This window comes from Corynebacterium sp. HMSC035E02 (assembly GCF_001836065.1).
GTDB classification, from domain to species: Bacteria; Actinomycetota; Actinomycetes; order Mycobacteriales; family Mycobacteriaceae; genus Corynebacterium; species Corynebacterium hiratae.
Genome location: NZ_KV827291.1, coordinates 80123 through 131138, shown reverse-complemented (window position 1 = coordinate 131138; position 51016 = coordinate 80123). Strand labels below are relative to the sequence as shown.

49 protein-coding genes and 1 tRNA gene are annotated in these 51016 nt (G+C 58.7%); 32 read left to right on the top strand and 18 right to left on the bottom strand.

Annotated features, from left to right (window positions below):
• Nucleotides 1-420: 420 nt before the first annotated feature.
• From HMPREF2635_RS00935 to der, 19 genes are all read left to right on the top strand, one after another.
• Complete coding sequence (locus HMPREF2635_RS00935) at nt 421-1515, top strand: hypothetical protein (protein ID WP_141761661.1); 1095 nt, start codon at nt 421-423, stop codon at nt 1513-1515.
• Nucleotides 1516-2060: 545 nt separating this feature from the next.
• The gene (locus tag HMPREF2635_RS00930; RefSeq protein WP_232745247.1) at nt 2061-2807 is read left to right on the top strand and encodes a hypothetical protein; all 747 of its coding nucleotides are present in this window, start codon (nt 2061-2063) and stop codon (nt 2805-2807) included.
• Nucleotides 2808-2936: 129 nt separating this feature from the next.
• Nucleotides 2937-3887 (top strand): tetratricopeptide repeat protein, encoded by a 951-nt coding sequence (locus HMPREF2635_RS00925; protein ID WP_046649225.1) that lies wholly within the window; start codon nt 2937-2939, stop codon nt 3885-3887.
• Nucleotides 3887-4870 carry an HAD-IIA family hydrolase gene (locus HMPREF2635_RS00920; RefSeq protein WP_046649226.1) on the top strand — a complete coding sequence of 328 codons (984 nt, stop codon included), beginning with the start codon at nt 3887-3889 and terminating at the stop codon, nt 4868-4870. The genes HMPREF2635_RS00925 and HMPREF2635_RS00920 overlap by 1 nt, the downstream gene beginning before the upstream one ends.
• Entirely contained in the window at nt 4861-5022 is a 162-nt protein-coding gene (locus HMPREF2635_RS13365; RefSeq protein ID WP_168167646.1) for a hypothetical protein, read from the top strand. Before HMPREF2635_RS00920 ends, HMPREF2635_RS13365 begins: the two co-directional genes overlap by 10 nt.
• A 40-nt stretch (nt 5023-5062) precedes the next feature.
• Nucleotides 5063-5872, top strand: a complete 810-nt coding sequence (locus HMPREF2635_RS00915) for a TlyA family RNA methyltransferase (RefSeq protein ID WP_070510798.1) — start codon at nt 5063-5065, stop codon at nt 5870-5872.
• 26 nt (nt 5873-5898) lie between these two features.
• Nucleotides 5899-6780: an NAD kinase gene (locus tag HMPREF2635_RS00910; protein ID WP_046649256.1), complete on the top strand. Its 882-nt coding sequence runs from the start codon at nt 5899-5901 to the stop codon at nt 6778-6780.
• A 39-nt stretch (nt 6781-6819) separates the two neighbouring features.
• Nucleotides 6820-8496, top strand: a complete 1677-nt coding sequence (gene recN, locus HMPREF2635_RS00905) for a DNA repair protein RecN (RefSeq protein ID WP_070546330.1) — start codon at nt 6820-6822, stop codon at nt 8494-8496.
• Between the two features lie 26 nt (nt 8497-8522).
• Nucleotides 8523-9707, top strand: coding sequence for a putative cytokinetic ring protein SteA (gene steA, locus HMPREF2635_RS00900; protein ID WP_070510794.1), 1185 nt, complete (start codon nt 8523-8525; stop codon nt 9705-9707).
• Nucleotides 9707-10666 carry a copper transporter gene (locus HMPREF2635_RS00895; protein ID WP_070510792.1) on the top strand — a complete coding sequence of 320 codons (960 nt, stop codon included), beginning with the start codon at nt 9707-9709 and terminating at the stop codon, nt 10664-10666. Before steA ends, HMPREF2635_RS00895 begins: the two co-directional genes overlap by 1 nt.
• Nucleotides 10667-11305 carry an NUDIX domain-containing protein gene (locus HMPREF2635_RS00890; RefSeq protein WP_070510790.1) on the top strand — a complete coding sequence of 213 codons (639 nt, stop codon included), beginning with the start codon at nt 10667-10669 and terminating at the stop codon, nt 11303-11305.
• Nucleotides 11306-11346: 41 nt separating this feature from the next.
• Nucleotides 11347-12225, top strand: a complete 879-nt coding sequence (gene xerD, locus HMPREF2635_RS00885; protein ID WP_046649232.1) for a site-specific tyrosine recombinase XerD — start codon at nt 11347-11349, stop codon at nt 12223-12225.
• 45 nt (nt 12226-12270) lie between these two features.
• Nucleotides 12271-13383, top strand: coding sequence for a hypothetical protein (locus tag HMPREF2635_RS00880; RefSeq protein WP_070821098.1), 1113 nt, complete (start codon nt 12271-12273; stop codon nt 13381-13383).
• Between the two features lie 185 nt (nt 13384-13568).
• Entirely contained in the window at nt 13569-14441 is an 873-nt protein-coding gene (locus HMPREF2635_RS00875) for a ParA family protein (RefSeq protein ID WP_046649257.1), read from the top strand.
• Nucleotides 14442-14450: 9 nt separating this feature from the next.
• A complete protein-coding gene (locus HMPREF2635_RS00870) occupies nt 14451-15248 on the top strand; it encodes a segregation and condensation protein A (RefSeq protein WP_070510785.1) in 798 nt (265 codons plus the stop codon).
• Between the two features lie 16 nt (nt 15249-15264).
• Nucleotides 15265-15879 carry an SMC-Scp complex subunit ScpB gene (gene scpB, locus HMPREF2635_RS00865; RefSeq protein ID WP_070510783.1) on the top strand — a complete coding sequence of 205 codons (615 nt, stop codon included), beginning with the start codon at nt 15265-15267 and terminating at the stop codon, nt 15877-15879.
• Between the two features lie 85 nt (nt 15880-15964).
• Nucleotides 15965-16882, top strand: coding sequence for a pseudouridine synthase (locus tag HMPREF2635_RS00860; protein ID WP_046649236.1), 918 nt, complete (start codon nt 15965-15967; stop codon nt 16880-16882).
• Complete coding sequence (gene cmk, locus HMPREF2635_RS00855) at nt 16882-17592, top strand: (d)CMP kinase (protein ID WP_049154964.1); 711 nt, start codon at nt 16882-16884, stop codon at nt 17590-17592. The genes HMPREF2635_RS00860 and cmk overlap by 1 nt, the downstream gene beginning before the upstream one ends.
• Entirely contained in the window at nt 17585-19213 is a 1629-nt protein-coding gene (gene der, locus HMPREF2635_RS00850; protein WP_070821097.1) for a ribosome biogenesis GTPase Der, read from the top strand. The genes cmk and der overlap by 8 nt, the downstream gene beginning before the upstream one ends.
• A 28-nt stretch (nt 19214-19241) precedes the next feature.
• Here der and HMPREF2635_RS00845 read toward each other — a convergent pair whose 3' ends face one another.
• From HMPREF2635_RS00845 to HMPREF2635_RS00825, 5 genes are all read right to left on the bottom strand, one after another.
• A complete protein-coding gene (locus HMPREF2635_RS00845) occupies nt 19242-19850 on the bottom strand; it encodes a response regulator transcription factor (protein ID WP_070821096.1) in 609 nt (202 codons plus the stop codon).
• Nucleotides 19851-19852: 2 nt separating this feature from the next.
• Nucleotides 19853-20962: a sensor histidine kinase gene (locus tag HMPREF2635_RS00840; protein ID WP_246824815.1), complete on the bottom strand. Its 1110-nt coding sequence runs from the start codon at nt 20960-20962 to the stop codon at nt 19853-19855.
• A complete protein-coding gene (locus HMPREF2635_RS00835; protein ID WP_070546321.1) occupies nt 20959-21756 on the bottom strand; it encodes an ABC transporter permease in 798 nt (265 codons plus the stop codon). The genes HMPREF2635_RS00840 and HMPREF2635_RS00835 overlap by 4 nt, the downstream gene beginning before the upstream one ends.
• Nucleotides 21757-21768: 12 nt before the next feature.
• On the bottom strand, nt 21769-22707 hold the full coding sequence (locus HMPREF2635_RS00830; protein WP_210401579.1) for an ABC transporter ATP-binding protein: 939 nt from the start codon (nt 22705-22707) through the stop codon (nt 21769-21771).
• Between the two features lie 87 nt (nt 22708-22794).
• The gene (locus tag HMPREF2635_RS00825) at nt 22795-23637 is read right to left on the bottom strand and encodes a class I SAM-dependent methyltransferase (RefSeq protein ID WP_070821095.1); all 843 of its coding nucleotides are present in this window, start codon (nt 23635-23637) and stop codon (nt 22795-22797) included.
• Nucleotides 23638-23746: 109 nt separating this feature from the next.
• On the opposite strand from HMPREF2635_RS00825, the gene HMPREF2635_RS00820 reads away from it, so the two are divergent.
• Nucleotides 23747-24736, top strand: coding sequence for a CE1 family esterase (locus HMPREF2635_RS00820; protein WP_082254485.1), 990 nt, complete (start codon nt 23747-23749; stop codon nt 24734-24736).
• Between the two features lie 10 nt (nt 24737-24746).
• Here the strand turns inward: HMPREF2635_RS00820 and HMPREF2635_RS00815 are convergent, their stop codons facing one another.
• Nucleotides 24747-25865: a site-specific DNA-methyltransferase gene (locus HMPREF2635_RS00815; protein ID WP_232751623.1), complete on the bottom strand. Its 1119-nt coding sequence runs from the start codon at nt 25863-25865 to the stop codon at nt 24747-24749.
• A 663-nt stretch (nt 25866-26528) separates the two neighbouring features.
• Here HMPREF2635_RS00815 and HMPREF2635_RS00810 point away from each other — a divergent pair.
• The 3 genes from HMPREF2635_RS00810 to HMPREF2635_RS00800 all read left to right on the top strand — a co-directional run bounded on the left by HMPREF2635_RS00810 (nt 26529) and on the right by HMPREF2635_RS00800 (nt 30265).
• The gene (locus HMPREF2635_RS00810) at nt 26529-26735 is read left to right on the top strand and encodes an antitoxin (protein WP_070510775.1); all 207 of its coding nucleotides are present in this window, start codon (nt 26529-26531) and stop codon (nt 26733-26735) included.
• A 250-nt stretch (nt 26736-26985) separates the two neighbouring features.
• On the top strand, nt 26986-28395 hold the full coding sequence (locus tag HMPREF2635_RS00805) for a TetR/AcrR family transcriptional regulator (RefSeq protein WP_049154974.1): 1410 nt from the start codon (nt 26986-26988) through the stop codon (nt 28393-28395).
• 367 nt (nt 28396-28762) lie between these two features.
• Nucleotides 28763-30265 carry a collagen-like protein gene (locus tag HMPREF2635_RS00800; RefSeq protein WP_070821094.1) on the top strand — a complete coding sequence of 501 codons (1503 nt, stop codon included), beginning with the start codon at nt 28763-28765 and terminating at the stop codon, nt 30263-30265.
• Nucleotides 30266-30342: 77 nt separating this feature from the next.
• On the opposite strand, the gene HMPREF2635_RS00795 is transcribed toward HMPREF2635_RS00800, so the two are convergent.
• The 4 genes from HMPREF2635_RS00795 to HMPREF2635_RS00780 all read right to left on the bottom strand — a co-directional run bounded on the left by HMPREF2635_RS00795 (nt 30343) and on the right by HMPREF2635_RS00780 (nt 33919).
• Complete coding sequence (locus tag HMPREF2635_RS00795; RefSeq protein WP_070516225.1) at nt 30343-31950, bottom strand: cation:proton antiporter family protein; 1608 nt, start codon at nt 31948-31950, stop codon at nt 30343-30345.
• Nucleotides 31951-32511: 561 nt separating this feature from the next.
• Nucleotides 32512-32733 (bottom strand): hypothetical protein, encoded by a 222-nt coding sequence (locus HMPREF2635_RS00790; RefSeq protein WP_005323143.1) that lies wholly within the window; start codon nt 32731-32733, stop codon nt 32512-32514.
• A complete protein-coding gene (locus HMPREF2635_RS00785) occupies nt 32730-33014 on the bottom strand; it encodes an ArsR/SmtB family transcription factor (RefSeq protein WP_230310978.1) in 285 nt (94 codons plus the stop codon). The genes HMPREF2635_RS00790 and HMPREF2635_RS00785 overlap by 4 nt, the downstream gene beginning before the upstream one ends.
• A gap of 236 nt (nt 33015-33250) precedes the next feature.
• Complete coding sequence (locus HMPREF2635_RS00780) at nt 33251-33919, bottom strand: hypothetical protein (protein WP_070821093.1); 669 nt, start codon at nt 33917-33919, stop codon at nt 33251-33253.
• 613 nt (nt 33920-34532) lie between these two features.
• Between HMPREF2635_RS00780 and HMPREF2635_RS00775 the strand changes: the two genes are divergently transcribed.
• Entirely contained in the window at nt 34533-35528 is a 996-nt protein-coding gene (locus HMPREF2635_RS00775; protein WP_070456053.1) for a tyrosine-type recombinase/integrase, read from the top strand.
• Between the two features lie 269 nt (nt 35529-35797).
• Here the strand turns inward: HMPREF2635_RS00775 and HMPREF2635_RS12800 are convergent, their stop codons facing one another.
• A complete protein-coding gene (locus HMPREF2635_RS12800) occupies nt 35798-36109 on the bottom strand; it encodes a helix-turn-helix domain-containing protein (protein ID WP_080971166.1) in 312 nt (103 codons plus the stop codon).
• A gap of 69 nt (nt 36110-36178) precedes the next feature.
• Between HMPREF2635_RS12800 and HMPREF2635_RS00770 the strand changes: the two genes are divergently transcribed.
• Both HMPREF2635_RS00770 and HMPREF2635_RS00765 read left to right on the top strand, forming a co-directional pair.
• Nucleotides 36179-37159, top strand: coding sequence for a hypothetical protein (locus HMPREF2635_RS00770; protein WP_083299200.1), 981 nt, complete (start codon nt 36179-36181; stop codon nt 37157-37159).
• On the top strand, nt 37160-38926 hold the full coding sequence (locus HMPREF2635_RS00765) for a hypothetical protein (RefSeq protein WP_070456055.1): 1767 nt from the start codon (nt 37160-37162) through the stop codon (nt 38924-38926).
• A 236-nt stretch (nt 38927-39162) separates the two neighbouring features.
• Here HMPREF2635_RS00765 and HMPREF2635_RS00760 read toward each other — a convergent pair.
• The 3 genes from HMPREF2635_RS00760 to HMPREF2635_RS00750 all read right to left on the bottom strand — a co-directional run bounded on the left by HMPREF2635_RS00760 (nt 39163) and on the right by HMPREF2635_RS00750 (nt 40909).
• Nucleotides 39163-39236: transfer RNA gene (locus tag HMPREF2635_RS00760), tRNA-Pro, on the bottom strand.
• Between the two features lie 88 nt (nt 39237-39324).
• Nucleotides 39325-39723, bottom strand: a complete 399-nt coding sequence (locus tag HMPREF2635_RS00755; RefSeq protein WP_070546960.1) for a YchJ family protein — start codon at nt 39721-39723, stop codon at nt 39325-39327.
• 7 nt (nt 39724-39730) lie between these two features.
• Nucleotides 39731-40909 carry a bifunctional alpha/beta hydrolase/OsmC family protein gene (locus tag HMPREF2635_RS00750; protein WP_070821092.1) on the bottom strand — a complete coding sequence of 393 codons (1179 nt, stop codon included), beginning with the start codon at nt 40907-40909 and terminating at the stop codon, nt 39731-39733.
• Between the two features lie 96 nt (nt 40910-41005).
• On the opposite strand from HMPREF2635_RS00750, the gene secA2 reads away from it, so the two are divergent.
• The 5 genes from secA2 to HMPREF2635_RS00725 all read left to right on the top strand — a co-directional run bounded on the left by secA2 (nt 41006) and on the right by HMPREF2635_RS00725 (nt 46215).
• Nucleotides 41006-43297, top strand: a complete 2292-nt coding sequence (gene secA2 / locus HMPREF2635_RS00745; protein WP_070821100.1) for an accessory Sec system translocase SecA2 — start codon at nt 41006-41008, stop codon at nt 43295-43297.
• 87 nt (nt 43298-43384) lie between these two features.
• On the top strand, nt 43385-43816 hold the full coding sequence (gene odhI, locus HMPREF2635_RS00740) for an oxoglutarate dehydrogenase inhibitor Odhl (protein WP_010186533.1): 432 nt from the start codon (nt 43385-43387) through the stop codon (nt 43814-43816).
• A gap of 118 nt (nt 43817-43934) precedes the next feature.
• Nucleotides 43935-44681 (top strand): transcriptional regulator FtsR, encoded by a 747-nt coding sequence (locus HMPREF2635_RS00735; RefSeq protein ID WP_046649387.1) that lies wholly within the window; start codon nt 43935-43937, stop codon nt 44679-44681.
• 60 nt (nt 44682-44741) lie between these two features.
• Complete coding sequence (locus tag HMPREF2635_RS00730; protein ID WP_070821099.1) at nt 44742-45338, top strand: bifunctional nuclease domain-containing protein; 597 nt, start codon at nt 44742-44744, stop codon at nt 45336-45338.
• A 316-nt stretch (nt 45339-45654) separates the two neighbouring features.
• Entirely contained in the window at nt 45655-46215 is a 561-nt protein-coding gene (locus HMPREF2635_RS00725; protein ID WP_198531403.1) for a MerR family transcriptional regulator, read from the top strand.
• A gap of 128 nt (nt 46216-46343) precedes the next feature.
• On the opposite strand, the gene HMPREF2635_RS00720 is transcribed toward HMPREF2635_RS00725, so the two are convergent.
• From HMPREF2635_RS00720 to HMPREF2635_RS00710, 3 genes are read right to left on the bottom strand one after another with little or no spacing between them, the layout of a single operon-like run.
• Nucleotides 46344-47180: a vWA domain-containing protein gene (locus tag HMPREF2635_RS00720; protein WP_070702562.1), complete on the bottom strand. Its 837-nt coding sequence runs from the start codon at nt 47178-47180 to the stop codon at nt 46344-46346.
• A gap of 56 nt (nt 47181-47236) precedes the next feature.
• A complete protein-coding gene (locus HMPREF2635_RS00715; RefSeq protein ID WP_070821091.1) occupies nt 47237-48091 on the bottom strand; it encodes a 3-methyladenine DNA glycosylase in 855 nt (284 codons plus the stop codon).
• Nucleotides 48088-49401, bottom strand: a complete 1314-nt coding sequence (locus HMPREF2635_RS00710; protein WP_070821090.1) for a DEAD/DEAH box helicase — start codon at nt 49399-49401, stop codon at nt 48088-48090. The genes HMPREF2635_RS00715 and HMPREF2635_RS00710 overlap by 4 nt, the downstream gene beginning before the upstream one ends.
• 125 nt (nt 49402-49526) lie before the next feature.
• On the opposite strand from HMPREF2635_RS00710, the gene HMPREF2635_RS00705 reads away from it, so the two are divergent.
• Nucleotides 49527-50321, top strand: coding sequence for a hypothetical protein (locus HMPREF2635_RS00705; RefSeq protein ID WP_239663599.1), 795 nt, complete (start codon nt 49527-49529; stop codon nt 50319-50321).
• A 260-nt stretch (nt 50322-50581) separates the two neighbouring features.
• Here the strand turns inward: HMPREF2635_RS00705 and HMPREF2635_RS13580 are convergent.
• The coding region (locus HMPREF2635_RS13580; RefSeq protein WP_246824812.1) for an HNH endonuclease signature motif containing protein at nt 50582-51016 on the bottom strand (435 nt) is incomplete at its 5' end.

The window sequence follows — 51016 nt, the reverse complement described above, 5'->3', positions numbered from 1 at the left end:
GGAGAGTAAGAAACCGCCGACACCAAACAACAAACCATAACTCAATACACAACAAAGAGAGACCGTTGAAGCATTACTACCGCTTCAACGGTCTCTTTCTTCGTTTTCAAGGTCCGCCCCCAACGACACTGGGGGAGCGACCTCAAATCTCCTTGAGTACCACACCTAGGTCCATAACGCTTTGGCACTATCTTTTCGTCACTTTCGGTGCTTTCTCCTCGCGCTGATACTTTCGAGGAACGTATTTCAGCTACACTAATCAAAATGGTTGAATTAGCGTTCGGCGTTGCTTTTTGCGGGTCTACCCCGGGCTACGAGATTCGGTGGACGGATTCGTCGCTCAGTTTTCTAATGTCACGAGCATTGAGTGGTCATTCGTAGAAGTCCAGTTGGAGGTGTCTTGAGGTGCTCTTAAGGAAAATGCTCTCTCCTGCAACTGTAATCAGAGTGAATGTTCTTGTGGATGCATACGTGACTTCATTTCTTGCAGCTTCTGTAGGTTACCTGACAGTAGAATCTGGTCTTGATGGTCAAGGTGCTTTGCATGCGGTGGGCACGGGCATTGTTATTGGGACAATTCTGTCGTTGCCGCTTGCACGTCTCGGAGATGTCGTGGGCGAAGCTAGGGTTCTCGGCTGTGTGCAGATTTTTCAGGTGGTCGCATATGTTGTTCTTGGAATAATCCCTGGTCAAATCCCATTGATGGGTGCTTTGGTTGGAATCTTTTTGCTTGGAAGGTTTGTTTCGCCTCTGAGAGGTGCTCTTCCTCCACGCTACCTGCAAAAAGAGGAGCTAGTTAGTTTCAAAATTGCATTACGAACAGCTACGTTGACTGTCGTTCTACTTGGGACAGCCACCGTATCATGCGTTCTGCTTTTTGATGTCTCGATTCGAACCTTAGCTTCGTTGCTTGGGAGTTTTGGATATTTTATTTGTATCGCCGCGACGCACGTATTGAAGCAAAATCAAGGGGTCGACGTTGTACGCCGAGCTTCATTTCCCGTCAGATTTTCATTGGCAACAGATGTATGGATTTCTTGTCTAAAAGTCTTTGTTACATTCGCAATTATCACAACCGGTTCCGTTCTAGTGCCGTACATACTGGCGTCCAAGGGAAGTAAGCTTAGTTGGTTGCTATTGTGCTCTGTATTTATAGAAATTGCGATCAATTATGTTATCCAGAAGAACTCTCGCTTCAAGAAAGGAGGTAGGGCTTCAAATTTCGCCTTACTCTTGCTGGCAGTTGCTTTGGGGGTGTTCGGCGGGATTCTCTTAGTTAGCAGTGCTGTGCTCTTACAATCAATGATTGTCTTTTCATTAGCCTTGATGGCGGTATTCTGCTTAATTCATACCGCCCGGACGCTCGCAACTATTATGGCTTGGCAGTTTCAGTATGACAAAGGTGATGATAAAGATCGGACATTTGTAGTAGCTATATTTTCGATGGCGTCAGCTTTTGGTATCGGGTTTGCAAATTTAATAGGTGCAAAAATTTACGAAGTAGTAGGTGTGTAAATTTATAGTGAAGGATATCTTCGAAAGCCCGAGAATTAACAGTAGGAATAGACGTGTGCGGTGGTGCCTATGACATGAATCTTGGATGCAGTGCGCACGAGCGCGAACTTCGACGTACCCATGCGCGAGCCTTAGTAGTCCGTCTGGTCGAGTGAATTAGTCAATTGGCAGTGTCGGTGGCCGTCTATTGGAATGGTTTATTTGCGACCAGCGTTTTAGAACACGTGAATGAATGCGGCGGCTAAGGGGGGGCAGGTCTTTCAAATCAGCTTGTACTCCTCCTCGATCTGGAATCATTGGTGACCTTCATGAGTGCACTTCTAAGTCTGCGTTCATAGCCCTGAGGACAAGCAATCACACGGGTTCCTGAACCCCATAACCTCGTCATTTAAGGGACTACATGCCTGACGTTTTAAGTCTTTAGCGCTCCCGTAAATCGTCGGCCACCAGCACTGTATTGATAGCGGGATGTCGTTTCCTTTTCGTGCTTTACAACTAGAATGTAGTCGGTATCAACTCTTGGCGGGATAGCGAAGGAGAACGCGATGAGGTTCCCGCAGACTTCGGCTTCTTTTACTCATTCTTATAACCCGGTCTTCCTGAAGGAACTGAAGGCTGTTCCCTACGGGAGAAAAAACGAGAACCCCTCTCCCTACAACCTTTGTCCGGTCTTTGAATCAGTAGAGCGTGTTCCGCAAGTGCGCGATATCCGTGGTGGTCTTGTGTTTTTCGGAGCGATGGTCTTGGCAGCAGGATTGATCTTCTTTGTGGGCTTACTTCTTAACAGCTTCAAGGTTCCGGGTCTCTTGGCGTTTCTTCTTGGCGCGTTGCTCCTTTATTTTTTGTTTCTCATCGCTAAGCATGCGTTGTTTGCGCGACGAATTAGTAGGGCCTGGAAGAATGGCTGGATCGATTTTTATCCGGTTCTCCTCGGCAGTCTTTTTCACGATGAAGAGAATGCCAAGCGTGGGAAGAAGGGGCATTTTTATGCCACGAAGGCCTTGGTCGTGGCGCCAAACGGCGAGTCCCGGATGCTCGAGGTGTCCGTGGAAGGGCTGAGGCTGGACCGAATGATTAAGGAAGGCGCTGTCATGGCGCGTGACCGCCAGGGGATCCGCCTTGATGCAATCCGCAATAACGGGTGGACATTCTGGGCAGTCGTTCGTGGTCGGCCGTTGGACGACGGAAGCGTGGAACATGGGCTGTCCGCTTCACAGGTGGCTGCGGGCTTGGATCGCGTTCGGCATGGTTGGCCATTGGATCGGCTTGATTCCTTGCCTGATGGCCCGTGAATTTTGACTATTAGCCATGGGTGTGGGCCATTTCACTCACCAGTCGGTGCATTGCCGGTTTCGGGCCGCTGACCTGTACACTGGTTCGGTACATACGGACGCGTCTACCGCAGAAAGTGCATGGATTTAATGTCTGAATCTAACTCCCGCGACCACGAGCGTGGCCGCGAAGGTTCCTCGGAAAGCAACCGGGGAAACAACCGCTCTGGTGGCCGGAAGTTTGAGAAGCGTGGCGGCGCATCGGGGCGTCGAGAAGAGCGTCGCGGCGATCGCCGCGATGACCGCCGTGGCGGTCGCGCTGGTGCTAAACCTCGTCGTGGGGATCGCCGCAACGATCGTCAGGGCCACGATCGTGATAAGCACAAGGCCTCGCATCCGCAGCGTTCGGGCTACCGTGAGGAGCGGATCAATCGCCGCATGACGGATCCGGATCTGCCATCTGATATTGATATCACTGACCTCGATCCTTCTGTGCTGCAGGACCTCTCCTCGCTATCGAAGGAAAACTCCGAAGCAGTGGCCAAGCATCTCATTATGGCGGCAACGTGGCTTGATGATGACCCGCAGCTGTCACTTCGCCACGCGCGCGCAGCAAAGGATCGTGCTGGACGCGTATCGGTTGCGCGTGAAATGAATGGAATCGCCGCCTACCGTGCTGGGGAGTGGAAGGAAGCTCTGGCGGAGTTGCGTGCTGCGCGCCGCATTTCCGGTGGCCCTGGATTGCTTGCCGTGATGGCGGATTGTGAACGCGGCCTTGGTCGCCCAGAGAAGGCCGTGGAATTGTGGCGCAGCGAAGAGGCGAAGGAGCTGGCACCGGAGGATGCCATCGAGTTGGCAATCGTGGCTGCAGGTGCACGCTTAGACATGGGTCAAGCAGATTCTGCTGTGGTCACGATTCAGCGCGCGCAGCCGAACAAGGACGCCACAGGCGTGTCTGCCTGCCGCCTTTCTTATGCTTACGCCAATGCCCTGCTGGAGGCCGGCCGTAAGGAGGAGGCACAGGAATGGTTCCAGCACGCGGTTGACATCGATGAAGGAGACTGGACCGACGCCGCGGAGCGTCTGACCGAATGTAAATAATGAGTATTCTCAAGACCCACGATTCGCTGCTGCTAGATCTTGACGGAACCGTGTGGGAGGGAGGACAGGCCCTCCAGTGCGTCGTTGACGTTATTAACTCCTGTGGTGTTCCCGCGGTGTATGTGACGAACAATGCTTCCCGCAGCCCCCAGACCGTGGCTGGCATGCTCGGAGAAATTGGACTGAAAACGGATGCCAACCGAGTTGTTACCTCCGCGCAAGCCGCAGTCAAGATTGCCCGTGAGGACTTCCCGGCAGGAACCAAGGTTCTCGTTATCGGCGCTGACTCATTCCGCACTCTGGCCCGTGAGGCAGGGTTCGAAGTAGTCGACAGCGCCGATGATAAGCCTGCGGCAGTGTTGCAAGGCATGGATAAGTCGGTCGGTTGGGAACAGCTTTCCGAGGGGGCATTTGCTATCAATCAAGGTGCGAAATACTACGCCTCCAACCTCGATACGTCGCTGCCGACGGAGCGAGGAATGGCCGTGGGCAATGGCTCGCTCGTCGCGGCTGTTGTTTCGACCACGGGCGTTGAACCTATTACTGCAGGCAAACCGGAGCCCGCTATGTTTACGCAGGCGGCCAAGCTGGTGGGGTCGACCAAACCCCTTGCTGTCGGCGACCGTCTGGACACCGATATCGTCGGTGGTAATAACGCAGCGATGGATACGTTCCACGTGTTGACCGGTGTGTCTCGTGAGCTGGCGCTTATTGAAGCCATTCCGGAGGCACGTCCCAATTTCATCGGCGCGGGCTTCCACGAGCTCTCACTCTCGGAAGCACAGGCACGGCCAGGAGCCCAGGGCGGATTCCGGGCTCGGTATGACGGCTATGACATTGTCCTTCAAGGAGGCGATGAGAAGTCGACTTCGGTCGAGGCGCTGCGCACGGTTTTGGAAGTAGCCTGGGCGGGCGCTGAGCCTCCTCGCTATATTCAGCCGCGGAGCGAGGCCGCTGAAAGAGTAGTATCCACATGGCGGTAAAGCCCCATGACCCGCGGGCGGTGCTTGCCCCAGAAAAGCTGGATGCGTCCATCGCCGCGATTCTTAACGAGCCATCGGAATCTCTTGAGCAGGAGCTGGTCCAGCTGGACCGTGCCCACACCGTGCTGCGGGATGCGCTTCAAGACAACTAGCGCTTTACACCAAGGAATGTAGGGGAAAGAGGACCTATCTATGCCACCGCAACGTCGCCGTCTTGACGCGGAGTTGGTACGCCGAAAGATCGCGCGCTCACGTGAGCACGCTGTTGAGATGATCAAGGCCGGCCGCGTGACGGTTGGTGGTTTCAAGGCCACCAAACCCGCCACGGTGGTGGAACCAGAGGTATCCATCAAGGTGGAGGCCAGTGAGGGGGATGACTGGGCGTCGCGAGGCGCACACAAGCTCTTGGGCGCACTTGAAGCCTTTGACGTGGATCTGAAGGGCAAGCGCGTGTTGGACGCAGGAGCGTCGACCGGTGGGTTTACCGATGTCTGTTTGCGCCGCGGTGCCGCGGAGGTGTTATCGGTTGACGTGGGCTACGGGCAGCTGTTGTGGCGCCTGCAAAACGATGAGCGCGTTACCGTGTTAGACCGCACGAATATTCGTAATCTGACCCTAGAGCAGACCGGTGGGCCGTGCGATGCCATGGTGGGTGACTTATCTTTTATCTCCTTGAAATTGGTGCTTCCGGCCATCGTGGAATGCATGGTCGATGGCGCGTGGTTACTGCCCATGGTCAAGCCACAGTTTGAAGTAGGTAAGGACCGTATTGGCGCCGGCGGCGTGGTGCGGTCACCCGAGCTTCGCGCGGAAGTAACCAAGGACGTGGCGGTCTTCGCTCAGGAGCTCGGCCTAAGCGTAAAAGGTGTGGCTGCCTCCCCGCTACCGGGACCGAGCGGTAACGTCGAGTATTTCCTCTGGCTGGTCAAGGACGGGATGTCCACCCCGGAGGATAGGCTGGACGTACTCATCGAAACGGCAATTAAGGAAGGACCTCAGTGAGCACTACCAGCGCCGCGGATGGCACCATGCGCCGTGAAATTCTTCTTGTCCCGCACGCCAGTCGCGAGGAAAACCTTGCCGCCACCCACCGGGCCGCGGAGCTGCTGCAGGAGGCAGGCATTAAGGTGCGCGTCTGTGCTGCGGATACTGTGCTTCCCGGGCTGCAGCACGTCCGGCATACACCAGCGGCAGCAGAGGGCTGCGAACTGGTGTTGGTGCTCGGAGGCGATGGCACGTTCTTGCGCGCTGCGGATATGGCCCGCGCCGTGGACGTTCCGGTGTTGGGCATCAACTTGGGGCACGTGGGCTTCCTCGCAGAATGGGAAGCGGAGTCCCTAGACCGTGCGCTCGTGCGCGTCATCGAGCAGTCCTATGACGTCGAAGACCGCCTGACCATCGACGTGAGCGTCTTCGATTCGGAAGGCGCGTTGCGTGAGCGCAGCTGGGCGCTGAATGAGGCGTCGATTGAAAACCTCAACAGGTCCGGAGTGCTTGATGCCATCCTCGAAGTGGATGGCCGCCCAGTATCCGCTTTTGGGTGCGACGGTGTACTTATTTCTACCCCTACGGGCTCCACGGCTTATGCCTTCTCCGCCGGCGGCCCTGTGCTGTGGCCTTCGCTCGATGCCATCCTGGTGGTGCCGAATAACGCGCACGCATTGTTTACCAAGCCGCTCGTGGTGTCTCCGGATTCACAGGTAGCGGTGGAATCGGCATCGGCAACGACTCCCGCCGTGGTGATCCTCGATGGTTTTCGGGAAATCTCCATGCCCCCAGGCTCACGCGTGGAAATCGTGCGCGGTGAACGGCCGGTGCGGTGGGTTCGCCTTGACCACCAGCCTTTCACTGACCGGCTTGTGTCCAAGCTGCGCCTTCCCGTGGAAGGCTGGCGCGGACCGCGGCATTAACCTGCTCTAGCGCGTAACCAGGAAGGAAGATAACTCTCCGTGCTCGTTGATATCAGCATTTCTGATCTCGGTGTAATTGAAAGCTCCACCGCGGAGCTTTCGCAGGGGCTCACCGTGCTCACTGGTGAAACCGGTGCTGGCAAGACCATGGTGGTGACCGGACTGCGCCTGCTCGCGGGAGGGCGCGCTGATGCCTCGCGCGTGCGCGAAGGAGCCTCCAAAGCTGCCGTCGAAGGGCACTTTTCTTCTGACTCGAAGGCCGTGGCGGAACTAGTCGAGGAAGCCGGGGGAGAGCCCGATGAGAACGGCGAATACATCGCCTCCCGCACGGTGTCGGCTGCGGGACGCTCGCGGGCCTACCTGGGTGGGCGAGCGGTGCCAGCGGCGACGCTGGGGGAGTTCGCTTCCCATCTCATTACCGTCCACGGGCAAAACGATCAGCTGAGGCTGTTGTCTACTGATCAACAGCTGGCGGCCATTGACCGCTTCGACCCTGCAGTTGACGCGGTCCGCGAGGCATATACCCAGGCATTTAGCCGCTGGCGCGCGTTGGCCAAGGACTACCAGCGCCGTACAGAATCACGGCGTGAGATGGCACAGGAAGTCGACCGGCTCCAGTTCGCGATAACGGAGATTTCGGACCTTGACCCGGAACCGGGCGAGGACGCAGAGCTCGTGACCCTCATTAAGCGCCTGCAGGATGTTGATGCCCTGCGCGAGGGAGCAGCCACCGCGCTGAGCGCTCTCGACGGCGGGGAAGGTTTCGGTGATGAGGACACCGCCGTCAACCTCGTCGGCGCCGCTGAAACCGCGCTGGCTGGGGCCAGCGACGTCGAACTCGCGCGGCTCGGGGAGCGATTGAGCGAGGTCACCGCGCAATTGACCGATATTGCCGCTGAGCTCACCACGTATCTGGGAAATCTCCCCGCGGATCCCAACCTCCTCGAGGAATCCCTGCAGCGCCAACAGGAGCTCAAGCGCCTGACACGTAAGTATGCCGCAGACATCGATGGGGTGTTGGCCTGGCGTGACGCGGCAGAAGCGAAACTCGCGACGTTGGACACCTCTACCGAGGCCCTCGAAGCATTGAAGAAGGAGGTAATGGCGGCCGAAAAGACAATGGTGGCTAAGGCCGAGAAGCTCACTGCTGCGCGCACCAAGGCAGCGAAGAAGCTGGGCTCGCAGGTCACCGAGGAGATTCACGGCTTGGCCATGCCTCATTCCACACTGACGGTCGCCGTGCACAAGGCGAAGTACTCCAAGACGGGCGCGGATGAAGTGGAATTCCAACTCAACGGAAAGCCCTTGGCCTCGGCCGCCTCCGGCGGTGAGCTCTCCCGCGTCATGCTGGCGATGGAAGTGGTACTCGCCAGCGGCGACGGCACCACCTTGGTCTTCGACGAAGTGGACGCCGGCGTGGGTGGTCGCGCGGCGGTGGAGATTGGGCGTCGGTTAGCGCGCCTGTCCATCACCAACCAGGTCATTTGCGTGACCCACCTGCCCCAAGTGGCTGCCTATGCGGATTCGCACCTGCACGTGTCCAAGGAGAAATTCACCTCAGGCGTGGCGGATTTGAGCGCCGAGGAACGCGTCGAGGAACTCGCCCGCATGCTCGCTGGTCTTGATGACACCGCGACTGGCCGCGCGCATGCCCAGGAGCTCTTCGACCGGGCTCAAGCAGAAGTAGAGAGTTTCCGCGCGCCTTCCACACATTGAGTGCCTAACAGGGGAAACTGTCAGGCATGAGTCTGTTTTCCCGTAACACCGATCTGCCTGGAGAACACGGCGCGCTGCGTGATTGCACCCCGGGTGGCAAGGGCATGAAGAAGTTCAGCGCCGGTGACTTCGCAGTCATCAACGCCGCCAACATCTCCCGCCAAGAGGCCCAGACCCTCGTGGATATGAAACCAGCTGCTGTGATTAACGTGGCGGAGTTTTCTACCGGCTCCATTCCGAACTATGGCCCGCACATGCTTCTCGACGCCGACGTCACCCTTATCGAGGGCGTGGGCCAAGATTTCGTCAGCAACTTCAAGGACGGGAAGAAGGCGCGTCTTACCGAGGACGGGACGGTGTATGTGGGGGATACCCAGCTGTCTTCTGGAACGGTGGTTACCCGGGACCGCGCGGAGAAGAACTTCTCCTCCGCGCAACGCGAACTTATCGACCATATGGAAGCCTACTTTGGCAATTCCATCGAGTTCATCCACTCCGAAGGCCCGCTCCTCATCGATGGCCTTGGCGTTCCGGATGCTGGTTCCGTCATGGCGGGACGCAAGGTCCTCGTGGTGTCGCCCTCTGAGGAGCACCGCAAAAAGCTCACGCTGCTGCGCAACTTCATCCGCGAGTATGAACCCGTCATCATCGGTGTCGACTCTGCCGCAGATACGTTGGTTGAGCTGGGCTATCAGCCTAACTTCATCGTGGGAAATCCTTCGGAAGTGAGCTCTGAAACCCTGCGCAGTGGTGCCCAAGTTATTCTCCCAGCTGAGCCGGACGGCACTGCGGAAGGACTCGAGCGCATTCAGGATCTGGGAATCGGCGCGATGACATTCCCGGCTGCGACAGACTCAGCAACGGATCTTGCACTCCTGCTCGCGGACTACCACGAAGCGCAGATGATTGTGCAGGTTGGGGGCGCCCTCGATCTCGATGACATCTTTGCCAACGAGCCAACTGCCACGCCCGCAGCCCTGTTATGCCATATGAAGGCAGGTACGCGCCTCGTGGACGCGGACGCCGTCATCAACCTCTACGCCGCGCCGAATTCCGGCGCAATGGGATGGCTGTGGGCGCTGCTGGGCATCCTCGTGGCGCTGGCAGTGGTCATCCTCATCGTGGGCCTGGGTGGCGATGAATCATTCCTGCAGAACCTGATCGATACGTGGAACAACTTCGCGTTGAGCGTGCAGGGGTGGTTTAAATAATGGGTTCGCCTAAATCCCTGATTGTCACCGGCCTTGGCTTCGGTGCAGCCATTGGTGTTGCGTTGGGCACGTTGGTCATCGCACCGAACATGGACTCCACCCCGGGGCGCGGTGGGGAGTCCAACGACGAGGTCCGAGAAAAATACAGCAAGCTGGTGCTTGACCACAACATTGCGAAGGCCCAGCTGGATTCCGCTGATTCCGTGATGGGGGACCTCGGCCGTTACGTCGTCGACGGCACTCTAGTCCAGCGTCCGGTCATGGTACTCAGCATGCCCGACGCCAATGATGCCGATGTCACGGCTGTGAAGGATCTTCTCGGCTCCGCCGATTCCACCGACGCGGGAAGCATCAAGCTGACCGAAAAATTCCTGGCCCAGGAATCCGCAGACAAGCTGTTGTCCCTCGTCACCACCACGCTGCCGGCAGGGGCGAAGCTCGATAAGAAGAAGATCGATGCCGGTACTCATGCCGGCCAAGCGCTTGCTGCCGGGCTGATGATGGATGCTAAGACCACCCAACCGCTTGCCACCGTCGACGATCGGGCGACCTTGCTGCGTGCCTTGCGCGATGCCGGCTACATCGACTACAAGGATGGCACGATCCTGCCCGCTCAGGCGGTCGTAATCGTCGGCGGCGGCCTGACACCGGGAGAAGACGAAGACAGCGCTGGCAAGAAGTACGCTATCGACACCACCGTCAAGTTCCTGGAAGGTTTCGAGTCCGCGGACGCCGCCATGGTGTATGCCGGGCGTGTGCAGTCTGCAGGGGATGGCGGAGTGTTGGAAAAGCTCCGGGCGGCCAAGACTGGGATTAGCACCGTGGACTCCATCGACCACCCGGTCTCCCAGATGGCCAGCGTTTTGGCCGTCAAGGAGCAGCTCGATGGCGGCCGCGGCGTGTACGGTTCTGCAGCGAATGCCGAGGGCGCAGCACCGGCGCTGCCGAAGGATCTCTAAATGCCACACGAGTTTCGTACGGTGGGAAGCGAGCTGCTTGTCGACGCCCCCATCATCGCCGTCCGCCGTGATGACGTTGTGATGCCGGGAGATGTCGTGGCGCAGCGGGAGATCGTCGAGCACCTCGGTGCCGTGGCCGTTGTGGCTTTGGATGAGGACAACCGAGTCGCCATGGTGGAGCAGTACCGCCACAGTGTGAGCAAACGCCTGTGGGAGCTGCCAGCCGGTTTGCTCGACGTCAAAGGTGAAGATGAACTCAGTGGCGCACAACGCGAACTCCAAGAGGAGGCCGGACTGGCCGCCGAGGACTGGGGTGTGTTGACCGATCTGGTGACCTCCCCGGGCTTTTGTGAAGAAGCCGTACGGGTGTTCGTGGCGCGTGGGCTGCGGGACGTCGCCAAGTTCGAGGCCACAGGTGATGAAGAAGCCGACATGGGGTTTTCGTGGGTGCCGCTAGCGGAGGCCGTCGATCGTATCCTCGCCGGCGAGATTGTGAACTCTATTGCAGTGGCCGGAATTCTCGCCGCCTATGCCTGTGTGCGTGAAGGACGCACACCGCGGCCGGTTGATTCACCTTTCGAGTTGCGGCCGCAGTCGCTGGCTAGCCGGCGTACCGGACCGGATTTGAAGAAGCTGTGAGCAGCACGACTCCTGCTGCTGCCGCTGGGCAAGCGTGGCTGATGCACCTCATGGTGGAAAAAGGTGCCTCGAAGAACACGGTGAGTAATTACCGGCGTGACATCAATCGCTACGTGTCGTGGCTAGCGGAATCTGGGATCACGGATTTGCGCCAGGTTTCTCGCGCGCACGTGGAGAACTACCTCATGTACCTGCGTGAATCCCTCGCCCAGTCCTCGGCCAGTCGAGCGCTGATCGTCGCGCGTGGGCTGCATAAATTTGCGCTCGCGGAGGGGATGATTGAAGAAGACGTCGCGGCGGAGGTTTCGCCGCCCAAGCGGGCCCAAGCGCTACCGGAGACCCTCAGCGTGGAGGACGTCGAGACTTTGCTCACCGCCATTCCCACTGATGAATCCGCAACCCCCATAGACATCCGCGATCGCGCTTTGCTGGAGGTTCTCTACGGCACGGGCGCGCGCATCTCCGAAGTGATCTCCTTGAGCGTGGATGACGTAACGGCTGAGGGGCCGACGACCGTGCGCGATATTCTGCTGCTGAGCGGCAAGGGCGATAAGCAACGCCTCGTTCCGTTGGGTTCGCACGCGGTAAGAGCGGTCGAGCATTACCTCGTGCGGGCACGGCCGGTCTTAGCAACTGGAGCCTCTCACGCGCTATTCCTCAACACCCGGGGCAAGGCCCTGTCACGGCAAAGCGCATGGGCCGCCATCAAGTCCGCTGCACAGCGCGCGCACTTGAGCGCCAACATCTCTCCGCACACCCTGCGTCACTCCTTTGCTACCCACCTGCTGGAGGGTGGTGCGGATGTGCGTACAGTTCAGGAACTGCTGGGTCATTCTTCCGTGACGACGACGCAGATTTACACGCACGTGACTGCGGATTCGCTTCGCGAGGTGTGGCGTACTGCTCATCCACGCGCCTAAAGGCGCCTAGACTCAGTTCGATTTACATCAATGAAAAGGATTTCTATGACTTCATCTGCTCGCGCTTCCCGGACCTTTCGCGGGGCTGCGATTGCTCTCGCGCTCACCGTATTTCCACTTGCCGGTGTTGCGGCCAACCCGGTGAGCGCGAAGGGCGGGATCCCCGGGCTCGGCGCGGCAGTTGCCCATGCTCAGGATGCCACCATCCCCGTGCCGGCTGGACAAACCACGACGGTTTCCCTGCCGGTGCCTGTCGACGTCTCCGTGGCTGCCGATGGGTGGAATGTGAGCGCCTCAGGTGGCACTGCTACGGTGACGGCCCCGCCAGCAGGTGGACAGATTACCGTTCCGGTGACCTATCAGGGCGTGACCATGACCATCGTGCTCGTTGCTGACGCCGATGTCACCGCCGAGGAACTCAACGACGCTGCCGAAAGCGTCGATCCGGGGCGCCTTGGTGGTGGCCAGCCGGGGCCGGAGGACGCAGAGAACCAACAAGGTAACGACGCAGAGAACCAACAAGGTAACGAAGAACTGGGTGGAAACGGCGACGTCACAGACGATGCAAGCGATGGCGGAGCGGCGACCGGTGCGGATAGTTCCAGCACCGGCCACGCGCAACCGCACCGTACGGGCCGTGGCTGGGAAGGCGTGGATGATTCCCACACGTCCTATGTCAACCTAGAATCCACCATCGAAGGCCAGACCATTCACGCCAAGCTAGGTTTGAAACAAGCACTGGACCTTTACAACCGTTTCAAGCATCTTGAGGATGAAGGCGTCACGCTGCGTTATCTCAACGCGGAAGGGGAGTTTATCGAGGGCGTGAAACGCGACATTGATAAGGGCTCGCGCACCATGACCCTGACCTACCCAGAGGGCATGGAACCCGACAACCCCTTCATCATGCAGTTCATCAACGAGGACACCCAGTCGGCAGAGCTGGTGGTGACACTCACAGACCCAACCCGGGAGCACACCACCGAGGTGCCTCCAGAGCAGCAGCTTGACAGCGACAGCGCCACGACAGCTAGCGAAGAATCAGATACCGATACGGGCCTTGGCGCCGGTGCGGTTGTAGCGGGGATTGCGGCACTCGGCATCATCGCTTTGGTCGCTGGGTTCGCACTCCGTTGGTTCCGTTCGAACCGGAAGTAAAAGCTCTCGTCGTCTAGCTTCCAGGCTTTATGTGGCGGCTTTTGCTGGCTATAATCGCGATGCGGGTGCTCAAGGGGGTACCCTATAATCACAAGGATGTAAGAGTGCGGCGCCGGTGAGTGCCGCAGGGCTAACGCGAAGATGGCCTAACTAGAGCCGTACAGGTCAAGGAAGCAGGTGTGACTGTGAGCGACGAGGGACTGTTTGAGGCCTCCGAAACACAGGTCGGGTTGACCGGCCGGCCACTGCGGGAGCTTCCGGAACCAGAGCCATTGGAAAAGCATGGCCCCGCCACGATTATCTCCATGTGCAACCAGAAAGGTGGAGTGGGGAAAACCACATCCACGATCAACATGGGAGCATGCTTGGCGGAGTTGGGGCGTAAAGTCCTCCTCGTTGACTTGGACCCGCAGGGCGCTCTGTCTGCCGGATTGGGTCTGACTCATGACCAGATTCAGGACACTATCTACGACGTCATGCTCGATAGTGAGGTCTCGGTGCATTCTGCCATCGTGCACACCGGCGTGGCAGGGCTCGACCTGGTTCCGGCCAACATTGATCTTTCCGCCGCAGAGATTCAGATGGTCAACGAGGTGGGCCGCGAGCACACCTTGGCCAGAGCGCTGCGCCCGGTACGCAAGGACTATGACTTCATCATCATCGACTGCCAGCCTTCCCTGGGCCTGCTTACCGTCAATGCGTTGGCCTGTTCGCAAGGCGTCATTATCCCGATGGAATGCGAGTTCTTCTCCCTGCGCGGTCTCGCGCTGTTGACCGACACCGTGGAGAAGGTTGCTGACCGCATCAATTTCGACCTAGAGATCATGGGCATTCTGGTCACCATGTTTGACCGTCGCACCCGCCACGCCCGCGAAGTCATGGACCGGGTAGTCGAGTACTTCGGGGACAAGGTCTTCGACACGGTGATTACGCGGACCGTGCGTTTCCCAGAGACCTCGGTAGCCGGTGAGCCGATTACCACTTGGGCACCGAGCTCGCAGGCTGCCAAGCAATACCGCGACCTAGCTAAAGAGGTCATTGAGCGGGCCAACGGCTAGCCGCCTATTATGACCCAACCGGAGATCACCGGCTTTCGCATCGCGCTGGGCAATTTTGAGGGTCCGTTCGATCTGCTGCTCCAGCTCATTCAAGCGAAAAAGCTAGATGTCACCGAGGTGGCGCTGTCTGAGGTTACCGATGAGTTCGTGGCCTATACCCGAGCGTTGGGGGAGACCGCGGACCTGGACGAGACGACGGAATTTCTGCTCATCGCCGCTACGCTGTTGGATCTGAAGGCGGCGCGTCTATTGCCGCGCGGCGAGGTCGATGACCTTGAGGACCTCGAACTGCTGGAGACCCGAGATCTGCTTTTCGCGCGGTTGCTGCAGTATAAGGCTTATAAGCAGGTCGCTGACCAGTTTGCGCAGTGGCAGCGCGGCGCCCAGCGCCGCTATCCACGTGCGGTGGCGATGGAGGAGCGCTTCAGCGAGCTTCTTCCACCTGTCAAACTTGGACACACCCCAGCCACGTTCGCGGAGCTCGCCGCCGGGGTATTCCGCCCCAAGCCTCCCGAGGAAGTCGCGACCGGTCACATCCACCAGGTCGCGGTCTCTGTGCCGGAACAGGCTGGAAAAATCCTCACCACTCTCAAGCTGTTAGGCACAGGGCAGTGGATGAGCTTTGATGCGTTAACGCGGGACTGCACCATTTCCATGGAAATCGTGGGCCGCTTCTTGGCGTTGCTGGAGCTGTACAAAGCCAAGGCTGTGGATGCGTCCCAACCCGAATCCTTAGGCCCGTTGGAATTGTCGTGGACAGGGCTCGACGTGGATCCGGCCGTTGTTGCGGCGGCGAACTGGGATTAAGGTACGCTACCGACTCATGGAGGACACGTCACCCGCAGTACACAGTGAGGCCCCAGTGCCGAGCGCACCGGCGGCTCTTCCGCTGATCCCGCAATTGCGCTCACGCCTCGAATCGATCCTTCTGGTCATCGATTCGCCCGCCAGCGCGGAAGAGCTGGCGCGCGTGGTAGATGCGGAGGTCTCCGTTGTCAGAGATACTTTGCGGGCAGTGGAGCGTGAGCTCACCGAGCGTGGTTCTGGCATCGACCTGCGTGAGACACCGGAAGGATGGCGTTTTTATACCCGCAAAGAAAATGCGGACGCCGTCGAGCAGTTCGTGCTTGATGGGACCCAAACCAAGCTTTCGCGCGCCGCACTCGAAACCCTCGCGGTCATCGCCTACCGCCAGCCGGTCACCCGCGCCCAAGTCGCTGGTGTTCGCGGTGTCAACGTCGATGGCGTTGTCCGCACGCTGCTTCTGCGCGGGCTCATTCGAGAGATCGAAAGCCCCGAGCCGACAGTCGGCAACGCACACCAGTATGAAACCACTGAGCTTTTCCTGGAGCTTCTGGGAATCGATTCCCTCGAGCGTCTTCCAGACCTCGCGCCGCTGCTGCCAGACATCGAGCAGATCGATGAGGACTACTCATAAAGGCCCACCGTGCGGTAGGATTGCGGCCGGACAACGGCGTGATTCCGCGCGCCGCAAATTGAAGAACTATTGAGAGGACACATCCGTGACTCCACCCGCTCGCCGCGATGGCACACCGGACAAGAAAAAGCGAGACAGCGACATGATTGTCTCGAACGCTAAGCCGGCCCGCCATCAGCATGTAAAGAAGAAGGCCACCGCCGATTCCGTCGCCCGCGACTTGGGCGCGGACTGGCTGGTAGACGGTAAAGCTAAGAAGAATTCCCAGAACCAAGGCGAACGCCTCCAGAAGGTGCTGGCCAAGGCCGGCGTTGCCTCCCGCCGCCATGCAGAGATTCTCATCGATGAGGGCCGCGTTGAGGTCAACGGTCAGGTCATCATCACCCAAGGCACCCGAGTTAACCCCAACACGGACGTGATCCGCGTCGATGGCACACGCATCAACGTCAACGAAGAAACTCAGTACTTCGTACTCAACAAGCCCCGCGGCATGCAGTCCACTATGTCGGATGACATGGGTCGTCCGTGCGTGGGCGATGTCGTAGCGGATCGGGTCGTGGCAGGCCAGCGCCTGTTTCACGTCGGGCGCCTCGATGCGGATACCGAGGGCCTTCTTTTGCTCACCAACGACGGTGAGCTGGCCAATCGCCTCATGCATCCTAAGTACGAGGTCACCAAGACCTACCTGGCCACCGTTTTGGGTGAGGCCGATAAGAGGCTGGTTCGCCAGCTGCGCGAGGGCGTTGAACTAGAAGACGGCCCGGCGAAGGCGGATTATGTGCAGATCGTGGACAAGAACCAGGGCTATTCGCTGGTGCGTCTTGAGCTGCACGAAGGCCGCAAGCACATCGTGCGCCGCATGCTGAAGGAGGCCGGCTTTCCGGTCCAGCGTCTTGTGCGCACCAAGCTCCACACCGTGCAGCTGGGCGATATGAAGCCCGGCTCCTTGCGCGCATTGAACTCCAACGAATTAACCAGCCTGTACAAGGCGGTGGGGATGTAATGATTTCAAACATGCCAAACCAGGGACTCGTTCTGGCCGTGGATGGCCCGTCGGGCACCGGAAAGTCCACGACCTGCCGCGCGTTGGCCAAGCGCCTCGACGCGAAGTATGTCGATACCGGCGCCATGTACCGCGTGGCTACCCTTGCCGTGCTGCGCGCGGGCGTGGACCCAGCGGATACCGACGCTGTCATCGCCGCAACCGCAAACCTGCCTCTGGAGGTCTCCGATGATCCGGATTCCACTCAGGTCATCTTTGCCGGCGAGGATGTCTCCCGGGTGATCCGCGAGGACGAGGTAACCCGCAACGTGTCGGCAGTCTCCGCCATCCCGGAGGTACGCCAGAACCTCGTGGAGCTGCAGCGGAACCTTGCCGCGAAGGCACACCGTGCCATTGTGGAGGGCCGCGATATCGGCACCGTGGTGCTCGCTGATGCTCCCGCTAAGGCCTTCATGACGGCCAGCGCCGAGGTCCGCGCGCAGCGCCGCCACGATCAGAACCGTGCGGCGGGCATCGACTCGGATTTTGACACCGTGCTTGCCGACGTCGAGCGGCGCGACGCTGCGGACTCCTCCCGCGCCACCTCGCCGCTGCGCCCAGCCGAGGACGCCGTACTCGTGGATACCTCTGAGATGACCCCAGACGAGGTCCTCGATGCCCTCATCGCCGTCGTCGAAGAATCGGCCGCAAAGGAGGCCTCACATGACTAATGGACCGCAGAACCCAAACGTGAACCCCGAACAGCAGCCGGAAGAATTCGAAACGGAATTTCATTACCCGGTAGGCAAACTCGAGGAAGAGGTCGTGCGTGATCCGCATGGCGGGTGGGCGCAGAAGGATTTCGATTCTGAGGACTTCGACTATGAATTCGATGAGTCGGAATTCGACGACTCCGAGTTCGGCGAAGCCGATTTCGGCGAGGAAGAAGATATCGCCGAAGGTGAGAGCCCGCTCAGCGAAGAAGAGTGGGAGGCGCTATCTCACGCCTTTGGCGTGGGCGAGGAGCACACGGAGGAAAACCTCTGCACGGTGGCCGTGGTCGGCCGCCCGAACGTGGGCAAATCCTCCCTGGTGAACCGGTTCCTCGGTCGCCGTGAAGCGGTGGTGGAGGACCACCCGGGCGTAACGCGTGATCGCGTCTCCTACGTGGCGGATTGGAACGGCCAGCGCTTCTTCGTTCAGGACACCGGTGGCTGGGATCCGAACGTCAAGGGCATCCACGCCGCTATCGCGCGCCAGGCAGAACAGGCCATGGAGACTGCCGACGTTATCGTGTTCGTGGTGGACACCAAGGTGGGCATCACCGAAACCGATGCGGTCATGGCCCGAAAGCTGCAGCGCTCTGAGGTGCCCGTCATCCTCGTCTCCAACAAGTTCGATTCGGAAACCATGTACGCAGACATGGCCGAGTTCTACGCGCTGGGCTTGGGCGATCCGTGGCCCGTCTCCGCCCAGCATGGCCGGGGCGGCGCCGACGTCTTGGATGAGATCCTGCGTTTGTTCCCGGAAGAACCGCGCCATTCTTCGATTACCTCCGGGCCTCGCCGCGTGGCGCTGGTGGGCAAGCCGAACGTGGGCAAGTCCTCGCTTCTGAATAAGCTGACGGCGGAGGAACGCTCCGTCGTGGACAATGCCGCCGGCACGACGGTCGACCCAGTCGACTCCTTGGTGCAGCTAGATCAGCGCCTATGGAAATTCATTGATACCGCGGGCCTACGCAAGAAGGTCAAGAACGCGCAGGGCCATGAGTACTACGCTTCGCTGCGCACGCGCGGCGTGATTGATGCTGCCGAGGTATGCATCATGCTTATCGACGCTTCCCAGGAAGTCTCCGAGCAAGACCAGCGCGTCCTCAACATGATTCTGGAAGCCGGTAAGGCCCTGGTCATCGCCTTCAATAAGTGGGACCTTGTGGACGAGGATCGCCGCTACTACTTGGAGCGCGAAATCGATGAGAACCTGCGTCACCTGCCGTGGGTGACCCGCGTGAATATCTCGGCGGAGACTGGCCGCGCCCTGCAGAAGCTAGAGCCTGCCATGATTGAGGCTCTCGAGAGCTGGGACCAGCGCGTGTCTACTGGTCAGCTCAACAACTGGATGCGTGAGGCGATTGCTGCGAACCCGCCGCCGATGAACAACAATCGCCTCCCGCGCGTGCTGTTCGCTACCCAGGCCTCGACACAGCCGCCGACCATCGTGCTGTTTACCACCGGCTTTTTGGATGCGGGCTACCGCCGTTACCTGGAGCGCAAATTCCGTGAGCGCTTCGGTTTCCATGGCTCGCCCGTGCGCATCGCGGTGCGCGTGCGCGAGCGCCGTCAACGCCGATAGCTAGTGTGGGCTGAGAGCACGCAAGCGTCTAGATCCAGCCGTTTGCCTCGGCGCGCCGCGCGGCCTCAAAGCGGTTACTTGCCTGTGTCTTCGTCATGATGGCCGAAACGTGGTTGCGCACCGTACCTCCACTGAGATGGAGGTGTGCTGCGATATCGGCGGAGCCGAAGCCGCGAACCAGTAGGCGGCACACCTCGACTTCCCGTTCGCTCAGCGGGTTGTCGGGAGTAAAGAGTATGTCCTGAGCAAGCTGCGGATCGATGACACGCAGACCCGAGTGGACGCGGCGGATGGCATCGGCGAGTTCCTCCGGGGGAGTGTCTTTGACGAGGAAGCCATCGACGCCCGCGTTGAGGGCGCGTTTGACGTAACCGGGACGGCCAAACGTGGTGACGATGAGGCTGCGGCAGTGAGTGCCGGCGATCGACTTTGCGGCATCGATACCGTTCATTCCAGGCATCTCAATGTCGAGTAGAGCGACGTCTACCTGATGCTCAGCAACGAGTGCGGCGACCTCGGCTCCGGTGGAACACTCGGCAACGACGTCGATGTCAGGTTCGGTACTCAGTAAAGCGGTGAGAGCGCCCCGGACCAGGGATTGGTCTTCGGCGATGAGTACGCGGATGTGTTCGCTCATAACTATCGCACCTGTTGAATCTGCCGGTGGCTGCCCAAGGCGAGGAGGACCGTGGTCACACCTTCGGCACGCTGAGTAATGACCTCGCCACCGACAGCTTCTGCACGGTGGCGAAGGCCGGCGAGACCCGTGAGGCCGTCGGCAAGCGCCTGCGTGGCATCCTCCGTGAAGCCGTTGCCGTTGTCCGTGACCTGGAGGGAATCCTCAGTGAGAATCACCCAGCACTGCGTGGCACCCGAATGACGTACAACGTTGGTGGTGAGCTCGCGCAGTGCCCACGAGAACAGATCTTCATGAGCCCGTGGCTGGGTGAGAGTCTCAGGAAGGTGAGCTTGGATTCCGGCGGTTTCCAGAATGCGCCGCGCGGCTTGAATTTCGCCAGCAAAGGTGGGGTTCTTCATGCGAGTAACAGTGGAGCGGACCTCGGCAAGGGATAACCGAGACAGCGAACTAATCTCCTCGAGCTCGGCAGCGGCCTTGGTAGGGTCGCGGTCGATGAGCCGGCGGGCCACTTCGGCCTTGAGATTGATAGCCGTCAGGGTATGGCCAAGAAGATCGTGGATATCGGAGGCAATGTCCTCTCGTTGCTGAGACAGATCTAGGTCGTGGCGTAAAGCTGTCTCGGTGTCTTCGCGCTGGGACAGAGTACCGAGGGCCAAGATAAGGAGGGGCCAGCCGAAGAGGATTATTGCGAGGTCAACAAAGCGTGGGCGGTCGTACACCCAGGCGGGAATGCTAGCTACGATTCCGGTGAGCGCAATGATGGTGGCAGCAGTTTTGAGCGGCAGTGTGAAAGCGATCAAGGCTCCGAGGTAGGGCACGAAGACCACAATCCAGGCGCCGTGAGAAGGGACGGCGGCAAGCGCGATCAGCGCGAGAATAATCCACCGGATAGCTACTCGATGGTTATGGGACCACCCACGTGGATAGTCGTGCACCGTACCGAAAGAGACAAGGTAAGCAGCACAAAACACCGCGGTGATAATAACCGCCCAGGTTCGCTGGACGGTGGAATAGCTGGGCTGGAGGAGGATCTGCAGCAGCACCGGTAGGAGAAAGATGAGCCAGACAGCGGCGAAAGCAGCGTCATGTGGTCTGAAGTTCCGCATCATGCTCGCTCCTTGTCGCGCTTGTGCAAAAGCAGGCATAGCCCGACGAACACCACCGTCCATACAGCGATATTAACGTATGCGTACCAGAGCGGGTCCTCAATGAAGAGGCGTTCGCCATTGATCATCTGGGAGCCTTCAGAAAGGGGCCAACGGGCAAGCGCTTGCGCGCCATACATTGGGGTGAAGCGACCTACCTCCAACAGCGATTCCTTCAGCGGCATGAATACGTTCCCGGCAAACGCAAGTATGACGATGGTCGAGGTCGCTACGGAGACGGTGTTTTCCGAGGGAATGAGCATAGCGCAGGCCATGCCGTAGAAGCCGAAGGGAATGGCGCAGACAACAGTTATGAGAAAAGCTAGCGTCCACTGGTCCGGCTGCATGGACGCCTTGGTCAGCCCACCGGTAATGAAGACAGCGGCAATGGGCAGGATGGCACGAACCGAGATGTTGAGAAAGTTGGCAACGGCTAGCTGGGAAGACCGAAGGGGAGTCAACGCTAGTTGGCGGCCCCAACCCGCGCGATTCTCTGCGACCATAGATCCGGCTGCACCCACAGCGCCAGTGGCTCCTGCATAGAGCGCCATGCCGATCATGACCAGTGCGGCGACATTCCCACCGTTGAATTCGATGTCGCCGTACTCTTGCATCGCGCCAAAGAGGATATAGAAAATGATTGGCAGGCCGATGCTGAAAAAGAGCGTGGGCAGGTCTCGGCGCAGACGTTTAAGGTCGTGGGCCGCGTAGTTGAGGGTTGTCCCGAGCGTGGGAGTTACGGCATTGTTGATGCTCATCGTGGGGTCTCCTTATGGGGTAGTCGTGTCGGGGGAAGCGTTAGAGAGCTCCATAAAGGAGTCTTCGAGGCTATGGCCAGAAATTGTGATGTCCCGGGCCGTGGTTTCGGTGAGTAAGTAGCGAGCAAGTGCATCAGAGTCTCGGGTCGTGATGGACAGGCCGGTGTCTGTGTGCTCTTGATACAGCACTCCTGGGAAAGACTCGGTCTCGAGGTTGTCTGGGATGCCGTTGGGGAAGCTGGCACGGATGGTACGGGTGGCGTTTGCATTGCGGATCTCCTCGGTAGATCCATCAGCTTGAATCTCGCCCCTGTTGAGCATGATGATGCGTTGGGCAAACGTATCGGCCTCTTCGAGATAGTGAGTGGTGAGAAGAATCGTTCGCCCAGCGCTTGCCTCCTCGTGCATGGCCTCCCAAAAATGACGGCGGGCGCCGGCGTCCATGCCTGCGGTTGGTTCGTCGAGAAGCAGCACTTCCGGATCTCCCAACAAGGCCAGCCCGAAGCGCAGACGTTGTTGCTCGCCGCCAGAGCACTTGCCTACCCGACGCGAGAGGATAGAGCCCAAGTTGGCGCGCTCGATGATCTCCTTATAGGGGCGGTGGACGGGAAACGCGGCACCGAGAAGCTCAAGGGTTTCCTTCACGGTTATCTCCGGTAATAAGCCGCCAGTTTGCATGACGGCACCGATACGCCCACTTTTAGAGGCATGAGATGGAGAGGCGCCAAGTACACTAATAGACCCTGAGGTTGGGGTGGTCAGTCCCAGGATGAGGTCAAGCAGCGTGGTCTTGCCGGCGCCATTAGTGCCTAAGAGGCCGACGATTTCACCTTGCTCAATGCTCAGAGAGACGTCGTGAAGCGCGCGCACAGGATTGCGGGAGGAGGCGTTGAAGGTTTTGCTTACACCGTTGACCTCGATTGCCGGTGGGGTGGTACGTGTCGTGCTCATACCTTCACGCTATGGTGCGAAGGTTTTCACAGCGTAGACAGGGTGTCACGAATCCGGGATGACAGTTGTCATGGTTGACGGAGGTGGCTACTCACTTGAGCGCGCCAGCACGAAAGCATCAGTTCGGTACGGAATACGCAGGGCCTGGCCGGGCTTAAAACCCATGTGCTCATAGAGATACCAGTTGAGGTTGTAGGTCATGCGCTCGTGGATTCTTTCTCCATTGCGAAGCCAATACGAGCGAGTATGCATTAGCTCATGCAGGTCCTCAGGGGTGAGTTCGTGTTCCCACGTAAGGCGCAGCTCCTCACGAAGTGTCCACGGCGCGGTAAAGGATGGGTAAAAGCCGGGACGGTGGACATCACCGGAGTGCATGATGCGGGAAAGGCGCAGGATCCACGGGTCTGCATTGACGTCAAGGGTGTTCCATACCAAAAGGACCTTGCCACCCGGCCGAAGAATTCGGTCGAATTCTGCACATGCCTTGTCGACGTCGACCCAATGCCAGGTTTGCGCGCAGGTGAGGGCATCAAGGGAGGAGCTGGCGAGCGCTGTGTTCTCGGCGGTGGCGCGCCAGCACGGCACCCCGAGCCGGCGCAGGACACGCGTCATGTCGGGGGATGGATCGCTGGCATAGACGACGGAATTGGTCAGGGATTCAGTAAGTTTGCCGGTTCCTGCACCAACATCGAGAACTGTGTGCGCAAAAGCTATGAGCTGCGACACTTCGCGTGGGTAACCCGGGCGCACGTCATGGTAGGTCTCCGCGCCTTCGCTAAAAGCTTGCGCGGAATGCCTGCGTTGTTGGGCAGTGCCGAAGCTGGGCGCCTCCTTCCCCGAAGCCCGACGGTAGCTGGGGTAGTGCTCGGGCAGAGGGTGAGCGGGAGAGGCGCTGGAGGAAACAGATGGTTCGGAAGGCGAGGAGCACATGATGCTCTCAAATCTACCGTGGCGCTGCGGGTTCGTAGATGTCGGTGCGATGTTTTAAGGTGGACGAGGATTTATTGGCGCGCAGAAGTGAGAGTGGTGAGGGGGAACAATGGGTAAAACGTCTACAGCATGGCCGCGCCCAGTGCACACGCTCGTCGGTCTAGCGGCCAGCGCTGTCTGCGCGCTAGCGTTGGCGTCGTGTGGAACATCCCAGGAAGCCCCGACATCCCCGACACCTGAAGCAGCATGGACAAATGATCTCGGTATCCCGGTAGCGCCCATGCTCGTCGGCCCTGAGCCGGGGCACACAAAGAAGATGAAGCTAGCCTCTGGGCGCAGTTTCCTACTTCACGTACCTGAGAACTACACCCCGGAGCGCGCGTGGCCGGTGCTGCTTTCTTTCCACGGGTATACGGATTCGCCTGAGAATATGGAGAAGTACAGCCAGTTTGATGCTGCTGATGCCATCGTGGCTTACCCTGCTGGGGAGAAGGCGGCGTGGGCCCCAGCACCTTACGCAGTGACGAGCGCGGAAGAAGACCTCGACTTTGTGCGCACAATCGTGGATAGCCTGCGGGCCACTTATGAGGTGGACGACAACGCCATTTTCGCGGCTGGATTGTCTAATGGCGGAGGGTTTGCGGCCTTCTTGGCGTGCCGGATGCCAGGGACTTTTCGCTCAGTAGCTACCGTGTCAGCTGCATACTACGAAGGAATCCATACGGACTGTTCTGATCGACCGGTAGGCCGTTTGGACATTCACGGAACTAAGGATCCCGTGGTCAACTATGAAGGCGGTGTGCGTCATGGCACGGCTTATTCTTCCGTTGCAGAGGTGCTCGGGCAGCATCAGAAACGCAACAAGTGCCGCGGCGACGTCGAGTCGGTGCGCCTCACAAACGGTGCGACCAGAGAGACGTGGACTGGGTGCCAGGCTCCGCTTCAGCACATCCGCATTGAGGGGGGATCTCACGTGTGGCCGGGTGGTAACAACTCCACGAAAATTGAGGTGGGCGAAGGCTTCGCCACCGATGCGGTGCTAGATTTCTTCGGAATCCCTGGCAGGCCCGAAGGCACAGAAGAGCATAATGTGGCCTAGAGCCGGGCTATCACCTCAAGGTGAAATGCGCACAAGGAGTATCGAGGGAGCGAACCCGCGCTAGACAGATATCCGCGACCGTTTCAAAACCCGCGTGGCGCGCGGCACTAGACGGCTCGGTGGGGTGGGGTATTTGGACCAAGTGGAATGAGCGTTGACCGTTATCCTCGCGGTTGAGCTCAACGACGGCTTGGGCAGTGGTTCCTGAGCCTGCAAAGAAATCAAGGACTACCGCGTCCGTGCCGCCGGTGATGGACAGTAGATGCTTGATGAGGCGCACAGGTTTGGGGAAGTCGAAGACTCCCGTGACACCAAGTGCTTCTTCGGCGTCACGACGGCCTGTTCGGGTTACCCCAAAACGCTCTCCATCGAGAATGGAACGGGGACGCGCACCCTTCTTTTCGTAGTTCTTGGTGTAGACAAAGCCGCGTCGAAAGACCAGCTCCTCATAATGCTCAGCGACCTTGTCTTTACCCCAACGCCACCGCGCGACGCCCGACTTGCCCTCCGGCTGGTGCGGCCAATATTCGTGGCCATTGGGGCCAACGATGGGAAAGTCGAGGCTTGGTAAGTATCCCAAGGTCTTAGAATCCAACCGCACGAGTGAATAATTCCCTTTCTCATCGCTGTGGTTATAGCGGGTTGAAGTGTGCGCTTCCAAGTCCAGGTTGAATCCGGCATTTGAAGGTGACTTGGCATAGCAAAGGATGTACTCGTGCTCGAGAACCGCATATTTGGAATCATTCTTCCCGGTCCCGCCCTTCTTCCAAATGAATTGCCCGGCGAAGCAGTCCTCACCGAAAACCTCGTTGAGTAGTAGGCGCAGGTGAGCGCTTTCTGACTCACCGATGGACACGATGATGAAGCCGGTATCGGCGAGCACCTCACGAGCCAGGATCAAGCGTGGCAACATCATAGAAAGCCACTCGGCATGCCACTGTCCAAAGTGCTCTGAGCGCATCTCTCGGCGTTGACGGAAATTATCGCGGTAGACAAAATCCTTGCCGGTGTTATAGGGCGGATCAATGTAGATGATGTCCGCTCTCATCCCCTGTGCAATGAAATCCTTTAAGGCGTCGAGATTATCTGCCACCGTCACGCTGTTGGGGGCCGAATGAGGACCGCTCATCAGTGTTCTTGTTCGAGTGGCCTTCTTCGTGGCCTGCGCCGCAGCCTGTTCCTTACCCGGCCACACAAGGCCAAAGACCGATTTGCCTTGTGGGACTGAAGGAATGTGTAGCTCAGAGGAAGACAGCTCTTCAGAGTGCCGGGCAGCGGATTGGTGTGCGGAATGAGAATGAAAGGAAGGCATTGTGGTGCGCCGAGGTTTCGACTTCGATCTTTAAAGGTAAGTGAGCGGTCAATGACGTTGTGCAGTACGTGCCGCGCGACGCGGCAAGAATGAGCACATGTGAATTGTGTCCCAGAGTACAAGGGTTCACAAATGAGAGAGTGGCGGCACGCACCAAGTTGTTGAACGAAAAGGGGTAACCGGAGGGGGTAGACTTTAAGAGCGATTCTGAGAACTCTCAGTGTGTGAAAGTCTTCCTTTAACTCGTGCTCTAGATGTATAACGATTTATAACGTTTGTGGCGAAGAGCACGGCGAGTCGGTACGGTGGGGTGACGTGATGGCGCTCAGCTTGAATGTGCCGACCATGGTGCGCGTGCTTGTCGCTCGGGGAGTCGGCTAACGCCTCCCACTGTCGCTGGCATTGCGCAGTATCCGGCACACTCGGGCCGTGAGGGTCACCACTGTTAGGACAGCATTTACTTAAGGAAGGAACAAAGTAATGGGTATTTTTGACAAGGCAAAGGATGCTCTGAACTCCGATAAGGGCGAGCAGATTTCGGATAGCGCACTGGATAAGGGTGCAGATCTTGCTAAGGGCAAGCTGGGCGAGGATAAGGCGGATAAGATTGACTCCGCTCGCGACCAGCTCGATGAGCGCATTGGCAACCAGGGCGCTGAGGCTCCTCAGGGGGATGAGCAGAAGTAAAGCGATTGTCGCGCTTGGTTCCGAGCCACATCAAGGTTCCGGCATTGTGCGACACGTAGCCTGAACGCTCAGGGGTCCCGTCCGCATAGCGGGCGGGACTGTATAAGTTTTACAGCAACGTATACTTTGAATTTGGGGTGACGGGGTGGATTGTCTTACAGTGCGGGCGAAAGCTTAAGAAAACCTGTGCATATTCCTATCCTTTGTTTATGGGCCTAAAAGTGATTGTTTCCTAGGTAAGCTGAATTCTGTGATTACTTCAGTAGGTGTGGAACAAGGTAACCAACCCTCGCGCCAGCTCCTTATTGAGCAGGCCGGCCGGGTTATTGCCAAAGCGGGCATTGATGAGGTGCGCCTCCGGGAGGTGGCCGATCAAGTGGATGTTCCGCTAGCGGAAGCCCAAGAGCTCTTTGCCTCTGAAGCTGAGCTTGTAAAGGAAACCAAGCGCACCCTGAACGAGGCGCTTACCTCACTCGTTGATCTGCATCTCCAGCGTTTGCCTGAGAATGCGACGGCCGTGGATAAGCTTCGCGCCACGGCGCTGGCGTATTTCTCCTTCGCAGTGGAGGATCCTTCTGCCTTTGCGGCATTTTCTGCGGTTCACGCTACTCCTCGGGTAGGCGTTACCGCAGAGGACTTTGTTAATCCTGATGGGGATGTCGAAAAATGTCCTATCATGCAGATTCTTTTTGAGTTGACCGAGGAGGCTATCAAGGAATCTGGCGGAGTGGATCCCGATGTTGATGGGACTTTGTTGTCGGCGCTGTCGATTTTTTCCCACCTACACGGCGTGACGCAACTGGCAGCTGAAGGAATCCTGCGTTACCTGTCGCCGGCAGCGAAAAAGCAGACATTTGGCGCTGTTATGGACACCCTGAGTGTCGGCCTCTACCCATTCTTTAGGGGAGAGCGCGTCGAGCGCACTATTCCTTATGGCTTGGTGGGAGAGCAGCCGGAAGCGTTGGTAGCAAAGGCCAAGGATTACCCACGGGGAACCGAGGATGAACAGCGTACGGCGTTGCTGCGTGGTGCTATTGAGGAGGCGCTTGACCACGGCGTTACCGGCCTTCATATCGGTGGTGCTGCGAAGCGGGCGGGCCTTAGTGTGCAGGAAGCTGAGCATCTGATTGAAAGCGATCAAGAGCTGGCCAGCTTCCTTGAGCGGTATTTGGACAAGGTCAACTATGAGTTCATTTTCCGGCAGGTAGCTGCGCTTCCGGAAGACGCTAAAGTAATGTCCAAGATTAAGGCCACCGGGTACGGCTACGTCTCCCATGCGTTGGCTGATCCGAAGGGCTTTGAAGCTCTCATCAAGATCGCGTCCGGGCCGATTGTTCCCATGTCCTTCGAGGACGACTTTTTGCCGAACGCGAACAAAGCGGTTGAGCTCCAACGTGACTTTAGCGAATTTGGACGGGCTTTTGGCTTCATTATGTCTCTCATGCGTGAGGCAATCGATGAAGTTGACGGGCCGCGCACTCCGTGGGTTCTTTTCACCTTGGTAATTTCCGTGTGGGCGGGCGCTCATGGTCTAGCCATGCTGAGTACCAAGGGTCCCTTGCGTGGGTTTGATTCTGACTATATTTTCGAGATTCTCACCCACTATATGGACATTGAATTTGGTGGCATCATGCGCAGTCTTAGTGGAACGACTGACTAATGCAGCAACGTAACTGAGGATTGCCTCTTGGCGCGTCATTGTCGCCGTTTCTCTACCCGCTTTCTTAATGTGAAAGCGGGAAGTTCTTTCTATTGGCACCTGGGGAGGGCCGGGGTGTCGGCGGCTAAACTCGGCGTCTATCCGCAAGTTACCCGTTGGTGATGGGGGTAAGATAATCGTATTGTCAACGATGTTGACGCTGTGAACTGCACTGATGCTGAACTGGGGGTTTCCAAACGGGGGTAACGAATAGTTACTCAAATGTAGAAAATATATTTCGACGGTTGTATGGTGACCACGTCCGAACCTTAAGCACTTAGCTCACTGTGTTAAGTGTGTGCTCATCAACTTGCAAGAAAGACTTCGCATGCGTTCCCTACACTCTCGCATCGTTGCCACCGCAGTGGCCGTAGCAACCTTTTCTTCCGTTATTGTCGCCCCGCAGACCTTCGCCGTTGAGGAGCCGAGCGATACGTCTTTTGTCCACGAACAGTCCGGCGCTGACACTGTCGACGTCAATGGCACCGCCTTCGACGCAGACGGCAACCTGATCGATTCAAACAACGCTGGCGACAACACCATCGAGGAGTTGGAGCGTGAATCCCGAGACAACGACTTTGGCTTCTACGGCGCGGAAACCGGCAAGCCAAAGACACGCGATGAGCTGGAAACCGCCGAGGCATCGACGGCTGACGCGACTATCAAGGTCGTAGAGAAGAACGGCAAATTGGTGTGTGAGATCACCGATGCCCCAGGTAAAGAAGGCGAGATTCTCGAGCGCAAGCTGGACCTTGCACGGGCTTTCTACGACGGTGGAAACAAGCTGCTCCAGACGGTGTGGGAAGTAATCCCAGTCGTCGGTGAACTTGTGCCTTCTGACTTCATCAAGAAGATTGGCGCAAGCTCGTGGGAGGGAATTGCCAAACTTGTTCGTGATGGTGAGGCAGACAAGGACGTCACCTGGGATCTCGCACGCGCGCAAGGCATGGCCATCGCCAAGATTGATAACGCTGATGCAGAGGTGGACTTAAAGAATCCAGATGCCGCCAAGAAGACCGTTTCTGGCCTCATCAAGTTTGCTGACGGTGCTTTTGGCACCGGTGTGGCCACCGTTCTGAAGATCTTCAATGCCGCTGTCACCATCGCAGGTCTCTTCCCAGGCGCCAGCGCAGCCAAGGATTTGAAGTTGAGCAAGACCCAGCGAAAGGAAATTGAGTCTACTCTCTCAGATATTTCGGCTTCTGCCTCCGCGCTCGCAGAAATCAATGCACCAGCTGGTCAGAAGTGTGCGGATATGCTCAATGGCAAGAAGGTAAGCAACGACAAGCCCGCTTCTCCTTCGACGTCTAATACCACTGAGCCTTCAGAATCCCCCGAGTCTTCTGAGCCGTCTAGCTTAGTAACGCCGAGCCCTTCTGAGACCACCGAGCCCGAGGAATCGGAGTCTGAGACGCCTACGACTACCGAACCCTCGACTTCTACCACCGACGGTGCTGCGGCTCAGGACGGCAAAGACGGTAAGGACGGTGAACCAGGCCGCGATGGAAAAGACGGTAAGGATGGTATCGACGGCAAGGATGGCCGCGACGGTGCCAACGGTGCACCGGGCGCACCCGGCCGCGATGGCGTCGATGGCCAGGACGGGCGCGACGGTCTTAACGGTCTAAATGGCCGCGACGGCGCTGACGGGAAGGATGGCAAAGACGGTCAAGACGGAAAGGACGTCGATTCCTCCTCCATGGCTGGCTACACATTCCTCGCAGCTATCCTCGGTGGCGGTCTCGTCGTTTCTATTCTGGGCGCGATGGATTACCTCTACCTTTTGGGCTACCTGCCCAAGGAGGGGATCCCGTGGCGTGCTAACAGCTAAGCTCCCATTGGACGCTGAGTCCGGACACAGGAGCCGGTCTCAGCAGGGAGCGGGCTGGATGCCGCGGAGGACGTTTTCTAAAGCTCGCCCTCGTTGCGCAAGTGCCGTAGCTGATTCTCCGTAAAAGTTCGCTCCGCTAGGGATTCGCCGGCACCGTCCTGCAAGTGCACAACGACACTGAGCCCGAGCTCCTGCAGGTCCTCGACGTCTTCACGGTACATGGCCACCGAGCTGATGGTGCATTCTTCGGTATTGATGCGGGAAGCGTAGATTTCCTTGACGGCGTCTACGTTCGCGTGCTGGGCCGGCATGGCGAGCATAATCATATCGATCTGGTGGCTGTCCTTGACGCGCTCCCAGAAGTCGATATCTGTTGCATCGCCCTCCACGACGTTGTAGCCACTCTCTTGGAGATGGCGAACTCGTGCTGGATCGTGTTCCACTCCCAAAACATTGGCGCCGTAGACGTCGACGAGCTCCTTGTAACAGGAAAGGCCGAGCCGTCCTACGCCGAGGACGAGCGCATGGGCGTCGCCAAGCTCGATGGGGCGATCCTCCGGGTGAATCTTGTGCGGTGGGCGGGCCGGCAGTCGCTTGGCTAGGTGTGTAGCTCGCGAGACGTTTTGTGGGTTGAGGATTGCCGAGATGACAAAGCTCAACGAAACAGCGAGCACGAGTGACAGCAGCCAGCGCTGGTTGAGCCAGCCGTCCTGTACTCCCACAGCGGCAATGATAAGGGCGAACTCAGAGTAATTCGCCAGCAACAGGGAAGCAAGGACAGAAGTGCGGTTGCGCAGTCCCAACATCCACAGGATTGCCCAGTAAGCGAGGCCCTGGATGGGCAAAAGCAGCAGGAGCAACCCGGCGTCGACGATGTTGTGCCACGTTGGTAGGCCCAGGAAACCGATGTTGACGAAAAAGCCAACCAGCAGCAGTTCTTTGAGGGTAAACAGTGAATGGCTGAGCTGTTCTGCGCCAGGGGAGCGGGAGAGCACCACGCCCATGATGAGCGCGCCGAGGCTTCCGGAGAGGCCGACCCACTCGAAGAGAGCATAACCAGGCAGCAGCGCCATGACGATGCCAAAGAGCGCGCCCAGCTCACCGTGCCCGAGCTTGTACCAGCGGCGAGTAGTCAGCGCTAGCAGCGGGACGATGAGGACAAGCAACACGGCCGCTAAGCTTGGCGGCTCTCCCCGCAGGATGCTCATGAAGACGACAGCGATGATGTCCTGCATGATGAGGACGCCGATGCAGATATTGCCGTAGAGGGCTTGTTCATCGCCGCGGTCTTGCAAGATTTTGACGACCACGATGGTGCTGGAAAAACTCAGCACGAGGGCGACGTTGACCGCTATCGAAAAACTGGTCGGACCGAATGCGCCGAGTGCGCCGAGAGCCGTGATAAAACCCATGCCGAGGAGGGTCATCACGAGCACGTGGGCGGTGGCGGTAAGCCAGACAGCCTTGTCGGTCAAGGCCCTCAGATCGAGGCGCAACCCGATTGCAAAAAGCATCAGCGTGACACCGATGTCGGCGAAAAGATCTAACGCTTCAACGTGCTCGATACCCCCGGCATTGAGCGCGAAGCCAGCGACGAGAAACCCGATGAGAGGCGGCAATCGCACCGCCCACGCAACGAGGCCGCAGCCAAACACCACTGCGAGGTAGATCAATAACAATTCCATGGATTGTAATAGTGCCCTAACCCGAGCTTTGGCCAGAGTTTGAAACACTATCTACCCCATGAGGGTGAGAAACATGGAGTGGCCTTGCTTGGCGATACATGTCGTTCACGGTAAATAAGCGCTAAAAAACTGAATTATTTGAACTCTATTTACCGTGGGCGTAGTAACTCAAGGCTTAAGTCTTAACCCGTCGACTCGTTCCAGAAGAAAAGGCTGGTCAGAGTTTTCTGGCCAGCCTAAGAGTCTTTTGCGAAACTACCCACCCACCTGCAACGACCCGAACCACAGCTATGGTTTCCGTCGGTTTCCGTTCCCGGTTCCGTCGGCAGGTGGGCCGGGGCGGTGTCGGAGGTGGGGGCACACCACGTGGTTCGTCCCCAGTCCTAGCCCCTATCCGCGAGAGGGACAGGATAACGCCACGACCGGAGACACACCCCGCCGCCAAAGTCACAAGCAAGTTTATGTTGCTGGAGGTCTACGCGACGTGCTTAGCGCATACGCTGTGACAGCCCATAGCGCGGAGCCAAAACCACCGCGCCCCTTGTTTAAGGAAGAGCCTGATTACTCGGGGATCTCGCTGAGTTGGGCCTCAATCCGATCCAACCGCTCGGTGATGTTGCGTAGATGCTCCACGATGAGTTGGTTGGAACCATCGATCGCCGTCGCCGTTTCGCGTCGTGCGCTGGTGACGGTGCGTACCACCCAGACGGTAAGAGCAACGAAGATCGCGAGTGGTAATGCGGCGGCGAGGATGACAAGAAATACGGTAGCGGTAAGTGTCACGAAGATTCCCTTTTCTGTTCTTGATTAATCAGGTGCCTAATGTGGTCTGGAGTTACTTCAAGCTGAAACGGAGCGACCCAGTAGTGCTTCCTCACTCGGCTCTCTCCGAGCTGTTCCAGGCCACTCTCGATGAGTCCAGCAGCTTCCAAGCGGTTGAGGTGCTGGTAGAGCAGTGGCCGAGACATCCCGAGTCGGCGGGCCAGCTCACTGACATGGGTCGAATCCGTCTCTAGGGAGGCGATAATTCGCAACCGAGGCTCACTTCCAAGAGCACTGAGCATCTGAGCGAGCCGTGCTGCGTCCATCATCCCTCCGTATCGTAATCGAACGATGTCAGGTGTAAGTATATGCTTACAGTCAGCGGTGCGCAAGTTCTGCCGGGTCTGGCGGAGACGCTGCCCGACTTAAGACGTGGCCGGTGTCCCATCACGTCCCCTCTTCACCCTCCCCAAGAAGAAACCCAGCCGCAGCACACACCACAGCTGGGTTCCTTCATGGCTTACAGCGTAGCCAGCAGCTACAGCCGCTCGATGTCTACATCGCCATCGAGAATCCTCGGCTCTACCTCCATGTGGATCCCGCGGTAGGGAAGTAGTGCGCGGATAATGTCGTGGGTGATGTCGATGCCTGGAGATGGTTCGTCCCGCAAAAGGTGGTACAGGCTAGGGCAGTAGTCCACGCCGGGAAACTCGTCCTTTGCTTCGGGAACGCACCCGTCCGGGTCAAAAGTCGTGCAGCGAATGATCAGGTCGTCGTGGACATTATTGGGCAGATTGATGGTGAGTCCTGGTGTGGTGGCAGACATGTCTGCAACCGTGGCCTCGTTTACAGACCGGGTAAGCGGGATTAGGCCGCGGGCGGACTCACCGCCTTGGATGCGGGTGAGTCCCGCACGGTTTCCGTAAGTGTCGGCCAGGGTGACAAACGTGACGCGCACCGGGGCAGTGGCCACCGACATGGAGTTAAACGCGGTGAGGACGTTGATTTCGCGCTCGGTGATAAGCCCCTGCGGGCCTGTGAAGCTAATGACGTGGTTGTAGAGCGCGGCGGTGGACATGGACAAGATGGTGTCGGCCACCTGTTTTCCCTGTTTCAGGGTTTCGGTGACTTGGGCGAGGTCGTCTACCTCAAGCTCGGCGGTGAAGTACTGGCAGTACAGTGGTGTGCTCATGTCGAGTGTGGACATGGTTCGTCCCTTTCCTTTGAGGGTGTGAGCAGTGGAAATGTCAAGTGTCGGGCACGGTAACAGGTAGAAATTTGCGGATACGCAAACTGTCCGCGCGGTGGGTTGCCGATGTGCGAGGTATGGCAACAAGCCGCGTGAGTTAAGACAAAATTGCGGATACGCAATCGCGCTCGACGGTGGTCACGCTAGTCGGTGCGGGGTGTGGTTGAGGCTCCGCGCAGGTCGCGCACGTATCGGTTAGCCACAACCGGGGGCAGCGGATCTACATGTTGTGGTGGACATAGCTGTGGGCCACAAAGCGGGGCCTTGAAGGACTTGGTGGGTAGGATTAAGGCCGTGTCCGAGGCTCGCGCGGGGGTACTAAATATGGCATGTCCCTTTTTTGATCTCCACAACATGATGTGGTGGTTCGTCTGGTAGATGTTTGCGGAACCGCAAACATGCAGGCCATATAAGAAATTCCTGCGAAGTTGGCGGTGTGGGGCCACCTGCTTGCCAGATTGCAGATCGGCAAACAAGACTATGTGTAGCGGAGTGCACTGCGTGGCCTAGCTACGTAGCATCCACTACACCGCCCCATTCCACTGCGATCGTGCCGACGAAGGAAAGGCCCATGTCCAGTAACTACACCACCGCCGACTATGAGGCGATCATCGCCAACTACACACCACACGCCGTGCGCTCTGAGCCGTGGAGCCACGTTGCCGACTTCACCCGCGAGTGCGTGCGCGCACTTAACATCACCCCGGATAACACCAGCCGCGACGCACTGCGCAACACGCTCAACTGCGTGTCCAAGCTCGCCGCCTGGGTCTGGGTGAGCTACGGCGTGGTGACTGTCGAGACCGTCTTCCACCCCGACATCATCGGAAACTACTTCCTTGCCGGAGGTGGTGCAAAGCTCAGCCCGTCCACCGCAGGAACCCAGCGCTCGCTGCTGTGTCGTGTGGCGGAGGTGATCAACGACGACTGGAACCCTGACTACCAGCACCCGATTAGCTACGAGCCAACCCTTGAACCCTACGACTCTTATGCCTGTGACAGGATGTGGGATTGGGCCGAGTCGCAACCCACAGCTGCCCGCCGCCGCAACTTCACTACGGTGCTAGCACTCACGCTTGGTGCGGGCTTGCGCGCAGGAGAAATCTGCACGCTGCGCGGCAAAGACGTGCGTGTTGACGGCGACGGGGTGCTGCTGTTTCCGCACGGCTACCGCGGGGCTGGCCCGCGCGAGGTGCCACTGCTCAAGTCTCATATCGAGGTACTTCAGCCGGTCATTATGGCTACCGGCCCGGAGGACTACCTGTTCAGGCCAGGCCGCGACAACGAGAACGTCAGCCAGCTCTCGGCGTATCTCCGCCGGGTAACACCTAGTACATCGCCGGATATGGTGCCGGATACCCGCAGGCTGCGCAATACGTGGATTATCGACCGCATTGCAGCCGGAGTTCCCGCTGATGTGCTGTGTGCTGCGGCAGGACTGAAGTCCTTGCACCAGTTTGAGGACTACGTGGTCGAGGCCGGAGCTAACCGCCGCCATGCCTACCGGATTCTTTTGGCCGGAGGATCGACTCATGGCACCCCAGGTGGAGGCCTGTACGTGCTGTAGCTCGGCTCACGGAGACTTCCTGAGCTATCCCTAGCGATTGCACATCTGCAAAGTTGGATTGCGGATACGCAAAACTCGTCTCATGGCGCACAGACCGCACCAGGGACGAACCACCCTGTGACCTGCGGGTTTACTCATGGTCTGAGGTAAGAAGGCACCGCCACCTATTTCGTGGTGTAGGTGTGCTCACCTCGTGAGCCATGAACGACACCCATGTAACTCACACCCGCCTTACCAGTGTCGGAAACATGCAGTTTCCAACCCTCGGGTCACTGACTGCCGTATCGGTTGCTGCGATGGCGCGGCCACAAGGGCTTGCCTGTGGTGACCTCGATATTGGCAATGACACGTCCCGTCGGGATCATCTCGCCGCGGATGATTCGGGTGATGGTGGAGGTGGGGATACCGCAGGCCTCGGCCAAGTCTTTGGCACTGGGGTAGCTCCCGTCCAGGGTGAGTTTCTGGACGTTGCGGGCAAAGTCCTGCAATTTCCGCATGACCGGATCGTGGGCCTCGATATGGGCATTAGGCCAGTTGGCGTAACGCCTGACCGGAGCCTCGGCGGGAAGGTCGGAAGCCACGAGACCACTTCCTTTGAACAAGAAGAAAAAGACGAACCACCTAAGTCTAAATACAATGAGGTCTACGCTGTGATCGACACACTGACGACACGCGGATTACTGCCACCTACAACTCCTACCGTTGAGCGCAACCGCAAGCGCGTGCTCGCCACGTACTTTTGCTACATGCGCGACCGCTGGTACGACGACATCTCCGTGGACGGCTGTATCTACCTGCTGCGCGATGGCGGAAAGATCCGCACCTATTTACAAGCCCGTACAGCGGATTTATCCAAATCCAGCCTCAATGCCACCCGCCGCATCCTCAACCGCTGCGCAAGCCATGTCATTGGCCAAGAAGGCGCGCTGGAGTGGGCAGAAGAATTACCGGAGGTCTTTTACCCGGCAGCTACGGCTCCGCGCCGCGCCTACAACGCCAGCGAACTTATCCGAATCGACGACTGGGTTCACTCCCGCCCCCGCCGCGAGTCGCGGCGCGTGGCCTGCATCATCGTGTCACTGGCTTTAGGTGCTGGCATGTCCACCGAGGAAATCTATCACTGCCGTTATGGCGACTTCACCGACTTTGGCACAGTGCTGGCGGTTCATGCACGCGGTGGTCGTGGGCTAAAGCCGCGTACCGTTCCGCTGACTGCACCTTTCGACGACCTCATGCGCCAAGTGCTGCATGGCGTGGGCGACGACCGTAGAGACGAACCACTGGTAAAACCCAACTCGGCGCGCCGCCGCAACGATGCCACAGGCCCACACCTGATTGCTGACTTCATCCACAAGACCAGCCAGAACCCATCGAGTACCGGCCTTGCCCCGACACTGCCCAGGCTGCGCTATACCTGGATCGCTACTCATGCCGCCGAGCGCGTGGACTTTAACCATCTGGTCTATGCCACCGGAAGCATCCAGCCCTTCCAGGACACGTTTCACCACATGATCGTTGAATCTGGCGCGCTCACCGAGACCGAATACCGTGAGTGGATCAGCGGCAACAGGGACGAACCAGACTACCCGCCGCTTCGAGTCGTCGAACCGAGAGCAGGAGGCGAAGTCTAGGTGGCCCACTTCAACACCACACCCACCCCGCTGCTTCGCCTGGATGGAGCCAGCGTTTCCTGGGCATTGACCATCATCGACCGCACCGACATCTGCCACCATCTTGACACCTGGAGGCGAGTAGACGGCTACGACCCCGCCAAAGGAGGCAGGCCTAAATCCGTTAACGACCGCACCATCCTTGCGCTCTACCTGATTCTGGCGCGTTCTGGTCAACCCATGCATTTGACCACCATGACGACGCTCCTGGCCTCGCCTGATACGACAGACAAGGCTTTAGAACTCCTTAACCTGCCCAGCCGCGATAAGGCACGACGGGTAGGTGACTTTTACGCAACCCAGCACAGCAACTGGTACTACCGCCTGTGGCGTGCGCTGCACAGCTTCCTTGATGTCGTTGACCCATTCGACAACATCCCGCACCGCGCCAGGCTTACCCGTGCTGAATTCAACCGGCTGATGGACGAACAAGACCCTGAGCGCCGCGAGGAAAAATGGCAGCGCGCCACCTACGTGTTCAATGAGCTAGTTATGGCAAGTACCGAGGACATGCCCGAAGAATACCGAGCCAACTGGCAGGGAGACCTCACCCTAGACGGAACACTTATTCCAGGCGTGCGCCGTGGCAACAACCGATGGACGAACCGACCGGACGATCTCATGTCCTCCGAGCCGGAGGCAGGCTGGTACTCCCGTGACGAGCGACAAGAAACACATGGCGAATCAAACCGAAAGCGAAACGCCAAGCATGTGTGGGGTTGGGAGGCCACACTTGTTGCCGGAGTCATCCGCGACCAAGGCCCATATGCACAGCCACACCTGATTATGGGCATGGCCTTCGACCGGCCCAGCCACAACCCTGCGATCCGTGGGTTGGAAGCCATGCGGCATTTAACGGATGATCCTGAGACACCTAAGGGCACAGTGGTGGGCGATCGTGCTTACTTCGCGGTGGCTAAGACCAAAGACTTCCATGAACCACTGCGCAAACTCGGCTATACCCTGGTGGGAGACTACAGAACCAATCAGCTGGGAAAGCGCGGATCCTATGAAACCATGGGGTTAGTTGAAGGCCACTGGTATTGTCCTGCCATGCCGAAACCTCTGGTGGAAGCCACCGAAGACTTCTATGCCGGACGTATTGATGAGGCCACCTACAACCAGCGGATCAACGAGCGCCGCGCCTTTGCCATGCGGAGAAAAGGCAAGAAGCTCTCCGGTGAGAGCCAGATGTTTATGTGTCCGGGACGAGGTAAAGGAAAGACACTGGCATGTCCCTTGGTGGAAAAGAGTCAGCGCCAGGACGCGAGAGACAGAGGACTACCCTCCATCTCCGGGCCAAATCTATCTACCGCGCGCAAGGCAAAAGGAAAGTGCTGTACCAATAAGGTCTCGGTAACCATCCCGAATAAGGAGGGAATGCGCTACCGCCAAACTGGCCCTGCTTTTAAGACACCGGAATGGAAGAAGGTGTATGGCACGTGGCGCAATGTGATTGAAACCCGCAACGACTATGTAAAGAACAATCGTGGTGGTGCTGCTATTGGTGACCATACGAGAAGACCTGTACGCGGTTTTGCTGCGGCCTTCTTCTATACAGCTCTTGGTGTGGTCGCGGCCAATGTATCTATGATTCGGCGTTTTCTTGGCCGGGTGGATCGGGATGAAAAGACTCCGCCTCCTGACTCTGGTAAACCTGTACCGCCGCGCGATCCGGCGCGCGAGAAGGCAAGCCCGAACGCGCCGCCTGCGCGCGAGGCCGCTTAAGACCAACTGAATACTTTTATCCATCTAGCTCGGAAAACCGATATGGGGTTCCGGGCTAGAAGTTCCGGGCTAGAAGTCGTTTTAGAGGGGACGAACCATGTTGTGTTCCTTATTAGTCAACGACTGGAACAGAGCGAAAACGACTAAACCCACCGCGGTGAAGCGGTGGGTTTAGCTATGCGGAGCAGTTTCGCAAATGATTTAAGCTAGATTCGCAAAACCGTCCCTAAATTTTGTCGGACTAACAGGATTTGAACCTGCGACCCCTACACCCCCAGTGTAGTGCGCTACCAAACTGCGCCATAGTCCGCCGCCGCACCATTAGGTGCAACTGCTACAGATTACACCAAGGGTATTCGCCACAACAAATCCCAGTCCACCCCTTGTTTTAGCGGCAGCTAAAACTCTCCGGCGGAATAGACCCACTGCCCGCCTTGGCGGCGAAAAGAGGAGCGCTCACGTTGAGAGCCCTTGGCAGATCCCTTATAGAAAGCCTCGAATTCCACGATTCCGGTCTGGTCCAAGGGGCCACCCGCGACGGTGTCGATAATGTCGAGGCGGTAAAAGCGAATGCCGGTTTCGGCGAGGTCGAGGCGTTCCGGGCGAGTCTCGGGGTCCCAAGTGCGCAGCAAATAGTCCTCGTCGCCGGTGACGAAAGCGCTGAAACGCGAGCGCATTAGGGCCTCCGCTGAGGGGGCGGGTGTGCCGGCATGGTAGCGCGAGCAGCACTCGCCGAAGCTTAGGCCAGTACCGCAGGGGCAGCGGGCGCCAGGGTCAAGTGGGTTTAGAACAACCATGGGCGGCTTATTCTGCAGTGGTTGCCACGGTGGTGGCGATGTCCACAGCGAGGAGGGAATCGATGGTGGTGGAAGCGGCGGCGTCGGCAAGCGCGCGTTGTTGATCGGCGCTCAGAAAGCCAGGAAGCGTCACCGTACGTGTGAAACGAGATTCGGATTCTTGGTTAACCCTGACAGATACCGCTTCGAGCACCTTCGCGTCGATTTTCTGCGCCTTGCCTGCTTCTTTGATGGCCTGAGTGCTTGCCGTAGCTACGGCGGACATAAGAAGGCCTTCCGCGGTGAAACCTTGGCCTTTGCCGCCGTTCTTTTTCGTGCGGTCAGCGCTCACCGATCGGTCATTGTGGCGCACGACGACGCCCATCCTGGTTCCAACTGCCGGAGTTGCAAGCGCGGAGTCCTCAGCAACTGGGGTGGGAATGTTCTCCGGAACAATAAACTGCTCCGCCCAAGCCCCGATGAGGTCGGCGGCACGGGCTGCCGCGCCCTGCTTAGTCACCAGGTGATCGGCCTTATCCAAGGCGACGAGGGACTTGGGATAGCGCGTGGTCCGGAAAATATTTTGTGCGTTATCAATGCCCACCGTTTGATCAATGGGGGAATGCAGCACCATGAGGGGCTTGCGCAGGCGCGGAAGATAGTCCTCCGGGTTGGTCTCAGCAAGGTCTTCGAGGAAGAGGCGCGAAATGGTCAGCGCCCGGCCGCCAAGGGTGACCTCGACTTCACCGTTGGCGTCGACCTCGCCGATCTTGTCGGCGTAGTGCAGCACGGAGTGTGCAGGATCGAAGGGGGCGCCGATGGTGGCCACAGCCTTGAGGGAGCGAATGTTGTTGGCCGCGGCCAGAGCGGCAGCCCCGCCCAGTGAATGGCCCATGAGTAGCTGTGGTGCGGAATAGTTGTGTGCTAGCCAGTCGGCAGCAGCCTGGATATCGGCAACATTCTGGCTAAAGCAGGTGTCCGCGAAATTTCCTTCGGATTGGCCTAGGCCAGGAAAATCAAAGCGTAGGGTAGCGATGTCAAAGTTAGTCAGCTGCTTGCTCACACGAGCGGCGCCGGGGGTATGGCGCGAACCGGCAAAGCAGTGCGCGAAGATGGCGAAGGCTTGCGGAGGGGAGTCAGGGAAGTCGATGGTTCCGGCCATCGCGGTACCGGTGCTGGAGGGGAGCGACACGTTCACGGATTGCATGTCCGTAAGGATATAAGGGCGAACGCACGCTTGCGAACCGGGGTTGACTAGAGTCGATAGAAGACCTGTATGACGCACAAGGATGGAGGAGTGCTCATGGGCGCATTCGATTGGTTCTGGAAGGCAATGGGCGCGCAGTCCGAACGCAACAACAAGAAGTCGAAAGCCGTTGTGACGGCCGCAGATTCCGCGGTGGAGGATATCGCGAACCTGTCGGATGCTGACGTTGCCGCCACTGCGCGCGCTTGCGTGAAAGACGGGGGAATTGCAGATAAGTCTCGTTTCCTCGCGGCATTGGCCGTGGCGAGCGAACGCAAGCTTGGCATGCGCCCGTTTACTGTCCAGTCCCAGGCTGTGCTCCGACTTTTAGAAGGAGACGTCATCCAAATGGCCACCGGCGAGGGAAAGACGCTGGTGGGTGCCATGGCTGCGACTGGTTTCGCGCTCACCGGCAAGCGCGTGCACCTGGTGACGGTTAATAATTATCTAGCGGCGCGTGACGCCGAATGGATGCGCCCACTCGTGGAGTTCTTTGGACTCACGGTGGCTTCCGTGACGGAGAAAATGGGGCCGGAAGAGCGACGCGGAGCTTACCTTTCCGACATCATTTATGCGCCGGTTAATGAGCTCGGTTTCGATGTGCTACGGGATAACCAGATCACCTCCCGGGAGCAGACGGTGCAGGCGCGCGCGGACGTGGCGTTGGTAGATGAGGCGGACTCTGTGCTTGTCGACGAAGCCCTCGTCCCCCTCGTCCTCGCCGGAAATCGCCCCGGTGAGGAATCTACGGGCCACATCACCAACGTGGTCTCGCGTTTGCGCGAGGAGCAGGACTATGTCATTGCAGAGGACGGCCGCACGGTGGCGCTCACCGATGATGGTGCGGCGCGAGTCGAGCGGGAATTGGGTATTGACTCGCTGTATTCGGAAGAGAATATCGGCTCCGTACTGGTGAAGGTCAACCTGGCGCTACACGCGAAGGCGCTGCTCATCCGTGACATTCACTACATCATCACGGACGGAAAGCTGCAGCTTATCGACGCCTCCCGCGGCCGCGTGGCCGAGCTACAACGCTGGCCGGACGGACTCCAGGCGGCGGTGGAGGCCAAGGAAGGCCTGGAGGTATCAGAAGGTGGGCGCATCCTCGACACCATTACGCTGCAGGAGCTCATGCGTCGCTACCCCTTGGTCTGTGGCATGACGGGCACCGCGGTGGAGGCCACCGACCAGTTGCGACAGTTTTATGACCTGCACGTCTCGGTCATCGACCGCAACAAGGAACTGCAGCGCTTCGACGAAGCTGACCGCATCTACGCGTCTGTGGATGAAAAATCGCGCGCCATCGTCAACGAGATCGTTGCGATCAACAGCACGGGTCAGCCGGTCCTCGTGGGTACCCACGATGTCGCGGAATCCGAGGACCTCGCTGCAGCTTTGCGCGAACGTGGCATTACTGTCAACGTCCTCAACGCTAAGAACGACGAGGACGAAGCACGCATCGTCGCGGAGGCAGGCGACGTGGGGCGCGTGACGGTCTCCACGCAGATGGCGGGCCGCGGCACCGATATCAAGCTGGGCGGCGCGGACGAAGCTGACCGCGACGCGGTCGTCGAGAAGGGCGGTTTGGCAGTACTTGGCACCTCCCGGCACCGTTCCTCGCGGTTGGACAACCAGCTGCGCGGCCGTGCGGGCCGACAGGGAGATCCGGGCATGTCGCTCTTCTTCGTCTCCTTGGAGGACGACGTAGTTCAGCAGGGTGGGGAAGATGAGTCCCTTTCGGCGCGTCCAGACGCCGATGGCCTCATTGAATCCAAGCGTGTTCGGGACTTCATCGCACATTGTCAGCGGGTGACGGAAGGCCAGTTGCTGGAGATTCACGCGCAGACGTGGAAGTACAACCAGCTGCTGGCGGATCAGCGCATCATTATCGATGAGCGCCGTGCCAAGTTGCTCGATACAGACCAGGCCTGGCAGGAGCTCGCTGAGCGAGCGCCCGATCGCGCCGCCGAGCTAAGCGACGTCCCCGTGGATGCCCGTGAGCGCGCCGCCCGCGAGATCATGCTCTACCACCTCGACTTAGCGTGGGCCGACCACCTAGAGTTGATGGATGACGTTCGTGAATCCATCCACTTGCGCGCCATCGCCCGCGAGACCCCCATCGATGAATACCACCGCATCGCCGTACGCGAATTCAAGGATTTGGCGCAGCGCGCGGTTGATGATGCCGTCGATACTTTTAAGACCGTGCTTATTGATGTCGATGGTGCTCACCTAGAGGATCATGGACTGTCCCGCCCGAGTGCTACCTGGACTTATATGGTTTCCGATAATCCATTGTCTGGCGGGGGAAATTCCGTGCTCAAGGGCATAGGAAACATTTTCCGCTAATGTAAATGCGCCAGAGGTGACTCGCGCGGACAGCGGAGTCGCTAATATGGAATGAGTCAACATCGATCCGACCCTTCGGAGGTAAAAATGAGCGAGAATACCGGAACGCCGGAACCGCAGGCAGAGACTACTTCTGTCTTCCGCGCTGATCTTCTCAAGGAGATGGAAAACGGCACCGCGGCGGGTTCTGACGCCTCCGTTGCCGGCGCTGAGAACCTGGCTGAAGGCCAGGCCCTGCTCGTCGTGAAGCGAGGCCCGAATGCCGGCGCGCGCTTCTTGCTTGATCAGCCGACCACCACCGCCGGCCGCCACCCGGAAGCAGATATCTTCCTCGATGACGTCACCGTCTCCCGCCGCCACGCAGAATTCCGCGCCAAGGACGGCCAGTTCGAGGTCGTGGACGTCGGATCGCTCAATGGCACCTACGTCAATCGCGAGCCGCGCAATGCGCAGGTACTGGAAGTAGGCGACGAAATCCAGATTGGTAAGTTCCGCCTCGTCTTCATCGCCCCTAAATAGGGCAGTACCCGTCAGCAAGGACGAAGCGGGGGTACGAGGGGAGCAGCCGGTCTTGCTTCCTCACTGTGCCTGCCCTTTGTCAAAGTGAATCCGCGTAGAAAGCAGTAGTAGTCCCATCGTGAGCGCTCAGAAGTCCACCGCAGCTGCAGCAACAGCATCTTCGGCGGCCAAGAAGACCAAGCAAAAGCCCATGTCTATTGGCGTAACGCTGAAGCACGTGCAGAAGCAGTTCCCGGACGTGACGGTGTCGAAGATTCGCTTTTTGGAATCTGAGGGTCTGATTACTCCGGAACGCACCGCGAAGGGCTACCGTCGCTACTACCAGAAGGATCTTGACCGCCTGCGCTACATTCTGACCGCGCAGCGCGATCACTACACGCCGCTCAAGGTTATTCGTGAGCAGCTGGAGGCGATGGATTCGGGGCAAGTCACCGCCATTGTCTCCTCCCAGGCTGAGGCACTGATCAGTGCCGAGCAGCTGCGAGCACCAGTGGTGACCAGGCTTACCGACGCCGACGTGGCCGACCAAGCCGGGACCACGCAGGAAAACATTGCGGAGCTGGTCTCGGTGGGGCTCATTAAGCCGGATCCGGCGGGATTCTTTGACACGGATGACGTGTCTATCGTGTCGGCGGCTGTCGCCTTAGAGTCCTTCGGCTTTGAGGCACGGCAATTGAAGTCGCTGCGCAATGCCGCCCGCCGGCAGGCAGACATGATTTCGCAGGTGGCTTCACCGGTGGCGCATTCGAAATCTGATACGGCCCCGCAGCAGGCAGAAGAGCTCTCGCAGCAGATGGCGGCGCTTGTTCTGTCCCTTCATGGAACGCTGGTCAAGACTGAGCTGCGGGACGAGTTCCGCCCTTAGCGGATTAGAGGCTGCTCTGTTAATCGCCACGCGTGAGGAAAGTGTGGAAAAGTGGGTGCCATGACTGCAGAAGTATTGAAATTTTTAGGAATCCACCCCGTCGGCCCCGAGAACAACCTGTGCGCCCTCTTTTACTGGGAAGAAGCAGACCGGCACGTACCTGTGTGGGTCTCGCCCATTGATGGAGCCCGCGTTCTCCAGGTGCTGGAGCGCCATTACAACGCGCGGCCTAGTACCTATGAACTCCTGATTGCCTTCGCCGACCAGCTTGATGGGATCGAGCATATTTGTGTCTCCGAGTACCACAAGGGCGCTTTCATGGTCGACGTGGTCGACGGAACAGGTGAGGAGCACGACGCCCGCATCTGTGACGCCCTCGTCCTAGCAGATCACTACGGGGTGCCCATCCGGTTTGAGAAGGAGGTGCTCGAGGAAGTCGCTGTTTACATTAGCGATGAAGACCTTAAGGAGTACTACGGTCTCGAGCGCGAGGCTAAGTCCCCAGAGACCTTCCCGGAGAAGAGGTCGCGCGATTTTCAAGAGATGGCGGCCCGGCAGAAAGCTCAGGAAGACGATGACTTTGAGCAGATGATGCGTGATTCCGGCATTTCCGAAGAAGATTTGCTTGGGGGCGACTCGCCGGAAGATGAAGACTAAGGCCCGCGCATCCAGCTGAGCTTCGTACGTAGAAAGGTAGCGGTCGGCTCGGCATACTTGCCAGCACAACAGACTAAACACAGCGGCTCCGTTTCTGGGTGCCTCTTTTTCTTGTCATCAGCAATTTTTTTAATGACACGCGTGTGACTAATGATGACAAAGTGACCAAAGAAGTCTAAAGTTCTACTAGAGGTTTACGAAGGGCGACCCTTGACGTGGTCGCTGACGTGGCCTTTAATAGAAAAATAGAACTCCCCTCAAACATCACTGGAGTAATTACGTGAGCAGTAAAAACAACCGCACCGAGTCCCGCGCCCTGCCGCTCGATGACGCCGCATCGAACGGCTACGTCCAGGAATCCCTCTTCGACGTCGGACCGGACGAGGAGCTGGGTTACCGCGTGCCCATCGCGTGTCAGGTAGCCGGCATTACCTACCGTCAGCTGGATTACTGGGCACGCACCGACCTGGTCAAGCCCTCTATCCGCACCGCGCGTGGTTCTGGCTCCCAGCGTCTGTACTCTTTTAAGGACGTATTGGTGCTCAAGATTGTCAAGCGCCTTCTGGACACCGGTATTTCTCTGCAGAACATCCGCCTCGCCGTGGAATCCCTGCGGGATCGCGGCGTTAATGACTTGGCGGAGCTCACGCTTGTCTCCGACGGCACCACGGTCTATGAGTGCCGGTCCAACGATGAAGTCATCGACCTCCTCGCCGGAGGCCAAGGCGTATTCGGTATCGCCGTACCTGGCATCCTTAAGGAGCTCTCCGGCACCATCACGTCCTTCCCGGCCGAGCGCGTCGTGGAGGAAGAAGAGACTGACATCGTTATTGGCCTCGACGAGCTCGCTGCTCGCCGTAAGCGCAGGAGCTCTTAAACTCGCGCCACTCGCCGCCGCGTCTTTCCTGCACTGCTGCTCACGTCAGTGCCCTGGGGGAAAGATGCGGCGGCTTTCTGCGCTCTGGGAGTGCACCCCGCGGACTCGCTTTGCACGAGAGCCCGCGTCTAGCGTGCGCCGACTGCGGCCGAGATGGCCGTTGCATTGTCTTGGGCATCGGATGGATCTGCGACCGTGCTGTAGGAATCAGCCAGCTTTTCGAGTTCAGCATCCTTCTCGCCGTTACCCACGTGCACCACGCTCAAGCTCACTCCTTCGCCGCGGGCATTCTTTACGGCCTCGGCGAAGGCAGCATCATCCATATCTTGCTGCGTGCCGGTGGTTACGAGCACAACGCGTGTGTCCTTGCCGCTTTCAGCCACCTGGTCGGTTGCGTTATCCAGTGCGGCTACCACAGCACTGCGGGTTTGCGGAACGCCACCCGTGCCAAACATACCTACGGCATAGGCAACGTTATCGGTATCCCCATACGACACGTTTTGGCGGTAACCCACGGTTGCCGAGGCGGAAAGAGGGGAGGAGTAGTTCCAGAGGCCCACCTGGCTTCCCTCCGCGCCGGCCGCCGACGCCGCCTCAGCCACACCCTGGCTTACCGCATCGAAATAGGGCGTGAGGTTCTCGGACGTATCGAGGAGGAACAACGTATTCGGCGCAACCTTTGCCTCTGCGGCCTTTTCCTCCGAGCTGGGGGCGGCCGACGTCGATTCGGTGTCCTTCGCCGTTTCCGACGACGCAGGCGCGGCCGACGTTGTCGCCTGTGCAGTAGAGGTCTCCTCCGTCTTAGCTGTAGTTGATTCTGCCGCCACCGTTTCACCGGAATCGGAATCGTTTCCGCGGAAGAGGAAGAATCCTCCGATAACCAGCGCCAGCACCGCTAAAACGGCCACGATGATGACCCACGGTGCAAATGCGTAGTTATTCTTTCCATCCGAGTGCCGGGCCATCTCTTTCCTTCCGCGCTGGTTTCGCGGGGCGGCACAGCGCGCCCCGTCGGGTCACATCAATGGTTCCTCATTGTAGCGGGCAGTGCGGCGCGAATTTGGGAGACAAGCCGCGCGCGCAGGGGCTCGGCGGCGTCGGCAAGCGCGCGTTGGCGACGCACGTACTCGGACTTTCCTTCCGCCGTTTCGATGGGGACGACCCCAAAGCCCCACTCTCGGCAATCGTAGGGTGACGCTTCCATATCAAGTGTGCGTGCTGCCACGGCTAGCCGGAAGGTGTCGAGGAACAACTCACCCGGCACCAATGGCCCCAATTTCCACGCCCATTTATACAAATCCATAGTCGCATGGACGCAGCCAGCCTGGTAGTTCTCCGGTTGCCCCTCGCGAGTCAGCACCGTGAGGTTGAGCGGGCGCGCGGGCTCAGTGAAGAAGCGGAAGGCATCGTAATGCGTGCACTTGATGCGGTGCCTATCGACGACCTCATTCGTCCCTTCCGCCCCTAACCGCAGCGGCAAGTCATGGCGAGGAGAATCGGTGTGGTAGACCATGGCCCATTCGTGCAGGCCAAAGCAATCGAATTGGGTGGGGTTATGCGTGGTCTTTTCTAGCAGATTCAGGATGTAACGAACGGTGCTACCGCGGCGTGCGAGGAAGGCCTCAGTGTCCACCGTGACGCCCTCATCAGTGCGGTGGTAGTAGTTCCACTGAGCATGTGGGACCTCGCCGGCCAGAGTCACACCCACGCCTGGGTGCCAACGCCGCAGGTGTGACGGGCGGACAGGGTAGTACTCGAAAAGGAAGTCGTAGACAGGGTGATACGAGCCCGGGTGGCGGTAGCGTGCGAGATACTCGTTAGCCGACTCCTCATGTATGGTCATCCGGGTTTGCCAGGTTTGAGGCTGGAGAATCATCGCTGACCTGCGTTGCCCCGTCGGCGGCGCTGGTTACGGCTACCCGATCGCCGACGCGCAGGCTGCCTTTCGGACTGACTCTGTGGCTTCTTTTTCGATGGTTGCTGGTGTGGTGGGCCGAGCGGTTCGCCCTTGGGCTTGCGAGCTCCCGTCATCTGGGCGAGCTCGGGGCTGCTGGCTGGGTTGGCGCGGTCACTGATGTCGAGGTCGGTGTGTGCAACGCCCGCCTTCGCGATGAGCTTTGCCACCTCATCGCGTTGCTCGTCGGTGACGAGCGTGACTACGGTGCCGGAGTCGCCCCCGCGTGCAGTACGGCCAGAGCGGTGTAGATAGGCCTTGTGCTCAGCTGGCGGATCGACGTGGACGACCAGGGAGACGTCGGCAATGTCGATACCGCGGGCAGCGATATCGGTGGCGACGAGTACCGGAACGCTGCCGTCGGCAAAGCCCTCAATGGCCTTGGTACGTGAGCTCTGGCCCTTATCGCCGTGCAGGGGCAACGCGTTGATTCCGACGCGGCGCAGCTTTTTGGCCTGCCTGTCGACGCCATGCTTGGTACGCATAAACATGATGGTCTTGCCCTTGCGTGCGCCGAGGCGAAGAACGACGTCATTGCGGGCCCCGCGGGTGCCGATGAAAATAAGGTGGTGTTCCATCGTGTCGACGGCTGCCTCGACGGGGGCGGTGGAGTGGGTGACGGGATCGTGCATGAACTGGTTGACCAGCTTGTTGACTTCGCCGTCGAGGGTGGCGGAGAAGAGCAAACGTTGACCATCGACCGGCGTGAGCTTGAGCAGCTTGCGTACCTGGGGGAGGAAACCCATGTCCGCCATCTGGTCCGCCTCGTCGAGGGCGGTGATAGTGACGTGGTCGAAGAAGAGCTTGCCCTGGTCGATGAGGTCCTGGGCGCGTCCCGGTGTGGCAACGAGCAGGTCAACCGGGCGGGCGAGCGAGCGAATGTGGTTGTTTATGTTGACACCCCCGACGACTGCCAGTACCCGCAGTCCCAATGCTGCCGCGGGTTCGTCTAAGCGCTGCTGGATCTGGGTTGCCAGCTCACGCGTCGGTGCTAGAACCAGCCCGCGCGGGTGGGCCGGGCGCGACACCCCGGACTTCGCCAATCGGGCCAGCATAGGGAGACCAAACGTAAACGTTTTTCCCGAGCCTGTGGGGCCACGGCCGAGGACGTCCTTGCCAGCGAGGGCGTCGGGAATAGCGGCTTCTTGGATAGGGAAGGGGGTTGTGATGCCCTGTTTGTCTAGGATACGAACAACATCGCGGGGGAGGCCGAGTTCGGCGAAAGTAGTCATCGGGTAAAAAGTCTAGTGCTCCGGCCTGCCAGACCGAAAAGCATCACAGCTACCGGTGGGGATTAGGCCTCGCATCCTGCATTTTTAGGGTTTGTGTGACGTGGTTCTCTGTTAAATTGAGCGACATGACGAATCCATTCGACAACTCTCAATCTCAGTCTCCTCCCCGCGGATTTGGCCAGAACCCGCACCACGTTCAACGTGGGCACAACCACGCGCCTCACGGTTTTAATGGGCAAGGCCAGGGGGTGCCGCAACCGCCGCAGAAGAAGCCCGGTTCGAAGAAAATGGTGTGGATTGTTCTAGCAATTATCCTCGGTCTTATTCTGGTTACAGGGCTCGCTCTTGTGGCGGCATTTTCGGCGTTTAAAGACTTTGCTGCTGGAGTGGAAGATGGGCCAGGAGAGGTCGCTGCCTCTGATTCCGGTTATTGGGAGCACACGATTGACATCGATGATGTTGACGCTATCCGAGAGTCCGCGGTGCCGGCGTCTGTTCCTACACCTCTGGCTGAGCTGACGTCCGAGTGCTACGAAGATACGTCCTATTTCGGTGAGTCAGCAGATCAGGGCTACGACGCGCAGTGGGTCCCGACCATTTCCTGCCTCTATGGGGCCGACGGTGAGCTTGTCGCTCAGTACACCGAGAATCAGGGAGCCATCCGCGACGCGGAGCGCGTGGGGCTGCAGGAGTCCGTTGTGGATTACACGTCCGCTCGCGGTTCCCAGATCGCAATTTTTGGACAGGATGAGGAATTCGTCATGGTGGAAGTACTCGAGAATCGTAACGCGGTCATCGAGTACGTGATGGGTGGGTACGACCCGGACGAGGTGGTGACCAACTACGTCGACCTTGCCAGCTATCTGGTACACGCGGGGATCCTCGACGAGACGCCGGGGCCACCGCCAGTCGACGCCTAGTGGTAAACCTATGCTTGACGACGTCCCCGCCCCACACTCACCCAGAATCGCCATGGGGCAGCGCGGCGTCGTTTGGATTCGCACTCATAACTGAAGCCGGTAAGAATCGCTAGAGCGTAGGATGACGCGCATTGGGCGGCTGTCGTTGTGCGGGATCGCCGATATCCCCGCCAGCATGGCTTTGTCTAACGGGTTTTCTTTCTATTGGGAGCGCTTTTCTTGCAGGTTACCGCCGCTTTTCTGTGTGTGGTGGTTGGGTGCTAGCTGCTGTCGGGTGGTGGGTCTGGTGGTCGTTCTGCTTCTCGTTCGGCGGTGAGTCTGGCTAGTGCTTCTTGGTATTCCGGCATTGCGGTAATCGGTGCACCCCACGGTGGGATGAAGCTAACCCCGGTATTAAGCCGGTACATGTAGCCGCGCCCAGTAGGCCTTTGTGGGTCATCGTCGTTGATGCCGTTGTGGTAGGCGCACAGGAAGGTGAGGTTTTTAATGTTGGTGTAGCCACCCGCCTGCCACGGCACTAAATGATGGACTTGGCAGTAATCAGCTGGTTTATTACAGCCTGGTCTTGAGCAGGTGTGGAATTCCGCGTGGAGGGTCAGGCGCTGGTTGAGGTTTGCTCCGCGCTCGAGCCGCCAGGTGTTGATGGGTCCTTCGACAGGGTGGATGATGGTGGCGTAGCCGATTTCGGCAAACTT

Bases quoted from the DNA above. Each gene is read 5' to 3' on its own strand.
- HMPREF2635_RS00750 (WP_070821092.1), bottom strand. From the start codon at position 40,909: ATGCAATCCGTGAACGTGTCGCTCCCCTCCAGCACCGGTACCGCGATG.
- HMPREF2635_RS00720 (WP_070702562.1), bottom strand. From the start codon at position 47,180: ATGGCCCGGCACTCGGATGGAAAGAATAACTACGCATTTGCACCGTGG.
- HMPREF2635_RS00840 (WP_246824815.1), bottom strand. From the start codon at position 20,962: ATGATGCGGAACTTCAGACCACATGACGCTGCTTTCGCCGCTGTCTGG.
- HMPREF2635_RS00795 (WP_070516225.1), bottom strand. From the start codon at position 31,950: ATGGAATTGTTATTGATCTACCTCGCAGTGGTGTTTGGCTGCGGCCTC.
- HMPREF2635_RS00825 (WP_070821095.1), bottom strand. From the start codon at position 23,637: ATGTGCTCCTCGCCTTCCGAACCATCTGTTTCCTCCAGCGCCTCTCCC.
- odhI (WP_010186533.1), top strand. From the start codon at position 43,385: ATGAGCGAGAATACCGGAACGCCGGAACCGCAGGCAGAGACTACTTCT.
- HMPREF2635_RS00895 (WP_070510792.1), top strand. From the start codon at position 9,707: ATGGGTTCGCCTAAATCCCTGATTGTCACCGGCCTTGGCTTCGGTGCA.
- HMPREF2635_RS00910 (WP_046649256.1), top strand. From the start codon at position 5,899: ATGCGCCGTGAAATTCTTCTTGTCCCGCACGCCAGTCGCGAGGAAAAC.
- HMPREF2635_RS00920 (WP_046649226.1), top strand. From the start codon at position 3,887: ATGAGTATTCTCAAGACCCACGATTCGCTGCTGCTAGATCTTGACGGA.
- HMPREF2635_RS00730 (WP_070821099.1), top strand. From the start codon at position 44,742: ATGACTGCAGAAGTATTGAAATTTTTAGGAATCCACCCCGTCGGCCCC.
- HMPREF2635_RS00880 (WP_070821098.1), top strand. From the start codon at position 12,271: ATGACTTCATCTGCTCGCGCTTCCCGGACCTTTCGCGGGGCTGCGATT.
- HMPREF2635_RS00870 (WP_070510785.1), top strand. From the start codon at position 14,451: ATGACCCAACCGGAGATCACCGGCTTTCGCATCGCGCTGGGCAATTTT.
- scpB (WP_070510783.1), top strand. From the start codon at position 15,265: ATGGAGGACACGTCACCCGCAGTACACAGTGAGGCCCCAGTGCCGAGC.
- HMPREF2635_RS00785 (WP_230310978.1), bottom strand. From the start codon at position 33,014: ATGCTCAGTGCTCTTGGAAGTGAGCCTCGGTTGCGAATTATCGCCTCC.
- secA2 (WP_070821100.1), top strand. From the start codon at position 41,006: ATGGGCGCATTCGATTGGTTCTGGAAGGCAATGGGCGCGCAGTCCGAA.
- HMPREF2635_RS00810 (WP_070510775.1), top strand. From the start codon at position 26,529: ATGGGTATTTTTGACAAGGCAAAGGATGCTCTGAACTCCGATAAGGGC.
- HMPREF2635_RS00935 (WP_141761661.1), top strand. From the start codon at position 421: ATGCTCTCTCCTGCAACTGTAATCAGAGTGAATGTTCTTGTGGATGCA.
- HMPREF2635_RS00835 (WP_070546321.1), bottom strand. From the start codon at position 21,756: ATGAGCATCAACAATGCCGTAACTCCCACGCTCGGGACAACCCTCAAC.
- HMPREF2635_RS00830 (WP_210401579.1), bottom strand. From the start codon at position 22,707: ATGAGCACGACACGTACCACCCCACCGGCAATCGAGGTCAACGGTGTA.
- HMPREF2635_RS00890 (WP_070510790.1), top strand. From the start codon at position 10,667: ATGCCACACGAGTTTCGTACGGTGGGAAGCGAGCTGCTTGTCGACGCC.
- cmk (WP_049154964.1), top strand. From the start codon at position 16,882: ATGATTTCAAACATGCCAAACCAGGGACTCGTTCTGGCCGTGGATGGC.
- HMPREF2635_RS00815 (WP_232751623.1), bottom strand. From the start codon at position 25,865: ATGAGCGGTCCTCATTCGGCCCCCAACAGCGTGACGGTGGCAGATAAT.
- HMPREF2635_RS00775 (WP_070456053.1), top strand. From the start codon at position 34,533: ATGTCCAGTAACTACACCACCGCCGACTATGAGGCGATCATCGCCAAC.
- HMPREF2635_RS00845 (WP_070821096.1), bottom strand. From the start codon at position 19,850: ATGAGCGAACACATCCGCGTACTCATCGCCGAAGACCAATCCCTGGTC.
- HMPREF2635_RS00755 (WP_070546960.1), bottom strand. From the start codon at position 39,723: ATGGTTGTTCTAAACCCACTTGACCCTGGCGCCCGCTGCCCCTGCGGT.
- xerD (WP_046649232.1), top strand. From the start codon at position 11,347: ATGCACCTCATGGTGGAAAAAGGTGCCTCGAAGAACACGGTGAGTAAT.
- HMPREF2635_RS00820 (WP_082254485.1), top strand. From the start codon at position 23,747: ATGGGTAAAACGTCTACAGCATGGCCGCGCCCAGTGCACACGCTCGTC.
- der (WP_070821097.1), top strand. From the start codon at position 17,585: ATGACTAATGGACCGCAGAACCCAAACGTGAACCCCGAACAGCAGCCG.
- HMPREF2635_RS00780 (WP_070821093.1), bottom strand. From the start codon at position 33,919: ATGTCCACACTCGACATGAGCACACCACTGTACTGCCAGTACTTCACC.
- steA (WP_070510794.1), top strand. From the start codon at position 8,523: ATGAGTCTGTTTTCCCGTAACACCGATCTGCCTGGAGAACACGGCGCG.
- HMPREF2635_RS00925 (WP_046649225.1), top strand. From the start codon at position 2,937: ATGTCTGAATCTAACTCCCGCGACCACGAGCGTGGCCGCGAAGGTTCC.
- HMPREF2635_RS00710 (WP_070821090.1), bottom strand. From the start codon at position 49,401: ATGACTACTTTCGCCGAACTCGGCCTCCCCCGCGATGTTGTTCGTATC.
- HMPREF2635_RS00705 (WP_239663599.1), top strand. From the start codon at position 49,527: ATGACGAATCCATTCGACAACTCTCAATCTCAGTCTCCTCCCCGCGGA.
- HMPREF2635_RS00800 (WP_070821094.1), top strand. From the start codon at position 28,763: ATGCGTTCCCTACACTCTCGCATCGTTGCCACCGCAGTGGCCGTAGCA.
- HMPREF2635_RS00930 (WP_232745247.1), top strand. From the start codon at position 2,061: ATGAGGTTCCCGCAGACTTCGGCTTCTTTTACTCATTCTTATAACCCG.
- HMPREF2635_RS00715 (WP_070821091.1), bottom strand. From the start codon at position 48,091: ATGATTCTCCAGCCTCAAACCTGGCAAACCCGGATGACCATACATGAG.
- HMPREF2635_RS13365 (WP_168167646.1), top strand. From the start codon at position 4,861: ATGGCGGTAAAGCCCCATGACCCGCGGGCGGTGCTTGCCCCAGAAAAG.
- HMPREF2635_RS00915 (WP_070510798.1), top strand. From the start codon at position 5,063: ATGCCACCGCAACGTCGCCGTCTTGACGCGGAGTTGGTACGCCGAAAG.